Source organism: Pseudohaliea sp. (genome assembly GCF_040217025.1).
In the GTDB taxonomy this organism is placed as follows: domain Bacteria; phylum Pseudomonadota; class Gammaproteobacteria; order Pseudomonadales; family Halieaceae; genus Pseudohaliea.
This window is the reverse complement of sequence record NZ_JAVJOA010000011.1, coordinates 108210-163205: the sequence shown is the minus strand read 5'-3', so window position 1 is coordinate 163205 and position 54996 is coordinate 108210. Positions and strand designations below refer to the sequence as shown.

The following is a 54996-nucleotide window of genomic DNA, read 5'->3' as shown; positions in this document are numbered from 1 at the left end:
CCGGTGAGCACCAGGGCGAACACCGAGTCGACGGCGTTCAGCTCGGCCACCAGGTCGCGCAGCGCCGGCAGGCTCTCCGTATCCCAGGTGTTCGCGGCGGGGTTGTCGACGGTGACCAGCGCGGTGTGGCCGCGCAGCTCCACCTTGATCTTGTCGGACGTGCTGTGGATCATCGGATCACCTCCAGGGCACCTTCCATGAGTAAGCGGCGCGCGACGATCACGCGCATGATTTCGTTCGTGCCCTCGAGAATCTGGTGCACGCGGACGTCGCGCACGTAGCGCTCGAGGGGATATTCGCGGATATAGCCGTAACCGCCGAACAGCTGCAGCGCGTCGTTGCAGACCGAAAAGCCCGCATCGGTGGCGAAGCGCTTGGCCATGGCGCAGTAGGTCGTCGCCTGCGGGTCGCCGGCGTCGAGCTTGCTGGCGGCGAGGCGGATCATCTGCCGCGCGGCGACCAGCTCCGTGAGCATGTCGGCGAGCTTGAACTGCGTGGCCTGGAACTCGGCGATCGCGTTGCCGAACTGCTGCCGCTCCTGCACGTAGGCCGCGGCCTCGTTCAGCGCCTGCTGGGCGGTGCCGACGCTGCAGGTGGCGATATTGATGCGGCCGCCGTCGAGGCCCTCCATGGCGATGGAGAAGCCCTGCCCCTCCTCGCCCAGGCGGTGCTCGACCGGTACGCGCACGTTGTCGAAGCTGACCATGCGCGTGGGCTGCGCGTTCCAGCCCATCTTCTCTTCCTTCTTGCCGTAGCTGATGCCGGGCGCATCCGCCGGCACCAGCAGGGCCGTGATGCCCTTCGGCCCGGCGTCGCCGGTGCGCAGCATGACCACGAGCACGTCCGTGTCGCCGGCGCCGGAGATGAACACCTTGGCGCCGTTGATGACGTAGTCGTCGCCGTCGCGCTCGGCGCGGGTGCGCAGCGAGGCAGCATCGGAGCCGGCGCCGGGCTCGGTCAGGCAGTAGGAGGCGAGCTTCGTGCCGGCCACCAGCTCCGGGCACCAGGCCTCGATGACCGCTTCCCGGCAGTACTTGCCGATCATGCTGGTGGCCATGTTGTGGATGGTCAGGAAGGCCGTGGTGGTGGTGCAGCCGCGGGCCAGCTCCTCGACGATGAGGCTGGCATCGAGCCGCCCCATGCCCAGGCCACCGGCGGCCTCGGGGGTGTACATGCCCATGAAGCCCAGCTCGCCGGCGGCGGCCAGGGCATCCTTGGGGAAGATCGCCTCCGCGTCCCAGCGCGCGGCGTTCGGGGCGAGGACATCCTCGGCGAAGGCGCGCGCGCTGTCCATGAAGGCCTGCTGCTCTGCAGACAGGGTAAAGTCCATGGCCTTGCTCCTTCCGCTAGCGGAGGTTGATGCTCATGTTCGGCTGGCTGCCGGCCGTTTCCGGCTCGGCGTGGCGCCAGCGGGCGGTCACCGTCTTGGTCTCCGTGTAGAAGCGCACGGCCTGCTTGCCGTAGGGGTGCAGGTCGCCGCGGAAGGAGCCGCGCCAGCCGCTGAAGTTGAAGAACGGCAGGGGTACCGGGATCGGAATATTGATACCCACGTTGCCCACGGCCACCTCGTGCTGGAACTTGCGCGCCGCGCCGCCGGAGGCCGTGAAGATCGAGGTGCCGTTACCCACCTCGAGGGAGTTGATCTGCGCGATCGCCGCCTCGAGCGTGTCGGCCTGCATGCAGCACAGGACGGGGCCGAAGATCTCTTCCTTGTAGATGGTCATGTCCGGCGTGACGTCGCTGAAGATCGTCGGGCCCACCCAGTTGCCATCCGGGAAGCCGTCGACGACGCAGTCGGAGCCATCGAGCATACAGGTGGCGCCCTCCTCCTTGCCCTTGGCGATTAGGCTGAGCACGCGATCCCGGGCCGCGGTGGAAATCAGCGGTCCGTAGGCAGCGCCGGCATCGTCCCAGGCGCCCGGGCGGGCCTTGCCCACGCGCTCGGCGAGTTCCGGGATCCACTCGGCGGCCTCGCCGACGAACAGGGCGACGGAGATGGCCATGCAGCGCTGGCCCGCGGCGCCGACGGACGCACCGACGAGCGCGTTGAGGACGCCGTCCTTGTCGGCGTCGGGCATGATCACCATGTGGTTCTTGGCGCCCATCATGCACTGTACGCGCTTGCCCGCTGCGGTCGCGTTGCGGTAGATGATTTCGCCGACCCGGGAGGAACCGACGAAGGACACGGCCTGGATATCCGGGTGCGCGAGGAGCTGGTCGACCTGCGGCACGCTGCCGTGGACGATATTCAGCACACCCTTCGGCGCACCGGCCTCGGTGAACAGTTCGGCGAGGCGCATGGGAGTCAGCGGCACCTGCTCCGAGGGTTTGAGGACAAAGGTGTTGCCGCAGGCAATGGCCAGCGGGAACATCCACAGCGGCAGCATGGCCGGGAAGTTGAACGGGGTAATGCCGAGGCAGACGCCCAGCGGCTGGGTCACGCTGTAGCTGTCGATACCGCCGGCGACGTTCTCGACGGTTTCGCCCATGAGCAGGGAGGGGATGTTGGCGGCGTGCTCCACGACCTCGATACCGCGCCAGACATCGCCCTTGGCGTCCTCGAAGGTCTTGCCGGTGTCGCGGGCGAGCAACTCGCCGAGCTCGTCGTGGTGTTCCTTGAGCAGGGCCTGGTAGCGCAGCATCAGGCGGGCGCGCTCCGGGACCGGCACCTCGCGCCAGCTCTGGAACGCCTCCTTCGCCGCGGCGACGGCGATATCGATCTCGTCGGCGGTGGCCAGCGGCACTTCCGCGAGGACGGACTGGGTGGCCGGGTCGAGCACCGGCAGCTTTTCCTGGCTGCTGCTCTGGGTGAACTCGCCGTTGATGAACAGCGGAACCTGGGCGGGCATGGGATACCTCGTTGTCTGTTATGGCTCAAGGGGATTGGGACGTTACCACCCGCAGCCGCCGGCTGCCATTGACGAAATTGTGAATGACATGGACGATATTGCGGCAATGGGAATCCTGCCAAACAGACCGTGAGCCAGCCTTCTGACTGGCCTCTTCCGCAGGACGGCGTCAGGCTGTTGACGCCGGCTTTCGTACTGGCGTCCCTCGAGCAGGACCCGCTGACCCGCGATTGTTACCCCACGGCCATGGGTTTCTATCCCCGCGCCCGAGACCACCGCATGCGCCGCCAGGCGCCGGACGACAACCTGCTGCTCTACTGCACCGCCGGCGGCGGCTGGCTCGAGACCGGCGGCCGGCAGTCCGTCCGCGCCGGCGACCTCGTCCTGCTGCCCGCCGGCGCGTCCCACGGCTACGGCGCCGACCGGCGCGACCCCTGGACCCTGTACTGGGTGCACTTTCGCGGCGCCGGGAGCGGGAGCTTCATCGAGCGCCTCGGCTTCCAGCGCGGCCGCGTGGTGCAGCACGCCGGCGCCAGCCCGGCCCTCGAGGCGAGCTTCGACAGCCTGCTGGCGGTGCGCAGCACCGGCTACGACCTGCTGGCCTACGTCGACGCCGCCAACCACCTGCGCCACCTGATGACCCGCTTCGCCCTCGCCGTGCGCCAGCGGCGCACCGGTCGCCCGGGCGAGCTGGATCTCGCCGCCATCCAGGGCTTCATGCGCAGCCGTCTCGAGGGCCAGCTCACCCTCGACGAACTCGCCGGCGTGGCCAACCTCTCCCGCTACCATTTCGTCAGCCGCTACCGCGCCCTGACCGGCGTGCCGCCGATCCGCCACTACCTGCAGATGAAAATGGAGGCGGCCTGCCGCCTGCTCGACGAGCCGGAGCGCAGCGTGAAGGCGGTGAGTGCCGCCCTCGGCTACACGGATGCGCTCTACTTCTCCCGCGCCTTCAAGAGCGTGGTCGGCCTGTCGCCGCGGGCCTACCGGGCGTCGGTGCGGCGCTAGAAGTGTCCTGCATGCGCTATGCTGCGCGGGTGACCAGAGCACGCTACCCACACCCTTCACGACGACGGCGGCACCGCCTTGCCTGCGGCGCGGTCGCGGCCCTGGCGCTGGCTGTCGGCGCGGGGAGCGCCGCCCCGGCGCCGCCGGCCGACGCGCGCACCGTCAGCGTGCCCCTGCGCCTCGAAACACCGCTCCTGCAGCGGCTGCTGGAAACGCAGCTGTTCACCGGCCCGTCCGCTACGCACGAGCTGCTCGACCCCGGAGAGAGCTGCAGCCGGCTCACCGTGAGCGAGCCTTTACTCACCCCCAAGGCTTCAGAGATCGGGCTCAACGCCGCTCTGGAGGCGCGGCTGGGCGTGGGTGCGGGCGGCGCCTGCACGACCCTGCTGCGCTGGCAGGGCCGGCTCGAGCTCACGGGCACCCCGGTGATCCGCGAGGCGGGCACGGCAATCGGTTTCGAACCGGCGCACACCCGGCTCCTGGACAGCAACGGCGAGCCGCTGCCCGCAGACCACCGCCTGCAGCAGCTGGCAGAGGCCGGCGCCGGGGCCTTCTTCGCCGACTATCGCGTCGACCTCCGGCCGCAGCTCTATGCCATGAGCGCGCTGCTGCCGGACGTCCTGCCGCGCCAGTCCCGGGCGCAGATCGACGCCCTGCTAGACAGCCTGCGATTGACGGCACTCGCGGTCGATGGCGACGGCGTGGTCGCCGACGTGCGCTTTACCGTGGAACCCGCCGGGACACCGGCGCCGCCGGCGACGGCTCTGTCCGACGAGGAAATGGAACGCTGGCAGGCGCGCTGGCAGCAGATGGATGCACTGCTGGTGCTCGCGGTAAAGCACTACGCGGCGGCGACGCATCTGCAGGCGCTGCGCGAGGCCCTGCTCGAGGTCCTCATCGAGAGCCGGTACCGGCTGGAGGACATGCTCGAGGCGACCGCCGCGGGTGCCGCCGACCCGGTGCGCGCCTGGTTCCTCGACAGCTGGCGGGCGCTGGCACCGGTCCTCAGGCGCATCGCCCTGGAGCAGCCGGGCGAAGAGCCGCTGCTGCTGTTCAGCGCGCTCGCCGCCACCGATGCGCTGAGCGCGCTCGACCAGCTCGGCCCGGGCATCGGCCTCGACATCTCGTCGGACGGCCTGCGCCGCCTGGCCCGCCTCCTCGGCGGCGAGGAGGGCGACGAACTCCTGCGCTACACCGGCGAGCTGGACCCGGCCCTGGAGCGCCTGTTCCGCGAGAGTCTCTCCGGGGAACGCGGGCGGGCCCCGCCCGCCACCGGCTGGCGGCTGGACCTGTCGCCCTTCCCGCGCGCTACCGCGGCGCCGGCAGATCGGCTCAACCGCTGGGCCCCGCAGCGGGACGACCTCGCCGAGTACCTGCCGCAGGTCGCGGCGCTGCTGGAAACGGCGATCCGCGACGCGCTGGACGGCCGCGATCTCCCGCCCGCCCACCGTGAACTCTTCCGCCACCTCGTGCTGGCGACGGCCTGGCAGGAGAGCTGCTGGCGCCACTACGTGGTCAGCGATGACCGCAAGCTCGTACCGCTGCGCTCGGGCACCGGCGATGTCGGCCTGATGCAGGTGAACGAGCGGGTCTGGCGCGGCTTCTACGATCAGCAGCGCCTGCGCTGGGACATCGGCTACAACGGGACTGCGGGCACGGAGGTGCTGCTCGACTACCTGCTGCGCTACGCGATCCGCAAGGGGGAGGACCGGCACCCGGGCGGCATCGACAACCTCGCCCGGGCGAGCTACTCGGCCTACAACGGCGGCCCCAGCCGGCTCGGCCGCTACCGCGACGCCGGCGCATCCGCCTACGGCAGGAAGGTCGACCAGGCCTTCTGGGACAAGTACCGGCAGGTGGCGGCGGGCAACGAGCTCGCGGTCTCGCGCTGCCTCGGCGGCGACCTGAGCGGCCGCGCGGACGGCGCCGCCGCGGCGGCCGCCGGCGGCGCACCCGCTGCCTTCACGCTGCAGCTCGGCGCGTTCAGCACCCGTAGCGCCGCGCAGCGTTTCATCAGCGAACACCGGCTGGCAGAGCAGGCCCGGCTGCAGCGACGGGCCAGCGGCGGCGAGGAGCGCTACCTGGTGGTCTACGGCCGCTATGCGACGCGGGCGGCCGGCGAAGCCGCCCGCGCCGGGCTCGGGCTGGATGCCTGGCTGCGCCCCCTGGAGGCGGACCCGGGAGACGGCGGCGGCTGACCCCGGCGGTGCGATATACCGGCAAAGTCTCGGCTTTTCGCGGCAGATAGCGAGTTTATCTGCCACTTATCCTGCCGAAGCCGACCCCCAACTCTGCTACACTGGGTGCCAGCACACCGCCAGCGAGGCTCCCCCGATGCGCGCCCTGATGACCCTGCTGCTCTCCGCCCTGCCGCTCACCGCGCTGCTGCTCGCCGGCTGCAGCGCCGGCGTGCAGACCGAACCGGCCGATACCGAGCGCTTCGCTGCGGGCGGCTACCAGACCTACGCCTGGCGCCGGCCCGCCCTCCCGGTGGAGGGCTCCGGCGCGGACAGCATCTACCAGCTCGACCCGGTGCTGCGCGCGGCCGTGGAGGAAACCCTGGCCGGCAAGGGCTACCGGCGCGTCGAGGACAACCCGGATTTCCTGGTCGACTACGTGGCGGCAACGGGGTTTCTCGACGGCGCGGTGAGCCGGAGCGCCGACAACGTGAACTACCGGGCCGCCGCGGTGCCCAACCGCAACGTCGACCAGGCCTCCATCGACAACGCCTACGCGCTGGGCACGGTGCGCGAGACGGCCAACATCGCCGTGATTCTCTTCGACGCGGCGAAAGGGGACGCGGTGTGGAACGTGCGCATCAGCAAGATCATCGAGGATCGCAACCGGGTCAATACGGAGCTGGCCCGCCGGGCCATCCGCCAGGGGCTGCGCACCCTGCCGGACGCACCCCGGTAACACGGGGCAAGGGCCGCTAGCCGTAGACTTCCGGGTTGGCGCAGTGCGGCATGCGCTCGCCGCGGAGGGCGGCAAGGGCGTTGGCCGCGGCGAGGTCCGCCATGCGCTGCCGGGTGAGTGCGGTGGCGCTACCGATATGCGGCGTCAGCACCGTGTTCGGCGCGCTGAGCAACGGGCTGTCGGCGGGCAGGGGTTCCCGCTCGTAGACATCGAGGCCGGCGCCGCCCAGCCGGCCGCTCGCGAGCGCCTCTGCGAGGGCCACCTCATCGACGATGCCGCCCCGCGCCGTATTGATGAGTATGGCGCCGCGCCGCAATTGCGCCAGGCGCTCCGCATCGAGGAGGCCGCGGGTCTCCGCCGTCAGCGCCACGTGCACGCTGACGAAGTTGCTCGCTGAGAGGACCGCCTCCAGCGACAGCGGCTCCACCCCGGGAACGTCCCGCGGGCTGCGGTTCCAGCCCACGACCCGCATGCCGAAGGCCGCAGCGCGGCGGGCAACGGCCTGGCCGATGGCACCGAGGCCGACCAGGCCCAGGGTCGCGCCGGCGAGGTCCCGGCCCAGGAAGAAGTCCGGGGACCAGGCGTTCTCCGGCCGCCAGTGGCCCCCGCGCACGTAGGCGTCGGCCTCGGCGACGCGCCGCGCCGTGGCCAGGAGCAGCGCAAAGGCCGTGTCGGCGGTGGCATCCACCAGCACACCGGGCGTGTGCCCGACAGGGATGCCCCGCGCCGTGGCCGCCGCCAGGTCCACGTGATCGAGGCCGACGGAGACACTGCTGACGAAGCGCAGGCGCGGAGCCGCGTCGATCAGCGTCGCGTCGATGCGATCCGTGAGCAGGCAGACGAGCCCCTCCGCGGCCGCGACTTCGGAGCGCAGCGTCGCGCGAGGCAGCAGGCCCGGGCCCGGCCAGCACGCCATGTCGCAGTGCTGGCCAAGTTCGGCGATGCGCTCGCCCGGCAGCTTGTGCGTAACATAAATGTGAGACAAGGGGGCGTGAGACAAGGCTTTCTCCCGTCGCAGACCGGCCGGAACCCGTGTCGCACCCGGCGGTCCAAGCAAGGTTGACGACACGCAACAGTGATGAAGAGCAAAACGATCAGAACGGTGAACATACCATGAGCCAGGAACTCAAGGTGCTGAACGGCGACTTCCGTCAGCGCCTGACCATCGACACCCAGGCCCTGCCCTGGACCGCGAGCCCCGGGGGCCACGTGCAGCGCAAGCGCCTGCATCTCGTCGGCCGCGCCGAGGCCGGCCAGGTCACGTCGCTCGTGCGCTACGAGCCCGGCGCCCGCTTTCCGCGCCACGACCACCCGGAGGGCGAGGAGATTCTCGTCCTCGAGGGCGTTTTTTCCGACGACCGCGGCCACTGGCACGCGGGCACCTACCTGCTCAACCCGGAGGGCTATTCCCACGCGCCCTACTCCGAGGAGGGCTGCACGCTGTTCGTGAAGCTGCGCCAGTACCCCGGGAACGACCGGGAGAAGGTCGCGCTGCAGACGGCCGACCAGGCCTGGCGGGGCAGTGTGCGCAAGGGGGTGGCCTGGAAGAAGCTCTACGCGCAGGAGCCCTACGCCGACTCGGCGCGCCTCGAGCGCTGGGAGGACCCGGCGTCCCTCGGCACCCTGACTTTCCCCGCCGGGGCCGAGCTGCTGGTGCTCGCGGGGGCTTTCACGGACGAGCACGGCACCTATCCCCGCTGGAGCTGGCTGCGCATTCCCCCCGGCGGCGTGCTCATGCCCACCGGCGGTGAATACTGCGAGCTCTACATCAAGGAGGGGGGCTTCGCCTACCTGCGCGAGGCCGCATGACCTGAGGCAGGCCGTCAGCTCATGGCCGCGACCATGGACTCAAGCTCCTCCGCCCCCTCTTCGAGAAGCTCGGCCAGCTGCTCGCCCGACAGGCGCATGCGCGCCAGGGCGTCGAGTTCCCCGAGCTGCTCGGCGGCCTTGTTGCCCGCCCGGGCGACGAGGTTGGCGACGAAGAGCAGATCGCTGAGATCCGCCGGGGCCAGCCGGTCCCGCTCGCGGATTTCCTGCTCGTCGACGGCAAGGGCGATGGCCTCGGGAAAGCCCCAGGACTCGACGATCGCGCGCGCCACGCCCGTGTGCCACTGCGCGACCAGCCGCTCCAGGGCCTCCCGGTCGACGAAGAGTTCGGGGTGGTCCGCCGCCTTCATGACGATATAGAGCTTGCCGACATTGCTGAGCAGGCCCGCGAGCATTGCCTCGTCCGCCTTCTTGATGGCGCGCACGCGTCTCGCCAGCAGGTAGGCCAGGGACCCGACCATGACGCTGCGGCGACGCAGCTGGTTGAGGTCGTCGATACACGGGCTGCCCGCGGGCGCCTTGAAGGCCTCCCGGCCGGCGAAGGACACGGCCGCGTTCTGCACCATGGCCATACCGACCCGGGAAATGGCCGTCGGGATATCCGTGACCTCGATCGGTCCCCGGCGCATCATCGCCGAGTTCGCCATGCGCATCAGGCGGGCCGCCAGCGCCGGCTCGGTGGCAACGATCGCCGCGAGGGCGTGGATATCCGAGTTCGGGTCGCGAATGCACTCCTGCACCCGCAGCGGCGTGTCCGGGAAGGGCGGCAGGTCGAACTCCCCGTGCGCGAGGTCCCGGCCCAGCTGGCGCACGAACTGCAGGGCCGCGGCATCGACCGCGGCCCGCTTCGCGGCGGCCTCATCGGGCGGCTCTTCCTTGAACGGGTTGACGCTGGTGGAGGTCACGTCTTTCATGCTGGCTTGTCCTGATCGGCAGAGACTGCTGTCGGCGCCCGGTATGACAGCGCCCGAGGATTATAAGCCAGACTTCTGCGCCAGCACCCCCCGCTGTTTCAGATGGTGATGCCGCCGTCCACCAGGATGGTCTCGCCATTGATGTAGCTGCCCGCCTCGGAGACGAGGAGCAGTACCGTACCGGCCATCTCCTGCGGCTCGGCATGGCGGCCGAGGGGAATCTGCTCCATGGCGCGCTGGTAGATTTCCTCGTGCTCGAACAGGGCGCCGGCGAACTTCGTCTTGGTGAGCCCGGGCAGGAGGGCATTACAGCGGATCCCGAGGGGACCGCACTCCTTGGCGAAGACCCGGGTCATGTTCACCACCGCGGCCTTGGTGATGGAGTAGATGCCCTGCAGGGGCCCCGGCTGGATGGCATTGATGGAGGCGGTGTTGACGATGGCGCCGCCACCGTTTTCCTTCATCAGCTTCCCGGCCTCGACGGACATGAAGAAGTAGCCGCGGATGTTCACGTCGACGGTCTTCTGGAACGCGCCGAGGTCCGTATCGAGCACGTGGCCGAAGTAGGGGTTGGTCGCGGCGTTGTTGACCAGGATGTCGAGGCGGCCGTGCGCCTCGCGGACCCGGGCCATGTTGGCGTGGATGTCGTCCATGCTGCCGACGTGGCAGGCCATGGCCTCGGCGCTGCCGCCGGCCTCGCGGATGCTGGCGGCCACCGCCTCGCAATCGGGCTCCTTGCGGCTGGAGACGATAACGTGGGCGCCCTGCTCCGCGAGCAGGCGGGCGATGGCCTCGCCGATACCGCGGCTGGCGCCGCTGACGAAGGCGATCTTGCCGTCCAGGTCGAACAGGTGGGTAGCCATGGGTGCGTTCTCCTCTTGGCGAATCAGGCGGGGTGGGGATGGTCGTCCTCGCGCGGCTGCACGAGGGTCCAGCAGAAATAGACGGCCACCACGGCCGCGAAGCAGAGCCAGGCGGTGCGGTAACCGAAGTGCGTGAGCAGGACGCCGGCCAGCAGCGGCCCGAGCACACGGCCCCAGGCCGAGGCCGAGGCCGCCGCGCCCATCATGCGGCCGCGCAGCGCCGCCGGCGTGCGCCGGCTGGTGAGCGACTGCAGCACGGGCATGCACAGCGTCGCGCCGGTGAGGCCCACGAACACCGAGGCGAGCATAGCGGTCATGCCGCCGGCCGCCACGGCGATGGCGAGGCCGAGCAGGAACAGGCCGGCGCAGCTGCGCAGCAGGGGGATCTCCCCGGCAAGACGCACGAGCGGACCCATGAGCAGCCCCTGGCTGGTAGCCATGATCGCGCCCTGGATACCGAAGACGATGCCCACCTCGTGCGGGCCCCAGGCCAGCAGGTCGCCGACCCAGAGCGGGAACAGGTAGGTGAAGGCACTGACGCTCGCCGTGTGCAGCACGAACTGCGTCAGCAGCAGGCGGCTGCGCGTGCGCCGCAGCAGGGCCCAGGTGCTCTCCGCAGGCGCGGCGTCCCGCTCGGCGCGCTGCTCGGCGCGGTGCGCCGGCGGCAGGCTCTCGCGCAGGAAGAACGCCGCGGCGGCCACGGCGAGCAGGGACATGCCGCCGGCGAACAGGCAGGGCACCAGGAAACTGCCATCGGCCGAGAGCAGGCCGCCGATCACCGGCCCCAGCACCAGCCCCAGGCCGAAGGCCGCGCCGATCAGCCCCATGCCCCGGGCCCGCTCGCCGCTGCCGGTGAGGTCCGCCATCATCGCCGAGGCAACGCCCAGGTTCCCGGCCATGAGCCCGGCGCCGGCACGCGCCGCATAGATCATCCACAGTTCGCTGGCCATGGCGAGGAGGCCGTAGCAGGCCGCGGCGCCGGTCATGCAGATCATGATCACCGGCTTGCGGCCGATGCGGTCCGACAGCCGCCCCCAGAAGGGACCGCAGAGCCCCGCGCAGACCGCGTAGCTGGCGATGATCATGGCGATATCGAGCTTGTCGGCGCCGAGCGTGGGCGACAGGAACGGCAGGATCGGGATGACGATCCCGAAGCCGATCATGTCGAGAAGGACGACCCCGAAGAGCAGCGGCACTCAGCGCGCTCCCGGCTCAGTCACCGGTCCAGCGCCGGACCTCGTCGCTGTGCAGGCCGAAGAGGTCGAGGGCACGGCCGGCGCTCTGCGTCACGATTTCGTCCACGCTGGCCGGGCGGGTGTAGAAGGCGGGGACCGGCGGGGCGACCACCGCCCCCATCTCGGCGAGGCGGGTCATGGTCTTGAGGTGGCCGAGGTGCAGGGGTGTCTCGCGTACCATGAGCACCAGCCGGCGCCGCTCCTTTAGCACCACGTCGGCGGCGCGCGTCAGCAGCGTCGAGGTGACACCGCTGGCGACCTCCGACATGGTGCGGATCGAGCAGGGGGCGATGAGCATACCCGCCGTGAGGAAGGAGCCGCTGGCGATGGCGGCGCCCACGTGTTTCACCGGGTAGGTGACATCGGCGAGGGCCTGTACTTCCTTCGCGCTCAGGTCCATCTCCGCCTGCAGCGTGAGCTCTGCCGACTTGCTCATGACCAGGTGCGTTTCCACACCGGCGGCGCGCAGGAGCTCCAGCGCGCGCACGCCCAGGGCAATGCCGGAGGCGCCGCTGATGCCGACGATGAGGCGCTGCGGGCCTTCAGCCACCGATCTGCTCCAGCATGGCGCGCATGCGCTCGTGGAGCAGGTTCACCGCCTTGAGCGGGCGCACCATGACCTTGAACTCGCTGATCAGGCCCACTGCATTGACGGTGATGATATCGACGCCGTTGATGTCGATGTCGTCGAGGCGGCAGCTGAATTCGAGCACGGCGTGCGGCGCATCGACGACCTCCTTCAGGTAGCGGAAGCTGTCGTTGAAGACGTGCATGGCGCCGGTGAGGTAGAGCGCCGTGCGTTCCCGGCCCGCCTGCGGTGTATGCACCACCGGTGAATAAAACACGCAGTCCTCGGCGAGGATCTCCCCGAGCCGGGACGGGTCCCGCGCCTCGAGGATGTCATGCCATGTAGAGAGTACCTGCATCGCCGTGCGCTCGCGGGAAAGAGCGCGCAAGCATGGCACAGGGCCCGCGCCAGCTCAAATGAGGCGGGCGAGAAAGGCGTCGATGGCGCGAAGCGCCTCCGGCTCCGTGAGCATCGGCGCATGGCCCACCCGCGGCACCTCGACGGCCTCGAGGTCCGGGTCGCGCTCGCGCATGCGCGTCACGCAGTCCGCTGCGAGGATATCCGAGAGCTCGCCGCGGATCACCAGCATGGGCACGGCCGCCGCCGCCTCGAACACGGGCCAGAGATCCGGCGGCACCGCGCCCGTCTCCTCCGGATCCGCCATGCCCTCGGCAATGGCCGGGTCATAGGCGAGGACGGGCACGCCGTCCCGCTCCACGTAGAGGTTGCGGGTAAAGGCGAGCCACTCTTGATCGCTGTAGTCCGGGAAGGCCACCTCGTTGATCTCCCGGGTCTTTGCCACCGCCTCGTCCCAGCTCGTCACCGGCGGGTTCCTGCCCACGTAGCGCTGGATGCGCGCGAGGCCCACCGGGTCGATCTCCGGACCGATGTCGTTGATCACCATGCCCGCGAAGCGCTGCGGCGCCTGCGCCGCCATGAGGAAACTCATGAGCCCGCCCATGGAAGTGCCGATGAGCGCGACGCGCTCCAGGCCGAGCTCGTCCAGCAGCAGGAACATGTCCTGCACGTAGGTGAGCGGCGTGTAGTTGGCGGGGGTCGGGTCCCAGGCCGAGCGGCCGCGGCCGCGCTGTTCGGCGACGACCACCCGCCGCGAGGGCGCCAGGTGATCCGCGAGACCGGCGAAGTCCGCCGAGTTGCGGGAAAGGCCGTGCATGCACAGCACGGGCAGGTTGTCACCGCCGGGGCCAGGGTAATCCCGTGCGTAGAGGCGCAGGCCGTCGGCACTTTCATACCAGTGATCGCGGTACTCCTCAGGCATAGCGTCGGTCTCCGTAGCGCTCGCGCAGCTCGCGCTTGAGCATCTTGCCATTCGGGTTGCGCGGCAGCTCGTCCACCAGCAGGAGGTCGGCGAGGCGCTGCTGTTTGCCGAGCTGGCCGTTCGCCCAGGCCAGGAGCTCGCCCGCGTCGATAGCCGGGTCCGCCGGCACCACGAGTGCCAGCGGCGTCTCGCCCCAGCGCTCGCTGGGCGCGGCGATGACCCCGGCGTCCTCGATGGCCGGGTGGGTCACCAGCACCGCCTCGATGTCCTGCGGATAGATGTTCTGCCCGCCGGACAGGATCATATCCTTCTTGCGATCGACGATGTAAAGGAAGCCCTCGCCGTCGATGTAACCGACATCGCCGGAGCGCAGCCAGGCATCGCCGCGCTCGTCCACGTAGCGCGCGTCGGCATTCGCCTCCGGGCGGTTCCAGTAGCCGGGCATGGTGATGCGACCGCGGGAGACGATCTCGCCGGCCTCGCCGGTGGCGCAGGGGCGGTCGTCGTCGCCGATGATGGCGATGTCCGTGCCGACGAGCGGGCGGCCGACGGAATCCCAGCGCCCCTCCGCATCCTCGGGCTCGAGGGTGGTGATGATGCCCTCGGTAAGGCCGTAGAGTTCGATGATCCCGCAGGGGAAGGCCGCGAAGATGTCGCGCTTCAGCCCCTCGCGCAGCGGCGAACCACAGCTCATCATGGCGTGCATACCCGAGAGATCCCGCGGGCGCTCGCGCTGCTCGGCGATCACGCGCTGGAACTGGATCGGCACCATGGCCGTGTGGGTGATCCGCTCCCGCTCGACGGCGTCGAGGAAGGCGGCGGCATCGAAGCGCTCGTGCACGACCAGCGTGCCGCCGGCCAGCAGGGTGGTGAGCATGGCCACCCAGGAGATGTTCGAGTAGAGGCCGATGGTCAGCAGCGTGCGCGCGGCGCCGTGGTAGCGCAGGGCGATGGCGAGGTCATAGGCCCAGTCCCGGCGCCCCCGGTGCGAGTGCAGGATGCCCTTGGGCAGCCCGGTCGTGCCGGAGCTGTAGATGATATTGAGCGGTGCCTCGGGATCCAGCGCCAGGGCCTGGGCGGGCAGCGTCGCCGGCTGGCCGGCGCAGAGGTCGTCGAGACTCTCCCAGCCGTCAACGGGCGGACCGCTGGTGAGCCACAGGGTCACGCCCGGCGGCAGCCGGTCGCGCAGCGCCGCCAGTCGCGGCTGCTGGTCCCCGGAGACCACCAGGGCGCGGATGCCCGCGTCCGTGAGCATAGCGACGACCGCGTCGTCGTTCACCGACAGGTTCAGGGGGACGGAAACGGCACCGGCGGCGAGGGTCCCGAACAGCGCCTGCACCATGGGCAGGCCGTTGCCCATGACCACGCCCACCCGGTCGCCGGGCGCGATGCCCAGGCCCAGGAGGCCGTGGGCGAAGCGGTGGTTGGCGGCACAGAAGGCGGCCCAGTCCAGCGTCTCTTCCGCGCAGCAGACCGCCGGGTTCGGCGCCCGCCACTTGCCGTGCAGGGCGAGAATTTCCGGCAACAGCGGTGCCGGGGACGGAAAACGGTCCACGATGAGTCTCCAGCGTTGCAAGGGCCGCGACCGGGAAGCCCGGCCGCGGAAAGACCAGCCTAGAAGCGGTACTCGACAGTGGCCGTCCAGGTCCGCGGCGGGCCGAAGAACACCGTGGTGTTGTCCTCGATACCCAGGGCCGAGGGGCAGCCGGCGGAGAAGCCGAAGCAGTAGCCGGCGGTGCGGTACTCCTCGTCACCCAGGTTCTTGCCGTGCAGGCCCACCAGCCAGGCGTCGTCCGAGGACAGCCAGGTGATGCTGGCGTTGTAGAGGCTGTAGGCCTCCTGGTCGATGAACTCGTTGGCCACCTCGAACTGCGTGATGTCGCCCTTGTAGGACCAGTTCGCGGAAACGCGCAGGTCGCCGCCGGCAAGAGGCACGTCGTAGTTGAGGGCGATGAAGGCCATCTCCTCCGGCGTGTTCTGGATCTCGCGCTGGTCGGCAACGTTGACGCCGCCGACGATCCACTCCTTGATCTCCGCGTCGAGCAGGCTGAAGGCATATTGAGCGCTGAAGCTCTCGGTGAAGAGGAAGCTGCCCTCGACCTCGATGCCGCTGATTTCCGAATCACCGGCGTTGGTCACCGTGCCGACGAAGCTGTCGTTGACGCCATCGCCGTCGCTGTCCACGCCCACGGAGCCGGGGATCTGCATGTCCGTGTATTCGCTGTAGAACACGGCGACGTTGGTCAGCGCGCGACCCTCCCACCAGGTGGCCTTGAGGCCGACCTCGTAGGAGTCGAGCTCTTCCGCGTCGAAGCCCTCTTCCACGGCCGGCGTGGCAAAGTTGGCACCGCGGGGATCGAAGCTGCCCGCCTTCCAGCCCTTGCTGTAGCCGGCGTAGACGGTGGCGTCCTCGCTCAGCTTGTAGCTGACGTTGAAGCGCGGGGAGGTATCGTCGTAGGTCTGGTCCGCCTCGTAGTCGGAGGTCACGGCGAGCAGCAGGGCGGCGTCGTTGCCGAAGAACGGCGAGCCGGTGCCCAGGTAGTTGGCGCGGAAGATGTCCGCGCGGCGCTCGTCCTCCGTGTAGCGCACGCCGACGGCCACGGACAGGCGGTCGGTGAAGTTGTAGGTCAGGTCACCGAACACCGACCAGGCCTCGGTCTCGACCACGCCGCCGGTGTAGGCGGTGACCGGGCCGATCTGCCCGAGCACGACGTCGAAGTCATTCGCCGCCTCGGCATCGAGGTAGTAATAGCCGAGCACGGCATTGACCTTGTCCGTGTTCCAGAGCAGCTGGAACTCCTGGCTGAACTGCTCGTTGTCGTAGATCACCGGCGCGTCGAAGTCGGGCACCGCGAGGCTGTCGAAGTCGATCACGGATTCCGTGTAGTCCTCGCGGTCGGCGGTGATCGAGCGCAGGGTGATCCTGTCCGTGACGTTCCAGTCCACGGAGACCATCCAGCCCTCGTTCTCGACGCTGTTGTTGCCGTTGATGCCGGCGGTGGTCGGCAGGTCGGCGGCGCCGGCGGTACTGTCGAAGACATCGCCGAGCACCGGCGCGCCGCTCACCGCGCCGGGGAAGGGGCGCCAGCCGGCCACGGGGTTCGAGTCGTCCTCGGTCTTGTCGTAGGCCAGGCGCACCAGCAGGCGGTCGCTGGGCTCGAACTCGGCGGAAAGACGGTAGCCGACGATGTCCTTGTTGTACTGGTCCTCCCCGGTGGTCAGGTTGTCGCCGAAGCCGTCGCGCTGGAAGGAGGCGACGGTACCGCCGATGCGGAAGCTGTCGCTCACGGGCACGGACACGGTGCCGACGAAGTCCATCTGGTCGTAGGCGCCGTAGGAGGCGCGCACCCGGCCCTCGAACTCGTCGGAGAGGCGGCGGGTAACGTACTTGATGGCGCCGCCGACCGCGTTGCGGCCGTAGAGCGTGCCCTGCGGGCCGCGCAGCACCTCGATGCGCTCGACGTCGTAGATGTCGAGCATGGTGCCCTGGGGCCGCGCCAGGTAGACGTCATCCAGGTACAGGGCCACACCCTGCTCGAAGCCGGCCAGCGGGTCCTGCTGGCCGACGCCGCGGATAAAGGCGGTAAGCGTGGTGTTCGTGGCCCGGGAAGGCTCCAGGGTCACGCTGGGGATGGACTGCGCGAGCTCGGAGATATCCGCGGTGCCGCGCAGGGCCAGCTCCTGGCCGGTGAGCGCAGTCACGGCGATGGGCACGTCCTGCAGGCTCTCTTCCCGCCGCCGGGCGGTCACGACGACCTCCTCCAGCGCGAGGGAAGTCTCCTGGGCGACGGCCGAGAGGCCCGGGAAGGCCAGCGCCGAGCTCGCGGCGATGGCGGCAACAAGGGGATGGCGAACGTGGATACGCTTCATGGCGGGCACCTTTTCCTTCGTTTCGTTATGAGTTATCGGGCGTTACCGCGAGGCAACGCTTTTCAACACTTGTTGAATAAGGCTGAGGCTATTCAACAGATGTTGAATTGTCAAGGTGCCTGCGACGAGCGGGTGGCTAGAAGCCCCGCCAGACCGAAAGCCAGCGCCGCGAAAATGGCCCAGGTGGCCGACACGGCCGGGTTCTCCACGCCGAAGCCGAGGTTGAGCAGCAGGTGGCCGCCGAGGCCGATGCCGGCCGCGCCGACGACAACCCAGAGGGGAATGTGCCGGCGCACCAGCACCCCGAAGAGCACGGGCACCAGGGAGGCCGCGGCGAGGCCGTAGACACCCTTCTGGGCGAACAGGCCAATGAGCGGCGGCGGTTCCCAGGCCAGCGCCAGGCCGAGGGCACCCACGGCGACGAGCACCCAGCGCGACAGCGCGAGCCCGCTCCTGTCGGAGCCCGAGAGCGGGCGCACGATGTCCGTGACCACCATGGCGGAGAGGGACACGAGGATGCCGTCGAGCGTACTCATGCCCGCGGCGAGCAGCGTGATGAAGATGAACACGAGCACGTACTCGCCCCAGGCCGAGCTGCCGAACTCGTGCAGCAGGTACTCGCGCACCACCGTGTCCTGGGCATCGATCTCCAGCCCCGCGAGGCGGGCGTAGAAGCCGATCATGAGCATGAGCGTGAACAGCGCCCCGACCACCACGGTGGTGCCGATGAACAGGCCGATGTCGCGCTCGCTGCGCAGGTAGAGCACCTTGGTGAGGATATGCGGCTGCAGCATGAGGGCGAAGGTAATGACGAAGCCGCTCACGAACACCGAGAAGAAGTCGAAGTAGAGGCTGCTGGACGGGTTGTAGGCCGCCGCGTAATCCGCGCCGATACGCGCCAGCGCGCCGCCGATATCACCGCCGAAGTACTTGTAGCCCTGCACGAACAGCATCGCGGTGACACCCAGCATCATCACTCCCTGCAGCGTGTTCGTGTAGGCGTGGGCGTAGGTGCCCCCCATAAGCACGTAGGAAAAGACGAACAGCAGCACCGCCACCAGCGCCGTTTTCTGATCCACCGGGAAGAGCCCGGTCACCAGCAGGCTGCAGCCGACCAGGATCAGTACCACGAAGGTGATCGACAGCAGGTTGATGAAGGCGAAGAACAGGCTGAAGCCACGGTGGTTGTAGCGGTAGAAGATCCACTGCGGGATGGTCAGGGCCGCGTGGCTCTCGCCGAGGCGCAGGAAGCCTCGGGTGAGCACCAGGAAAGCGGTGAGGATACCGAGGGAGCCGGCGACACCGAAGTGCAGGTAGGCCGACAGGCCGTGCTGGTAGACGAAGCCCGGGTTGATGACGAAGGTCGCCGTGGACGCGATGGAGGCTGCCAGGGTGATGCCCACCACCACCGGGTGCATGTCCTTGTTGCCGATGGAGAAGCCCGCGACGCTGGCGGTACGGCGCATGCCGACGACCGAGAGGCCGTACACGAGCAGCGCGTAGGCGGCCACCACGAGGTACTTGAACAGTTCCGGGGTCATGCGCCGCCGATCCTTGTCGTTATGGTCGCGGCAGCGTATTCAACAGCTGTTGAATTTGCAAGCCGGGACGACGCTGGGCGCCCCGCGAGGTGCTATCTTCGGGCTGTCACCACGACATGAGGAATGACCATGCGCACCGCCAACCACCTCCTCGCCATCACCCTGCTCGCCGGCGCGGCCGCTGCCGCGGCCCAGGACGACCCCGCGGCCCTCGCTGAAGGGGCCCGCTGCGGCATGTGCCACCACCCCGAGCAGGCCATGCTCGGCCCCTCCTGGCAAGCCATCGCCGAGCGCTACGCCGGGGACGAGGGCGCCGCTGAACTCCTTGCGCAGCGCGTGCGCGAAGGCAGCCAGGGCGTCTGGGGCGAGGCGATGATGATGCCGACAACGGAGGAACAGCTCGGCGACGCGGAACTCGCCCGCGTCATCGCCTGGATCCTCGACCGCTAACGGGCGCCGGCGCGCACCTCGCCGAGCTCGATGGCAATGCTGGCCCGGGCCAGCAGCGTGAACACCAGGGCGCCGAAGGCCCAGATGCCGAGGGCGAGGGTCAGCTCCACGGCCGTCGGGCTGTACTCGAAGACCTCGCCGAGCGGCGTCGGGATGAAGCCCGGCACCACGAAGCCCATGCCCTTGTCGATCCAGATACCCACGAAGGCCAGCACGCAGGCCACGTTGAGCAGCCGCCGCTGCCGCCGCAGCGGGTTGATGGTGAGGATCACCACTGCCACCAGCAGCAGGGCCAGTGCCGACCAGACCCAGGGCACCAGGCTGTCCGCCCCCTCCAGGCCGAAGTAGAGGTAGCGGATCGAGGCGGCGTGGCTGCCCTCGTTGTAGAAGTCCGTGAACAGCTCGACGCCGACGAAGAACAGCGAGACCTGCAGCGCCACGGTCATGATCAGCGCCAGCGTATCGATCACCGTGTCCGCCACCGGGTAGCGGCTGAAGCGCCGCACGGCCTGCAGCACCAGGATGATCAGTGCCGGGCCCGACACGAAGGCCGTGGCAATGAAGCGCGGCCCGAGCAGTGACACGCTCCAGAACGGCCGGGCACTGCTGGCCGCAAACAGGAACGCCGTCACCGTGTGGATGGAGATGGCCCAGAACATGGCCAGCACCACCCAGGGGAAGTAGGCGCGGAAGTGCGGCTCGCGGCCCCGGTAGTGGCAGTAGTGCACGTAGAAGGGAATGGCCAGGTTCAGCAGCAGGTAGCCGGTGAGCACGACCACGTCCCAGGCCAGCAGCGACTCGGGCCAGTGCATGCGGCCGATGACCGGCAGCAGGTGCAGGGCGCGGTCCGGCCGGCCCAGGTCGACGACCACGAACAGCATGGCCGAGAGCACCGCGGCCACCGCCAGCCCCTCGCCGATGAGCACCACCGCCTTGATGTCCTTGCGGTGGAACACGTAGGCCGGGATCACCAGCAGCACCGCCGCCGCGGCGATGCCGACGAGGAAGGCGAAGTTGGCGATGTAGAAGCCCCAGGACACCTGGTCGCTCATGCCCGTGACGATGAGTCCCTCGCGGAGCTGCACCGCGTAAGCGCCGGCGCCGGCGAGCACCAGCACGGCGAGGCAGGCGACCCAGAGGCGGTAGCCGCGGCCGCCCCCGGCCATGGCGCCGAGCGCATCGCGGATGAATGCGAGCATGCCCACCCCCTCAGTCCGTGAAGTACCAGAACTTCGGCTCCGTGCCGAGCTCCTCCTTCAGCCGGAACACCGGCTTGTTGGCGAGCACGTAGCGGATCTCGCTGTTCGGGTCCAGCAGGTTGCCGAAGATGCGCGCCCCCGTGGGGCAGGCTTCCTGGCAGGCCGGCTGGCGCCCCTCGCGGGTGCGCTGCGTGCAGAAGTGGCATTTCTCCACCACACCCTTCGGCCGCGGCCGGTTGCCCAGGTAGTTCGTGTTCGGGTTGATCTCCTCCGGAGGGATCTCGGGTTCGCGCCAGTTGAAGTGCCGCGCCCAGTAGGGGCAGGCGGTCATGCAGTAGCGGCAGCCGATGCACCAGTCGTAATCGACCACCACGATGCCGTCCGGCTCCATCCAGGTCGCCTCCACCGGGCAGGCCTTGACGCAGGGCGGGTCGTCGCACTGCATGCACTGCACCGGCAGGTAGTAGTGGCCATCCACGGGCACGGTGGCCGGGTCGTAGTAGTGCTCGGCGGCCTCCAGGTCCCGGGTGCCCTCGGGCAGCTCGAGGACGCGGATGTACTCTATCTGCGACCCGCGGTCCTGGTTGTTCTCGCGCACGCAGGCGGACACGCAGTCACGGTAGCCCTGGCACTTGCTGATGTTGAGCGCGTAGCCGAAGACGACGCCCTCCTGCGGCGGCGTGTCCTTGCAGGTGATGTCGACGCCGTAGCGCCGCTTCGCGCGGCGCTCGATGCGGTCCAGGGCGTCGGCGATCTCCTCGTCGTCCATGCGCTGGTAGTGGTCCTGGAAGAAGCTGCCCATCGCATCCAGGAAGGTGCTGCCCCCCCAGGCCGGGCCCGCGCTGCCCGCGCCGGCCACCGCGGCACCGGCGGCGCCGAGAAAGCGCCGGCGGCCTGCGTCGATGGCGTCACTGTCCTTCTGCTGGCTCATGCTCCTCCTCCTTGACGACCGCCCAGGGCGGCCCATGCGGCTGCGCTTCGAGCGCCGGGCGCTTGAGCCCTGCACGCACCGGCGGTGGCGGCTCCGGCGCCCGCGGTCGCACCGCCGGCGCGTGCGGGTCGTGGCAGTGGGCGCAGCTGTAAACGCGCCGGTCGCCCTGCCAGTCGGCCACGCGCTTGCCGTGGGCGCCGAAGGCCCAGTCGCGGTGCGGGGTGTAGTGGCACTGGGCGCAGACCCGGTCTGCGCGGTCGAAGCTCACGCGCTGGCCGGCCAGGGTGTGCAGCTCGTTGCGGCCCGCGGCGGCGTGGCAGTCGAGGCACCAGAAGCGGCCGTGGCCGTGGTCCAGGGCCGCCGGATGCGGCGAGAACAGCTTGCGCCGCTCGGGATTCGGCGCCATCTGGTCGTGGCAGGCGGCGCAGGGGTAGAATTTCAACTCACCCTGGCGCGGTACGACTTCGAACGCGGGCGCGTTCACATAGCCGTCGAACGGTGCCGGCGGCGCCGGATCCGGCGCGGCGGATACCGGGTTGCCGCGCAGCGGCCGGTGGCCGTTTTCCGGCGCGGGCAGCTCCGCCAGGGCCAGCGAGGCAAAGGCGAAAGCGGCGATCAGCAGCGCGCGGGCACCGGTGACGGCAGCGCCCGGGCGACCGCGGGAGTCCCGGGGATACCCCATCGCAAACCCTCCTTGCCGGGCGGTTCGAGACTGTACCCTGCATGCTCCCGCGACGGCGCGCGGGCTACCATGATCCGGGTCAAGGGAGCTGCCACTTGCGCCGGGCCGCGCGCTATTCAACAATCGTTGAATAGCCGCTGAGACCGAGAAGCCCATGGACGACCAGACCCGCCCGCGCCCCGAGCGCATCCTCGACGCGGCCGAGGAGCTGTTCGCGCTGCACGGCTATGACGGCGTGACCCTGCGCCAGATCGCCCGCCGCGCGGGCGTGGACGTGGCGCTCGCGAGCTACCACTTCGGCAAGAAGATGGACCTTTTCCAGGCCGTTTTCGAGCGCCGGGCCGCCTTTCTCAACCAGGCTCGGCGGGACGCCCTGCACCGCTGCCAGCGCGAAGCCGGCGAACCCGGACCGACCCTGGAGCAGATCATCGAGGCTTTCCTGCGGCCGCTCGAACTCGCCCAGGAGACCGGCGACGCCGGCTGGCGCCACTACCTGGCACTCATCGCCTACATCAACAACTCCCCCTACTGGGGGCCGAAGATGATGTCCCACCTCTTCGACGAGCTGGTGCAGGAATTCATCGCGGCGCTGGCGAAAGCCCTTCCCGGTGCGCGCCGGGAGGACCTGTACTGGTGCTACCACAACCTGTCCGGGGCGCTGACGCTGACCCTGGCGCAGACGAAGCGCATCGACAATCTCTCCGGCGGCCTGTGCCGCTCGCAAGACCTGCAGGCCGCCTATGACCACATGATCCCGTTCGTCGCCGCAGGCTTCCGCGAGGTTTGCGCTAACCGCCGATGAACGCTGCGAGGTCCGCCTTGAAGCGGGCCATGGATTCGGGGTGCACGTACATCATGTGACCGGCCTCGTAGTGCTTGAGCACCAGGTTCCTGCGCACCGTCTCCGACAGGTCCATGTGAGCGATAACGTACTCCGTCGCGCCGTAGGGCGTGGCGAGGTCGAAGTAGCCCTGCTGCACCAGTACCCGCATGTTCGGGTTCTGGGCCATGGCGTAGGCGAGATCCACCGCGGTGTTTGATACCGGCTGCGTGCCCCAGGCGCCGGGCTGCTCGTGGCGCCAGTCCCAGTCGAGGTACAGGCCCGCGGACGTCACGTAGCTGCGGTCCGTCTTCACGCCCAGCGCTTCGCGGTAGTAGTCGTTGAAGGACGCGACGAAGGCCGGGCCGATCGCCGGGAAGAAGGGATCGTAGCGGAAGGTCTCGGCGATGTGGTTGATCGCCTCGCCGGCAAAGCGCGAGTCGATGCGGCCCACGGTCTTGCGCCGGTCGCGAAGCACTTCCTTGGCGAAGCGCGATTCATCCATGCGCAGGTTGGCCCGGTCCCAGTAGTCGGCGCTGATCCCCGTGAAGCGCTCCAGGCCCGCCAGCACCTCGGCACGCTCTTCCCCCGTGGCACGGCTGCCCTTGAGAAGGGCCGGCGCGTAAACCTCGTGCGCGAAGGTTTCGGCCTCGGCCAGGAAGGCTTCGAGGTCCGCCGGCCGGTCGTCGACGGCCTCGTGGTACCAGGCCGTGGCGGCGAAGGTCGTGAAGGTATTCACGTTGGCGAGGTCGTTCTCCGCACCGTTGTTGCCGGCGATGAAGTCCATGTAGGGGGAGACCAGGATCACGCCATCCAGGGAGATGGTGTGCTTGGTGAGCAGCTCGTAGGCCACGCCGCCGGAGCGGATGCCGCCGTAGCTTTCGCCGAGCAGGTACTTCGGGCTGGCCCAGCGGCCGTGCTCGGAGAGATAGCGGGCGATGAAGTTGGCGACGGACTCGATGTCGTTGTCCACGCCCCAGAAATCCTCGCCCTTGGCCTCGCCGACGGCTCGGGAGAAGCCCGTGCCCACCGGGTCGATCATGACCAGGTCGGCCCTGTCGAGAATGCTGAACTCGTTGTTCACGCGCTCGAAGGGTCCGCTGGTGTTGAAGCTCACGTCCTCCACCACGGTGCGCTGCGGCCCGAGGATACCCATGTGCAGCCACATGGAGGCGGAGCCGGGCCCGCCGTTGTAGGCGAACAGGATGGGCCGCTTCGACGCGTCGCCGCCCTTCTTCTCGTAGGCCGTGTAGCCGAAGTGGGCGATCTGGTCGCCGTCGTCGTTCTTCATGACCAGCGTGCCGGCGGTGGCCGTGTAGTCGATGGTCTTGCCGTCGATGCGGACCGAGCCGTCACTTTCGAAGTGCAGCGGTTCGGGAATCGCCGTCTCGGCTTCGGCCGCGTCAGTGCCCTCGTGGCTGTCGGCGAGCGCACCGGCGCCCAGGAAGCCGAGCAGGAACAGGGGGAGGAGCGTGCGTTGCAGGAGCATCGGTTACCTCTTTGTCGTCATGGATACGTCGGAGTGGAAAGACACGCTGGCGTTGCGCCAGGCAGGGGCGCTATTTAACCACAGGCGCCGCAGGGGAACACGTCAGAGCCCGGTCTCCTCCTCGAACTCCCGGGCGGCCCGCTGCTGGCGCTCGTAGCGCGCGGTGCCCCGCTGCGCCTCGCTGGCGCGCAGGCGGTCGCGGTAGCGCTGCCGGCGATAGTGCGCCACGAGGGCGGGAAAACGCTCGGGCTCTTCCTCGCCGGCGATCAGCGCCTCGATGAAGGCAATGTCGATGCCGACCCGGTAGGCGATGCGCGCGGGGCGGATCCGATGCGCGTGGAACTCGGCGACGATCTCCACCTGCTTGTCGCGGTCGTAGGGACAGGTGCGCGAGTAACCGAAGGGCGGCGACGGCGTGCGCGGGTCGGGGCTGGCGGGCTCCTTGGGCATGGCCGGTGTTCTAGCAACTCCGCGGGGAGCGCGCAAGCGGCGCGCTTAGCATTTAGGCCTGTGCCCTCTATACTGGGGGGCCCACGAACACATAGATACAGCCACCGCCCCCGGGCGAGGAGCATCCCATGAACGCACCGCAGACCGTCAGCCAGGCCGGCGACATCGAGACCCGCATGCAGGAAACGCTCGACGCGCAGCGCGAGGATTTCCTCCGTGAGGGTGCGGTGAGCGCCGAGACCCGCATCGACCGTATCGATCGCGCCATGGACGCCCTCCTCAAGCACCAGGACCGCGTCTGCGAAGCCCTGGACAGCGACTTCAGCTGCCGCGCCCGGCAGGTCACCCTGCTCACGGACGTGGCCGCCTCGGTGCAGCCCCTGAAGCACGCGAAGAAGCACCTTCGCCGCTGGATGCGTGGCGAAAAACGGCCGACCAACTTTCCCCTGAACCTCCTCGGCGGTCGCTCGCGCATCGAGTACCAGCCGCTGGGCGTGGTCGGCGTGATCTCTCCCTGGAACTTCCCGGTGAACCTCACCTTCGGCCCCCTGGCGGGGATTCTCGCCGCCGGCAACCGGGCGATGATCAAACCCTCGGAGTTCACGCCGGCGACTTCCGAGGTCATGGCCGAGATGGTGGCCGAGGCCTTCGACCCGAAGGAAGTCGCCCTGTTCACCGGCGGCCCGGAAGTGGGCCAGGCCTTCTCCGCCCTGCCCTTCGACCACCTGCTGTTCACCGGTGCGACCTCCGTGGCCCGGCACATCATGACCGCCGCGGCGCGCAACCTCGTTCCCGTGACCCTGGAGCTCGGCGGCAAGTCCCCGGTGATCATCTCCCGGAGCGCGGACCTCGAGGTGGCCCTCGAGCGCGTCATGCTCGGCAAGACCCTGAACGCCGGCCAGATCTGCCTCGCCCCGGACTACCTGCTGGTGCCCGAGGAAAAACTCGAGGACGTGATCACCGCCGCCGCCGACGCGGTGAAGCGCATGTACCCGAAGCTCCTCGGCAACGCGGAATACACTGCGATCGTCAACGACCGGCACTACCAGCGCCTCTCCGGCTACCTGGACGAGCTCGCCGAGCGCGGCGCCCGGGTCGTTCCCCTGAACCCGGCTGACGAGGACTTCTCGGCACAGGCCGGCAGCCGCAAGCTCCCGCCGACGCTGATCCCGCAGCCGCCGGAGGACAGCAAGGTGATGGAAGAGGAGATCTTCGGCCCGCTGCTGCCGATCCGCACCTACAAGGACTTCGAGGAAACCATCGCCTACGTGAACAGCCAGCCGCGCCCGCTGGCGGCCTACTACTTCGGCTCCGACCCCGCCGAGGAGGAAGCGGTGCTCACCCGCACGACCTCCGGCGGCGCCTGCATCAACGACGTGATCATGCACGTCATGCAGGAAGAGCTGCCCTTCGGCGGCGTCGGCCCCGCCGGCATGGGCGCCTATCACGGTGAAGCGGGCTTCCGCACCTTCAGCCACGCCAAGTCGATCTACCGCCAGTCGAAGCTCAACGTGGCGAAGATCGGCGGCATGCTGCCGCCCTACGGCCCGGCGACGGAGAAGACCATCAAGATGCAGGTGAAGAAGTAGGCAGCCGGTGACGCGGTGGCAGCTGCGCTTTCGTCCCGCCGCGGTCCCGCCCCTCCTTCCGGCGCTCGCCCTGGCCCTGGCGGGCGCGGTCGCCGTGGCTGAGCCCCTGGTCATCGCCCACCGGGGTGCCAGCGGCTACCTGCCGGAGCACACGCTCGCGGCGAAGGCGCTGGCGCACGGCATGGGCGCGGACTACATCGAGCAGGACGTGGTGCTCACCGCCGACGACGTGCCCATCGTCCTCCACGATATCCACCTCGAGGGCACCACGGACGTGGCCCGGCGTTTCCCGGGCCGGGCGCGTGACGACGGCCACTGGTATGCCATCGACTTCACCCTGGCGGAGGTGCGCACCCTCGCCGCCGGGGAGCGCCGGGGCGCCGACGGCAAGCCGGCCTTTCCGCAGCGCTTCCCCGCCGACCGCACCCTCTTCACCGTGCCCACCCTCGCCGAGGAGATCGCCCTCATCGACGGCCTGAACCGCAGCCGTGGCCGGCGCGCCGGTCTCTACATCGAGCTGAAGGGGGACCACTTCCACCGGGCCGAGGGCAAGGATCTCCCCGCGGCGGTGCTCCGGGTGCTCGAGGCGGCGGGCTGGCACCGGGCCGACAGCCCCGTGTTCCTGCAGAGCTTCGAGCCGGCGACGCTGCGGCGCCTGGCCGACGAGTTCCGCTCACCGCTGCCGCGCATCCAGCTGATCGCCGAGAACGACTGGAGCGAAGTACCGGGCGTGGACTATGACGCGCTGGTCACCGACGCGGGCCTGGCCGCCGTGGCCGGCTACGCGGCCGGCATCGGCCCCTGGGTCGGCCGGCTCTATCGCGGCCGCGACGCCGCGGGAGAGGCGCAGCTCTCGGACCTGGTGGAGCGCGCCCATGCCGCGGGGCTGCTCGTCCATCCCTATACCTTCCGCAGCGATGCCCTGCCCGCGGGCATCGACAGCTTCGACGCGCTGCTCGCGCTTTTCGTGGACCGGCTCGGCGTGGACGGCCTATTCACGGACTTTCCGGACCGGGCCCGCGCCTACCTGCAGGGGGACCAGTGACCCAGCGCACCCACCGCCGTACCAAGATCGTCGCCACCATCGGCCCGGCCAGCGAGAGCGAGACCGTGCTCGGCGGCCTGGTCCGCGCGGGGGTGGATGTGTTCCGCCTGAACTTCAGCCACGGCAGCGCCGAACACCACGCGGAGGTGGCCCGCCGGGTCCGCCAGGAAGCGCAGCGCGCCGGGCGCTACGTGGGCATCCTCGCGGATCTGCAGGGGCCGAAGATCCGCATCGCCGGTTTCCGCGACGGCCCGGTCACCCTCGACAGCGGCGACAGCTTCCGCCTCGACGGCGGCCTCGGCGAGGAGGAGGGCACGGCACGGGCCGTGGGCTACGGCTTCCGGGAGCTGCCGCAGTATCTCGCCCCCGGCGACACGCTGCTGCTCGACGACGGCCGACTCCGCCTGCGCGTGGACGACGTGACCGGGTCCGCCATCGACTGTACCGTGGAACTCGGCGGCCGGCTGTCGGCCCGCAAGGGTATCAACCGGCTGGGCGGCGGCATCGCCGCGCCGGCACTCACCGAGAAGGACATCGCGGACATCCGCGGCCTCGACGCCGTGCAGCCCGATTTCGTTGCCGTTTCCTTTGTCTCCAGCACCGAGGACATCCGCCTGGCCCGCGAGCTGCTCGAGGAACGCGGCCTCGCACCGGCCCTGATAGCGAAAATCGAACGAGCGGAAGTGGTCGGCAACGACGGGGTACTGGACGCGATCCTGAAGGCATCTGACGGGATCATGGTGGCCCGCGGCGACCTGGGGGTGGAGGTGGGCGACGCCGAGCTGATCGGCATCCAGAAGGACCTCATCTCGCGCGCGCGCAGGAGCGACCGGGTGGTGATCACGGCCACGCAGATGATGGAGTCGATGATCGAGAGCCCCATGCCGACCCGCGCGGAGGTTTTCGATGTGGCCAATGCGGTCCTCGACGGCACCGATGCGGTGATGCTCTCCGCCGAGACCGCCGTCGGCCGCTACCCGGTCGAAGTGGTCGCGGCCATGGCCGACGCGGCCATGGGCGCGGAGCGGCACCCGGTGGCGCGGACGTCGCGCTACCGCCTCGAGCGGGAGTTCGGCAGCGCCCAGGAGACCGTCGCCATGGCCGCGATCTACGCCGCCAACCACTACCGGCGCGTGCGCGGTATCGCCTGCCTCACCGAATCGGGTACCACGCCGCTGCTCATGTCACGGCTCAGCTCCGGGCTGCCGATCTTCGCCCTGTCCAGCCGCGACCGCACGTTGCAGCGGCTGAGCCTGTGCCGGGGCGTCATCCCGCTCTACTTCGATGCCTCGGCCTTCACCGGGGCCGACCCCGACACCGTCGAGGAGCGGGCCATCGAGTTTCTCCTCTCCCGCGGCTACCTGGGCCGCGGCGACGAGCTCCTGCTCACCCGCGGCCAGGTCCTCGGACAGCAGGGCGGTACCAACCTGCTCAAGGTGCTGCCGGTCGACTGAACCGGGCGGAAACGCCGGCATAATCCGGAATGTGAATTTTCCCATTCGGCCTTTTCCCGTTGCGGCCGACTCTGCAATCACCTGCTACACTCAGCTTGTCGGGCTACCCGGCACGTTTATGCGCACGGTCGAAGATCCTTCAAGTTCCTCGGTTCGTTACCCATAAGTGTTCAATTGGATTTTCCGGTGGCATCACCACCGGGCTTTAGAAAGGTAATTCAGTATGTCTACAGTAACCGGCACCGTTAAGTGGTTTAACGAGACCAAGGGCTACGGCTTCATTGAGCAGGAAGGCGGCCCGGACGTATTCGTTCACTTCAGTGCAATCAAGGGTGATGGCTTCCGCACGCTGACCGACGGCCAGAAGGTCGAGTTCACCGTCGCCAACGGCCAGAAGGGTCCCCAGGCCGAGAACGTCGTCGCGCTCTGACGCCACGCCGCTCGGGCAAAAAAAAGGGAGCCGAGAGGCTCCCTTTTTTTGTCTCCGGGTTGCCTATCCCTCGGCGAGCTTCTTCTGCCGGTCGATTTCCGAGTTCATGTACTTCATCCACTGGCGGGCGTATTCCTTGGAGCGCTCGTCGCGCCCCGCCGCCCGGAAGGCATCGCGGGCCTTCTCGTACTGGTTGGTGTTGAAGTACGCCATGCCCAGCACCAGGCGCGCGTTGTCCGGGCGCTTGACGCCCCCGCGCTGCAGACCCTTGTTGATGGACTCGATCGCCTTGTCGAACTGCTCGCCGTCGAGGTAGATGCTGCCGAGGCGCGCATAGAGATCACCGGAGTCGGACTTGGACGCGGCCTTCTCCATGGCCGGGATGGCCCAGTCGATCTCCTGCGCCTGGCGCCAGGCACCGGCGAGCAGCTCCCAGTTCTTGGAGTTGTCCTCGACGATCTCCTCCTCGAAGCCTTCCTTGAGAACCTTGCCGGCCTTGTAGGGCACGTTCTGCGCAAGGAACAGGGAGGCGACGTTACGGTACTCGCCATCCTTCTCGAGCATGTCCAGGTCGTAGGCCGTCTCCATGGCCGCCAGCTGACGGGACTCATTCTGGCGCTCGGAGTAGATGTAGCTAAGCTGCACCCAGTACTGCTTCTTCGGGTAGAAGAACAGCAGTTCCTCGAGAGCCGCCTGCGCCTTGTCGAGCTGGTTCTTCTCCATGTACAGGAAGCGCGCCAGGTTGAACCACTGCTCCTTCGGAACCTTGTCCTTCTCGCGGTACATGCTGATCGCGGTCTCGATGTTCCTGAGCGCCTCGTCGTAGTCCTTGAGCTGGTAGTAGCCCTGGGAGAGCAGCACGTAGGCGTTCGCGTTCGGCGTGTCGCTCATCGCGAACCACTGCTTGAGGGCGGCGATACCCTCGCGCCAGCGCTCCTGCACGAAGTAGAGCTGGGCGATGGTGTAGCGGGTGTTGATCTCCATGGCGAGCGGGATTTCCGGCTGCCGGACCACGTTCTCGTAGGCCTGCAGGGCCTTGTCGTAGTCCTCGTTGGAGTAGTGGATGAACGCGTACAGGTTGTAGACGTTGGCAAGCTCATAGCTGTTCAGCTCGTTCTTGCCGCTAGAACGCTTCAGCATGCCGTCGAGGACCTTCGCCGCCTCGCCGAGCTGCTTCTCCTCGGCGAAGGCCTGGGCCTCGGCGAGCTCTTCGTACACCTTGTTCCGCAGCGCGGGGGTACGGCGCGTTTCCTGCTCTTTCTCTTCCTGCGCGGCAGCGCTGCCGAAGGCCTGGAGGCCGGCGCTCTGCTGAAGCTGCGTCAGGCCGACCTGGAGGGCCAGCACCGGAGCGGCCAGCAGCGCGGCGCGGAAGATGACGTTTGCCTTGCTCATCGGCCTAGTTCTCCAGCTCGTAGGTGAACTTGTTCTGAACCCCCGCCACCTCGATGGGCTCGCCGTCAACGACGCGCGGCTTGTACTTGAACTTCTCCGCGGCCTTGACGGAGGCACGTTCGAAGACACCGGAGGGATCGCAATCGACGGGCCGCGGGTCGCGGATGGAACCGGACTTGGTCACCGTGTACTCGACGATGCAGTAGCCGGTGATGCCACGGGTCTGCGCCCGGCGCGGGTAGATCGGTGCGACCTTCACGATGGGCAGGTACTCGCCGTCGCCGGCCGCCATGCCCGAGGAGCTGATGGAAACGTCGACACTGGCGCCGGGAGCAACGTTGGCCACGTTGAGGTCGGTATCGAAATCGACCTCCATGGGCTCCATTTCCGGCGGCGGCTCTTCCGGATCGTCGACCTTCTCTGGCTTCGTTTCCTTGACGTTGATGTCGATTTCCCGCTCGGGCACCACGATATCGGCGATCTTGCGGTTCTTGACGTCTTCCTGCTGGTATTCCCGGTCAATGAGGGCCTGCATGAGGAAAAACAGGCCCAGGGCGACGGGCACGGCCACCAAAGCACCGACCAGGGACCTGACTAGACTGTTGCCCATCTCGCTTATACCTCGTCATCCGTTGAAATACAGGGCGGCGACGTCAGCAGGGGACGCACCTCGTCGTAAACCTGCTCGACAACGAAGGCGGGCGTCTCGCGGTCGACCTGGATGACCAGGTTCGCCTGCGGCGCCTCCTTCTTGGCCACCTCGGTGAGGCGGGCCACCCGCTCCAGCGGTACCTTGTTCTTGTTGTAGTGGATATCCCCGCGGCCATCAACTGCGAAGATGATGGTACCCCGGGGGCACTCTTCCTGGGTCGTCGCCTGCGGCTTGAACAGCTCGACGCCGGGTTCCTTGACAAAGGAAGAGGTGACGATGAAGAAGATCAGCATGATGAACACGACGTCCAGCATGGGCGTCAGGTCGATCTGGCCGGCTTCCTCTTCGGCGGCCTTCTTGGCCGCGGCTTCTCTCATGCTCATGTCAGCGATTCCCCGCGCTCGCCCAGTTCACTGCGCCGGCCCCTGCCTCGCGAGCGGCATCCGCCACGTCGACGACGCTGTTGGCCGTGGCACCCTTCTCGACCTTGATCGTCACGGCCTGCTCCGGATCCGAGGCGAGGAGGCGCTGGATGTTGGCGCGCACGGCGCGGGCGTCGACGCGACGGTTTTCCATCCAGATCTGGTCATCGGAGCGGATGTTCACGAGGATACTGGTCGCGTCCGAAGGGTCCGACTGGTTCTTGTCCGGCCGGTTGACTTCAATCCCCGCCTCCTTGATGAAGGAGGCGACGACGATGAAGAAGATGAGCATGATGAAGACCACGTCCAGCATGGGCGTGAGGTCGATATCCGCCTGCTCGTCCGCTTCCTGGTTCTTGCCGAGTCTGCGCATTAACTGTTTACCCTGTGCTTGGGATCAGAGTGCCCTGGATCAGTGGTCAGAGGTCAGCTGATCCTGCAGGTACTCCTGCTCCCGGTTGGCGATCCGCGTGAGGTAGGTGTTGGCGAACAGCCCGGAAAGGGCCGCCACCATGCCCGCCATGGTCGGGATGGTGGCACGCTCGACGCCACCGGCCATGGACTTTGCATCACCGCCACCGGTGACCGCCATAACGTTGAACACCTCGATCATCCCCGTCACCGTGCCCAGCAGCCCCAGCAGGGGGCAGAGCGCCACCAGGGTGGTGATGAGGGGGAGGTTCGTGTTGATGTGCTCCTTTGCCTCGGACAGCAGGCGCATGCGGATCTGCTTCGCGTTCCACGACTTGCGCTCGGCGCGGCCTTCCCAGGCACTGATGACCTGGTAGACCTCCTTGCGCCAGGCGAGCTTGAAGAACCAGACCCGCTCGAAGATCAGCGTCCACATCACGAAGACCAGGATCGCGATCAGCCAGAGCACGTTCCCGCCCTTGTCCATGAAGGCGAGAATGGTTTCGAGGAAACCTCCCGACATGGTGATCCTCCTAGGCCCTGCTGCTGCCTTCCGAGTGCTCGGCGACAATGCCCGTCGCCTGCTCGTTCAGCACATGGATGATGCGCTGCGCGCGACCGTTCACGACCGTGTGCAGGAGCACCGTGGGGATAGCCACCAGCAGGCCGAGTACCGTGGTCACCAGAGCGCTGGAGATACCGCCGGCCATGGCCTTCGGATCGCCGGCACCGAAGATGGTGATGGCCTGGAAGGTGATGATCATACCGGTCACCGTACCGAGCAGACCCATGAGCGGGGCGACGGCGGCGATGATCTTGAGCAGCGTGAGGCCGGACTCGAGCTTCGGCGTCTCGCGCATCACGCCCTCGGCCATCTTCAGCTCCAGGGTTTCCGGGTCCATGCTCGGATTGTCCTCGTGGATCTTAAGAACGCGGCCCAGCGGGTTGTTGGTGTTGGCGCTGGAGTTCTTGAGCTGGCTCGACACCTTGGCGCTGGTGGCGGACAGGACGATCAGGCGGAACACGGCCAGCAGCAGGGCGAAGACACCGATCGCGGTGATCGCGTAGCCGACGTAGCCGCCCTGGTGCCAGCGCTCCTCGATGGTCGGGCTGTCGATGATCGCCGCGAGGAAGGAGCCGCCGGTCGGGCCGGTCGGGTCGATACCGAACTTGTGGAAGCCGCTGCTGGCGTTGGCCAGCTCCTCGGCCCAGCTGTTAAAGCCGCCACCGGGCTGCCGCGGCAGCACGCTCAGGTGATCGTTGTTGTAGGACAGGTAGTTGCCGTCCATGTCGACGACGTTGAAGGCGCCGATGCGGACGACCTCGCGTTCGGCCCGCTCGCCGGTGGCCGTAGCCACTTCCGTGCTGAAGCGGACGACGTTGCCGGTCTCGCTGATCTCGCGGAGCATCTCGTACCAGACGCGCTCGATCTCGGAGATCTTGGGCAGCGTGTCGGAGGTGCTCATCTTGTCGATCAGGTCGGTCAGGAAGTCGCCGCGGTCCGGGTACTGGGCGGAGACCAGGGACACTTCCAGGTTGGACTTCAGGTCGCCGGCGGCGGCGGTCAGGTGACCGAACAGCTCGGTCAGGGCGCCGAGGCGCTCCTTGAGCTGGGCCTGCTTGTCGGCGATGAGCAGCTCGTTCTCTTCGAACTGGTCCTCGAGCTGCGCGGAGATGCGCTCCTGGCGGGCGCGCTCGGCTTCCGCTTCCTTGAGGAGCTGCGCCTGGTTGGCCTTCTCCCGGGCGAAGCGCTGCTCGCGCTCGCGGTTTTCCTGCTGCTCGGCAACCTGGCCGCGCTTCACGAACTCCAGCAGCTCTTCCAGGCTCTTGGCGGCTTCCGCGCGCTTGTCCACTGCCGGCTCTGCCGGGGCTTCACCGGCCGCCGCGTCATCCTGCGCGTTGGCGACACCCGCCACCGTGATGAAACCGCCGAGAACAACGGCGGTAATCAGCTTGTTGAACAGATCCATTATTCAGCCTCCGGTGCAGCAACGGGCATGTTGAGGAGTTCGATGGCAGCCTGCTTCTTGGCGATACGAACGCCCTTGCGGATGGCATTGCCGTAGTCACCGGCCGGGAGCGGGTCCCAGGCGCGGGTTTCGTTGTTCCAGACGCCGGCCTCGGAGCCGTCGGTGGTCTGGTAGACGAGCGCGATGCGACCGATGCGCAGGAAATCGACGTCGCGGGTGACGCCGTTCAGCTCGATGGTATCGCTGTAGGTCTCGAAGCCGCGGCCGTACTGCAGCTCGATGTTGTAGGCCTCGAGAACCTGGCGGAATTTCTCGGCGACGGTCAGGTCGGAGCGGTCGACGTTGTCGCGGAGGAACTCGATGCGGCGCTGGCGCTCGTCCAGGTTGAACGGCACGTCCATTTCCACGAACTGCTCGAGGCCGTCGATCATGCGGACCACCAGGGCGGGCATCTGCCGCTGGGTGATCTGCACCTCGTCGATGGAGGACTCGATATCGGCGATGCGCTTCTCCTGGTTGGAGATCTGGCGGCGCAGCCGGTCGTTATAGACCTTGAGGCCGTCGATCTGCTTGTTGACCGCCTTGTAGTCTTCGAGCAGGTCCCGGGTCTCTTCCGCAAGGCGGTCGATCTTCGCCTGCGACTGGCGGGCTGCTTCGTTCTTTTCCTCGCTCACGTCGAGGACCTGTTCAAGCGTCGCCGACTGCGCGATGACGGCTCCACCCAGCAGGGCGGAAGCGGTCAGCAGCGGCAGCAGCACATTCTTCAGTCGATAGGTATTCATGGGAATAGTGCTTCCTATAGCCAACAAAAGTTTTCAGATCTGGTGGGGGGGAGACCCGGTTGCGCCTTCGGTAGTAACAGACAGCGTCTTCTGTAATAGAGCACCGAATCTAAGCAGATACGCCCGGGGATTTCAAACCTCTTCAAAAACGAGCGGCCCGCGGACTGCAGCGTGAACACGAGTGTTACATTTCTACACATTTGCACTCTCCCGCGTAACGCCCTCCCGGTCGTAGACCAGGAAGCTGTAGTCCCAGGGGTTGTCCCCGCCGGCCGCGTGCTCTTCCCGGGCAACCTCCCGGAACTGCGCCCAGTCCACCGGCGGCAGGACAGCGTCCCCTGAGACGTCGCCATGGACGCGGGTGAGATAGATCCGCTCGACCCGCGGCAGCCCCAGCGCGTAGAGCTGGGCGCCACCGATGAGCATGATCTCTTCCGCGCCGTCGGTCTCGGCGACGGCCGAGGCCACGGCAAGGGCCTCGTCGAGCCCGTGAACCACGCGTACGCCCTCGGCGGCGAAGGCCGGGTTGGCAGTGACCACGATGTTGCAGCGGCCCGGCAGCGCCCGGCCGATGCTCTCGAAGGTGCGCCGGCCCATGACGATGGGCTTGCCCATGGTGACCCGGCGGAAGTAGCGCAGGTCTTCCGGCAGCCGCCAGGGCAGGGCGTTGTCACGGCCGATGACGTCGTTATCCGCCGCGGCGACGATCATCGCGAGTCGCGCCATCAGACGGCCACCGGCGCCGGGATATGCGGGTGCGGATCGTAGCCACGCACCTCGAAGTCCTCGAAGCGGTAGTCGTAGATCGTCGCCGGGCGCCGCGTGAGATGCAGCGTCGGCAGGGGCCGCGGCTCGCGGGCGAGCTGCATGCGCACCTGCTCCAGGTGGTTCAGGTAAATGTGCGAGTCGCCGGTGGTGACGATGATCTCCCCGGGCTCGAGGTCGCACTGCTGGGCCAGCATGTGCGTGAGCAGCGCGAGGCTCGCCGTGTTGTAGGGCAGGCCGAGGAAGCTGTCCGACGAGCGGATGTACAGCTGCGAGGACAGCCGCCCGCCGGCGACGTAGAACTGGTATAGCAGGTGACAGGGCGGCAGGGCCATCCGCCCCGCGCGCACGTTGTCCTGGGGGCTCATGGCCTCGTCCGGCAGGTAGCCCACGTTCCAGCCGTGAAAGAGGATGCGGCGGCTGTCCGGGTTGCGGCGCAGCGTCTCGACCACGTAGTCGATCTGGTTCACCGGGCCGTGCTCGGTCGGCCAGGCCGTCCACTGGGCCCCGTAGATAGGCCCGAGCTCGCCGTCCTCCGTCGCCCACTCGTCCCAGATGCTGACGCCGTTTTCCTTCAGCCAGCGCGTGTTGGTGTCGCCGCGAAGGAACCAGAGGAGCTCATTGGCGATGCTGCGGAAGTGCAGCTTCTTGGTGGTCAGCAGCGGAAAGCCGTCGGCGAGGTCGTGCCGGTACTGGCGCCCGAAGACCGACAGGGTCCCGGTGCCGGTGCGGTCGCTTTTCTCGACACCGTTGTCGAGGATGTCGCGGAGCAGGTCGAGGTAGGGTTTCATCGGGTCGCGCCCTCCGCCGCGCGGCCGCGGCCGTAGGCCAGCCACAGCAGGAAAAGGCCCACGGCGATCAGGGGCAGGCTGAGCAGCTGGCCGCGGGTGACCCAGCCGAAGGCCTGGAAGCCGAGGTGCGCGTCCGGCTCGCGGAAGAACTCGGCGAAGCTGCGCAACAGGCCGTAGCCCAGCGCGAACACGCCCGAGGCCGCCCAGGTCGGGCGCGGACGGCGCGTGAACCAGAGCAGCACCGCAAACAGCAGCATGCCCTCGAGGGCGAACTGGTACAGCTGCGAAGGGTGCCGGGGGAGCTGCAGGGGGTCGTTCGGGAACACCATGGCCCAGGGCACGTCGCTGGGCCGGCCCCAGAGCTCCTGGCCGATGAAGTTGCCGAGACGCCCGAGAGCGAGCCCCAGCGGTGCCAGCGGCGCCACGAAGTCGAGCATGCGGCCGAAGGCAATGCCCTCCCGGCGGGCGAGGAGCCAGCTCGCGAGGACCACGCCCAGGAAGCCGCCGTGGAAGGCCATACCGCCCTCCCAGACGCGCAGGAGCCAGCTCGGGTCCTCGGCAAGGCGCTCGCCGCCATAGAACAGCGCGTAACCGATGCGCCCGCCAAGCACGACGCCCAGGGCGCCGAAGAAAATGAGGTCGTCCACCTGGCGCCGGTTGAGCGGCGCGCCGGGCGCGCGGCTGCGGCGCAGCGCCAGCCACCAGGCAAAGCCGAGGCCGGCGAGGTAGGCGAGGCCGTACCAGTGGACCTTCACCGGGCCGATGGCGATCGCTACCGGGTCGATCTCGGGATAGCTGAGCACGAAACTACTCCAGCGGCGGGGGAACGAACTGGCCGAGGCCGCGGTCGTTGAGCAGGCTCTCCAGGCGATGCCGGATCTGCACGCTGTTGTCGAGGCCGCGCACCTCGCTCACCAGCGCCTCGGCCTCGGCCCGGGTCACGCTGCGCAGGGCCTTCTTGACCCGGGGCAGGCTGGTGGCGTTCATGGACAGCACGTCGAAGCCCATGCCCAGGAGCAGCAGCGCGGCCAGCGGATCGCCGGCGAGCTCGCCGCAGATGCTGACCTGCTTGCCCTCGCTGTGACCGCCCCGCACCACGGCCTCGAGCGCGGCCAGCACCGCCGGGTGCAGGGCGTGATAGAGGTCGGAGACCCGGGGATTGTTGCGATCCACGGCGAGCAGGTACTGGGTCAGGTCGTTACTGCCGACGGAGAGGAAGTCGACGCGCCGGGCAAACGCCGCGGCCTGGTAGACCGCCGCCGGCACCTCCACCATCACCCCCACCGGCGGCATGGGCGACTCGAGGCCCTCCTGCTCGACCTCCTGCTGACTGCGCCGGATCAGTCCCAGCGCCTCGTCGAGCTCGGCCACGTTGGTCACCATGGGCAGCATGATGCGCAGGTTGCCGAGGCCCGCGTTGGCCTTGAGCATTGCGCGAACCTGGGCGAGCAGGATCTCCGGGTGGTCCAGGGTCACGCGGATGCCGCGCCAGCCGAGGAAGGGGTTCTCCTCCTCTATCGGGAAGTAGGGCAGGGCCTTGTCGCCACCCACGTCCAGGGTGCGCATGGTGACCGGCTTCGGCGCGAAGGCTTCGAGCTGGTCGCGGTAGATGCGCCGCTGCTCCTCCTCGCTGGGGAAGCGCTCACCGAGCAGGAAGGGCACCTCCGTGCGGTACAGGCCCACACCCTCGGCGCCCCGCTCGAGGGAGCGGGAGACGTCGGCCATGAGCCCCGTGTTCACCCAGAGCGCCAGGCGGTGGCCGTCGAGGGTCTCGCAGGGCTCGTCGCGCAGCGCCTCGAGATCCCGGTTGAGGGCCACGTCCTGCTCGGCGAGGTCCCGGTAGCGCTCGACCAGTTCCTCGGACGGATTCAGGTGCACCACGCCGCTGTAGCCGTCGACGATGGCGCGCATGTCGCGAAGACGCGTGTAGGGGAGGTCCACCGCCCCCATGACCGTGGGCACACCCATGGCGCGGGCGAGGATGGCGACGTGGGAATTGCCGGAGCCGCGCACGGAAACGAGCCCCGCGAGGCGCTTGCGCGGGATCTCTCCAAGCATGGAGGCGGTGAGCTCCTCGCACACCAGCACCGTCTGCTCGGGGTACTCGGCTTCTTCCCGGCCCTCTGCCTGCAGGTAAGCAAGCACTCGCGTACCCAGGTCCTTCACGTCCACGGCGCGCTCCCGGAGATAGCTGTGCTCCATGCGCTCGAAGTGGCGGATGTGCTCGATCATGACCTGGCTGAGGGCGCCCTGGGCCCACTCGCCGGCCTTGATGCGCGCCGCCACCTCGCCGCCGATGGTGGAATCGTCGAGGATGCCGAGGTAGACGTCGAAGAGGGCGTGATCCTCCGCCGAGAGTTCGTCGCGGAGATTGTCAGCCACGGCCCGCACGTCCTGGCGCACCTGGTCCAGGGCGCGCTTGAAGGCGCGCAGCTCGGTGCGCCGGTTCTCGGCGGCCCGCCGCGGCACCGTGTACAGGTCCGCGACCGGCGACACCACGCAGACGGCGCCGATGGCGATCCCCGGGGCGCCGGGCACGCCGGTGATCTTGGTGGAAAGGCCGGGCGCGGCGGCGTGGGGCACGTCGCCGGTGACCTGCGCGTGGGCGATCGCGCCGGCGAGCTGCGCAGACATCGTCACCAGGAAGGCTTCTTCGCTCTCGTCAAAGCGGCGCCGCGCCTTCTGCTGCACCACCAGCACGCCCAGCACCGTGCGCTGGTGGATGATGGGGACGCCGAGGAAGGAGTGGAAGGGTTCCTCACCGATATCCGGCAGGAAGCGGAAATTCGGGTGCGTCTCGGCGCTGTCGAGGTTGACCGGCTCCTCGCGTTCCGCGACCAGCCCCACGAGCCCCTCGCCGAGGCCCAGGCTCACCCGGCCGACCAGGGCGGGGTTCAGACCCTCCGTGGCGCGGAAGACATAGCGCTCACCGCCGCGGTCCCGCATGTAGACGCTGCAGACCTCGGTGCCCAGGGCGGCGCGCACGCGGCTGACGATGATGGCGAGCGCGTCGTCGAGGCTCTCGGCGGCATTGACCTCCTGGACGATGCCGCGAAGGACTTCAAGCATCGGCATGCAGCTCCCCGGGAAGCGGCAGCCGCTCGCCCAGCGTGGGCGCGAGTTCGCGCAGGGCGCGGCGGTAGACGTCGCGCTTGAAGTACACCACCTGGCCCAGCGGGTACCAGTAGCTCACCCACTGCCAGTGATCGAATTCCGGCTTGGCATTCTGGTCAAGGCGGATGGCGCTCTCGTCGGCCGCCAGGCGCAGCAGGTACCACTTCTGCTTCTGGCCGATGCAGACCGGGTCCTGCCCCCGGCGGATGAAACGCTTCGGCAACCGGTAGCGCAGCCAGCCGCGGGTGCAGGCCATGATCTCCACGGCCTCCGGGGCGAGCCCGACCTCCTCCTCGAGCTCCCGGTACAGGGCCTGCTCCGGTTTCTCGCCGCGGTTGATGCCGCCCTGGGGGAACTGCCAGGCGTCGCGGCCGCCGACACGCCGGGCCCACAGCAGCTGGCCGTGATCGTTGGCGATCACGATGCCGACGTTCGGCCGGAATCCCTGTGCGTCGATCATTCCCTGCTGCCTCGCTAGCGGACCGGGCATTGTTCCACACTTTATGCAGGCTGAGAAATTGTCCCCCGGTCCGGCTGCCGCTAAGCTGGCGCCCCTTCCCGAGCAGTCCCCAACGCAGGCGGCACTCCCCATGGCACTGGCGATCTTCGACCTCGACAACACCCTCATCGCCGGCGACAGCGACCACCTCTGGGGCGAGTGGCTGTGCGCCCAGGGCATCGTCGACGCCGATGCCTTCGCCGCCCGCAACACGCAGTTCTACGCCGACTACCGCGCCGGCACGCTGGACATCCACGCCTACCTCGCCTTCGCGCTGGCGCCCCTGCGCGGCCGCTCCGTCGCCGAGGTGGCCGACTGGCAGCGCCGCTTCCTCGCCGACTGCATCGAACCGATCATGCTGCCCGCGGCCCGGGCCCTGATCCGGGGCCACCGCGCCAACGGCGATACGCTGCTGGTGATCACCGCCACCAACGAGGTGGTGACGCGGCCGATCGTCGACGCCCTCGGCGTGGAGCACCTGATCGGCTGCGGCGTGGAAGTGGTGGACGGTGTGTATACGGGCGAACCCCTGGGCGTACCGAGCTACCGGGAGGGCAAGGTCGACCGGCTGCACGCCTGGCTGGAGGACCGGCCGGGCGAGTCCCTGGCCGGGGCCACCTTCTACAGCGACTCGCACAACGACCTGCCGCTGCTGAAGCGTGTGGATTACCCGGTGGCGGTGGACCCGGACCCGGAACTCGCCGCCCGGGCTGCCGCCTCGGGCTGGCAGGTCATCAGCCTGCGCGGCTAGCTGCCCGCCGCGTCAATCGTCTTCCCTGCAGTGCTGCTGATACGCCTCGGCGTCCAGCAGCTGCGCCAGTTCACCGCTGTCCGTGGGTTTCAGCCTGAAGAACCAGCCGTCGTTGTAGGGGTCGCTGTTGACGGTCTCCGGCGTTTCCTCGAGCTCGCCGTTGACCGCGATCACGGTGCCGCCGACGGGGGCGTAGATATCCGAGGCGGCCTTCACCGACTCGACCACGCCGGCCTCGTCGCCGGCGGCCAGCTCGGCGCCTTCCTCCGGGAGCTCGACAAAGACGACATCGCCGAGGGCATCCTGGGCGTGGTCACTGATGCCGACGGTCACCGTGCCGTCCTCTTCGAGGCGCGCCCATTCGTGGCTCTTCGCGTACTTGAGTTCCCCGGGTGCCTGGCTCATCAGAGCTCCTCAACAAGAATCACCCGGCGATTGTAGCGGCGCCCCGGAAAGGGGCACAAGCGCTCAGCGCGCCACGCCCATGGCCTGGCGTATCAGCTCGCGCTTCAGCGGCACCGCACCGTCGACCAGGCGCAGGCCGCTGTTGCGCAGCCAGCGCACGGGCAGGGCCCGGGCGCCGAACAGGCGCTTGAAGCCCTCCATGGCCGCCATCATCAGCAGGTTGTCGCCCTTGCGCTCGCGCTGGTAGCGCCGGAGGACATCGAGGCGGCCCGGGTCGAGGCCGCGTTCCGCGGCGCGCAGCACCTCCGCGGCGAGCACCTCCACGTCGGCGAGGCCCAGGTTGATGCCCTGGCCGGCGAGGGGGTGAATGGTGTGCGCCGCGTCGGCGACGAGGGCGACCCCGGGGGCGATGTAATCCACCGCGTGGCGCTGCCGCAGGGGAAAGGCCAGGCGCCGCGTGCTGGCCAGCACGGCCCCGAGCCGGTGCTCGGAGGCCGCGCCCAGCGCCGCGCAGAAACCGGCGTCATCGAGGGCGAGCAATTCCTCCGCCTGCGCCTCCTCGATGGACCAGACGATGGAACAGCGATGGCTGCCGTCCTCGCCGTCGAGGAGCGGCAGCAGCGCCAGCGGCCCCGTGGGCAGGAAGCGCTGCCACGCCGTGGCGCGGTGCGGATGCTCCAGCTGCACCGTGGCGACGATGGCGCGGTGGCCGTAATCCCACTCCCGGGTGCGGAAACCCAGCGCCTCGCGCAGGGGCGAGAGGGCTCCGTCCGCCGCCACCACGAGCTTCGAGCGCAGCGTGTCACCCCCGGCCAGGGCGAGGACGACCTGGCTGCCCTCCCGGACCACCCGCTCCACGCTCTCCGGGGCGCGCACGGCGACGTCGGCGGCTCCGCGGAAGCGCTCAACCAGCGCCTCCACCAGCACCCGGTTCTCGACGATGGTGCCGAGGGCCGGCGCGCCGATCTCGTCGACGTCGAACTCGATAGCGCCGGTGCCCTCCGCGTCCCAGACCGTCATGTGCCGGTAGGGACAGGCGCGCACCGCGGTCACGCCCGCCCAGGCGTCGAGGCGCTCGAGAAAGGCCTGGGACCGCGGGGTCAGCGCGCTGACCCGGGCGTCGAAGCCGTCGAGACCCGGGGCCGGCTCGCTGCGGCCCGCGGGCAGCGGCCGCGCCTCCACCAGCGCGATGGACAGGCCGTGGCCGGTGAGCGCCGCGGCGAGCGCGGAGCCGGCGATGCCGCCACCGACGATGGTCACGTCGAAGCTTTGCTCAGCCACGGGGGGCCTCCAGGGCGGCCATGCCCGCGGCATGGCGCACGAAGCTGTCCTTGAGGGTGCGCGCGACATCCAGCCCGGCGAGGGCGAAATCCCGGGCGATGCCGATGAGCGGATCCGCGTGCATGAACAGGCCGGGCAGGAGATCGCTCGCGGCGATGGTGCGCTGCTGGTCGCCGGCCTGCCGGTCCCGGTAGGCCTGGAGCACCGCGAGGTCGCCGGGGCTGGCCCCCGCCGCCACGCCGCGGGCGATCTCGTCCGCGAGCGCGTGAACGTCGCGCAGCGCGAGGTTGAAGCCCTGGCCCGCGACCGGGTGCAGGGCGTGGGCGGCGTTGCCCACGACCACCAGGTGCCGGCGCACGGTCTCCCGGGCCTCGACGAGCGCGAGCGGGTAGCTGTGCCGCTCGCCCACGGCCAGGGGGCGGCCGAGACGGTAGCCGAAGGCCTCGCGCAGGGCGGCAAGAAACGCCTCGGGCGGGGCCGCCAGCAACTCGGCGGCCCGCGCCGGGGGCAGGGTCCAGACCAGGGCGGCCCGGTGGGCGCCGTCCGCCGGCAGCAGGGGCAGCAGGGCGAGGGGACCGCTGGCCGTGAAGCGCTCGAAGGCACGGCCGGCCGGGTCCTCGGCGAAGGCGACGTTGGCGACCAGGGCGTCCTGGCCGTAGCGCTTCTCCGTCGCGCCCAGGCCGAGCGCATCGCGCAGCCCCGAGCGGGCGCCGTCGGCAATCACCAGCAGGTCGGCGTCGAGGACCGTCTCGCTCTCCGTTTCGCCCGCCGCCGCGCCGGCCAGGCTGACCCGCAGCCCGCCGGCCTCCGGCCGCGCGCCGAGGCAGCGGGCCGGCGACAGCACGCGCACCCGGGGCGTGGCGCGCAGCCGGTCGGCGAGCACCCGCCCCAGCCAGGCGTTCTCCACCACCCAGCCCAACGCCGGCCAGCCCTGCTCCGCCGCGTGCAGGCAGGACGAGCCGAAGTGGCCGCGGCTGGAGACGTGGATGTGCTCGATAGGGCAGGCGCCGGGGGCCAGCGGGGCCCAGGCACCCAGGGCCTCGAACACCTGCCGCGTGCTGTAGCTGAGCGCCGTGGAGCGCGCGTCGAAGGACGGGTGGTAGCTGCCGGCACCCTCCTCGGGCAGCGGGAAACCCTCCACGAGGACCAGCTCGACCGCCGCTGGCAGCTGCCGGGCCAGGGCCAGCGCCAGGCTGATGCCCACCATGCCGCCGCCGGCAATGACGATACGCTGCGCCATACCCGTCCCGTCAGGCCGCCATCAGGGCTTCGATGTCGTCGGGCGCCATCGGCACGCCCGCGGAGAGCACCTCCGGCCCGTCGGCGCCGATGGCGACATCGTCCTCGATGCGGATGCCGATCCCGCGCCACTTCTTCGCCACCCGCGTGTTCTCCGGTGCCACGTAGATGCCCGGCTCCATGGTCATCACCATGCCCGGCTCGAGCAGCCGCCACTCGCCGCCGACCCGGTAGTCGCCGACATCGTGCACGTCGAGGCCGAGCCAGTGGCCGGCGCGGTGCATGTAGAAGTCCCGGTAGGCGCCGTCCTTGATCAGCTTCGTTACCCGGCCGCGGAGCAGCCCCAGGTCCACCAGCCCCTCGGTGATGACGCGGACCGTGGCGTCGTGGGGCTGGTTCCAGTGGTTGCCTGCCTGCGAGGCGGCGATCCCCGCGGCATGGGCCGCCTGCACCACCTCGTAGAGGGCGCGCTGGGCGGGGCTGAAACGGCCGTTCACCGGGAAGGTGCGGGTGACGTCTGACGCGTAGCCGTGGTACTCGCAGCCGGCGTCGATGAGCACCAGGTCGCCGTCGCGAAGCCGCTCGCTGTTCTCGACGTAGTGCAGGATGCAGCCGTTGGCGCCGCCGCCGACGATGGCGGGGTAGGCCGGGCAGCGGGCCCCGCCGCGGGCGTAGGCATAGGCGAGCTCCGCCTCGAGCTGGTACTCGTACAGGCCCGGGCGGCAGGCGCGCATGGCCGCGCAGTGTGCCTCGGCGGTGACCTGGGCCGCGCGGCGCATGACCCGGAGCTCGCCGGCGCTCTTCACCAGCCGCAGTTCGTGCAGCATGTGGTCGAGGTCCGTGAACTCGCCCGGCGGCACCGCGCCGCTGGATTCCCGCTCGCGGATGCTGTTGACCCAGCCCATCAGCCGGGTGTCGAAGCCGCGGCTGCGGCCCATGGAGTAGTAGACCCGCTCCCGGCCCTCGATGAGGCCGGGCAGGATGTCGTCGATGTCGCTGACGGGGAACGCATCGTCGGCGCCGTAGCGCTCGACCGCGCCCTCGGGGCCGGCGCGGTAGCCGTCCCAGAGCTCCCGCGCCGGGTCCCGGTCGCGGCAGAAGAGGACGCACTGGCCGTGGCGGCGCCCCGGCACGAGGACGAGCACGGCATCGGGTTCCTGGAAACCGGTCAGGTAGAGAAAGTCGCTGTCCTGGCGGAAGGGGTACTCGGTGTCGCGATTGCGGTACTGCTGCCGCGCCGACGGGATGACGGCGATGCTGTTCGGCTCCATGAGCGCCATCAGGTTGCGCCGCCTGCCCGCGAACTCGCGCTTGCCGATACCCCGCAGCTGCGCCACTAGTGCACCGTGCTGCCGGCGGGCGGCGAGGCCGGCCGCGCCTCCTCGGCCTGGCCGAGACTGTCGAGGATGATGTTCATGGCCGCGAAGCGCAGGTACTCGACAAGGTCTGCATAGGCCTGCTCCGCCTCGTCGTCGCTGGCGTCGCCGACGCCGGCCTGGGCGATGGCGGCGAAGTCCTTGAGGGCCTCGGCGCTGTCCGTGGCGACGGCGGCGTCCGTGCTGCGGCTGCTAACCCGGGCCTGGGCGAAACCGGAAAGAAAGCCCCGGCACCAGTCCGCGAGCGCCACGGTGCGCTCACCGAGGTCGCTGTCGTCATCGGGCAGCAGCGGGTGGAAGCGCAGGGCCTCGTCGGTCAGCAGCTGGGCCGTAGTGACGTAAAAACGCTGCAGCCCGTCCGCGAGTTCACCGTGGGGGTCGAAGCCGAGGGCGGAGCCGACGCCCGCCAGCCCCGCTTCCGGGGAGGGGTCGGCGCCCCCGGCCAGCAGGCCCGCCAGGCAGCCGTGCAGCTCCGACGGCGACTGCGAGACCCCCTGCTCGACCAGCTGGTCGGCCACCTCGTCGAACAGCGGCAGGTCGCCGACCTCACCCGGCGCCGGATCGAACAGCCCGCTCACGGAGTCCGCCTGCGAGGTTCCCTGCAAAAAACGCGGCAGATGGTTGAATTGACTGGCATTTACGCCGTTGACCTCTTCGGGATGCGGGGTCTATAGTGCGGGAGACCTCGCGGAATGCCAAGTATAGCGACGATGGCGGACGATGCGCTCAAGCTGCTGGAAAACAAGATCGACCAGCTCATCGGGCTGTGTGCGGAGCTCAATCGCGAGAACCGCCAGCTGAAGGCGGAGAACCTGGGCTGGCGCCAGGAGCGCCGGGAACTCATCGAGAAGAACGACCTCGCGCGGGAGCGGGTGGAAGCCACGCTCGCCCGCCTTCGCGACCTGGAGTAACCCATGGCGCCGCACACCGTCTCGGTCACGATCCTCGACAAGGACTACCAGGTCGCCTGTCCCGAGGACCAGGCCGCCGACCTCACCGCCGCCGCCAACTACCTCGACCAGCAGATGCGCGCAATCCGCGATACCGGCAAGGTCATCGGCCTCGAGCGCATCGCCGTCATGGCGGCTCTCAATATCAGCTACGACCTGCTGTGCGCGGGCCGGAGCGAGGAGCCCGTGGGCCGCCTGCCCGACGACGGCAGCGCCGACAGTACCTTTCGCGGCCTCAACCGCAAGCTGGACGAAGCCCTGCACCAGCTCCGGCAGATCGAGATCAGCTGATTTCCGCCACCCCGGTCGGCCCCGGGGTGCCCCCTGCGCTATAATAGAGGCTGGTTACCTGGCGTATGCGCCAGACTATCAGTCCTCGAGCCGATAACTGTGTTACCGGGGGCAGCCAAAGTCGCTGTTGTGCAAGTCCGGCCCGTACCGGGAAGCCTGATGCGATGCGGAGGCCTCCACCTTGAGCCATCGGGTTCAAGGGCCGACCTGTCAGCGGTACGCCGGGAACCTACTTCTTTTCGCCTGCAAGGCATCATGACCACCGACCCCGAGCACGACGCCCGCACCGCCAAGGCAGCGATTCGCCGGCAGCTGCGTGCGGCCCGCCGCGCCCTGCCCCGGGCGTCGCGCGAGGCGGCCGCGCAGCAGCTGGCCGCCCACGCGCCCGCGCTACCCGGCTGGCGCGCCGGGGCGCGCATCGCCGCCTACGTCGCGGCCGATGGCGAACTCGACCCGGCCCCGCTGCTCGCGGCAGCGTCCGCCGACGGACTCCTCGTCTACCTGCCGCGCGTCGGTGACGACAGCGCTCTCACCTTTCACCCCTGGGTGCCCGGCGACCCGCTGCTGCCGAACCGCTACGGCATCGGCGAGCCGGCCGCGAGCGGGGCACTGCCAGTGGACGCACTGGACGTGCTCTGCCTGCCCCTCGTGGGCTTCTCCGTGGCGGGTACGCGGCTGGGGATGGGCGCGGGCTACTACGACCGGACCCTGGCGGCGTCGCGGCCGCGGCTGCTGGCGGGCCTGGCCTACGACTGCCAGGCCGTGGATACACTACCGCAGGAGCCCTGGGACGTGCCCCTGGACGGCGTGCTGACGGAAACGGGGTGGCGCCCGCGGCGGGCGCCGGCTTGAAGGTCGCCTAGCGGTCGAGGAGGAGCCCCGCCTGCAGCGGGGACTCGGGCGCCGCGACGGTGCGGCTCGAAGAGGCAGGCAACAACAGGGTCACGACGACCCCGAGGACGAAGGCAGCGAGGAGCACGATCATGGTGTCAGGCCGATTCTTCATCAGTCACTCTCATCTTCAGGCAACGCAAAGCAAAGCTGTGTGAATTTTTCACAGAGCTTACCGGGAATAATGCAGAATGCAACACGTCAACCGCAATGAGTTAAATCTTTTCATCCAACCTGATCAGCCTGCAGCTCGCGCACGCCCTCGTCGCCGGCGAGGAACAGCCGGTCTGCCGGCCGCCGGGCGAACAGCCCGTTACACACCACGCCGGTGATATTGTTCAGCGTCTCCTCCATCGCCAGGGGCTGGGCGATGGAAAAGTGGTAGACGTCGAGAATGATGTTGCCGTTGTCGGTCACCACGCCCTCCCGGTAGACCGGGTCACCGCCCAGGCGCACCAGTTCCCGGGCGACGTGCCCGCGGGCCATGGGAATCACCTCCACCGGCAGCGGAAAATCGCCGAGGATGCGCACCAGCTTGCTGTCGTCGGCGATACACAGGAACTCCTCCGCCACCGCGGCGACGATCTTTTCCCGGGTCAGCGCACCACCGCCGCCCTTGATCAGCTGCAGCTGCGCGTTGGCCTCGTCCGCGCCGTCGACGTAGAACGCCACCCGGTCCACGCTGTTGAGATCGTAGACGGGGATCCCGTGACCGCGGAGCCGCTCCGCGGAGGCCTCGGAGCTGGCGACGGTGCCGCCGATGCTGCCCTTTATCGCGGCCAGGCCGTCGATGAAGCGGTTGGCCGTCGAACCGGTGCCGATGCCGACGATGGTGTCGTTTTCCAGCTTCGGCCGCAGATAGGCCAGCGCCGCGTCCGCGACCGCCTGCTTTTTACTGTCCTGGTCCATAAAGACTCCCGGGGCATGCAAGGACACCAGTGTACCGCGGAAGCCCCGGGCTGCATTGGCGCGGCCGCTGCTTTACCATGCCTGCACTCTTCTGAGCACCTTCCTGAGCGGTGGTTGCATGCCCCAGAGCTACATCAAGCGCATTCTTGACGCCAAGGTCTACGACGTGGCGCGGGAAACCCCGGTGGATGAGGCGCGGCTTCTCTCTGCGCGCCTCGACAACCAGGTCTGGCTGAAGCGCGAGGATCTGCAGCCGGTGTTCTCCTTCAAGCTGCGCGGCGCCCACAACAAGATGTACCGCCTGAGCGACGAGCAGCGCGCCCGCGGCGTGGTCGCCGCCTCCGCCGGCAACCACGCCCAGGGCCTGGCCATGGCCGCGCAGCGCATGGGCGTGCGCGCCGTCATCGTGATGCCGCGCACCACGCCGCAGATCAAGGTGGACGCGGTGCGCAACCGCGGCGCGAAGGTGGTCCTCCACGGCGACGCCTTCGACGAAGCCTACGCCCACGCCCAGAAGCTGGTGGCAGAGCAGGGCATGACCTTCGTCCACCCCTTCGACGATCCGGACGTGATCGCCGGTCAGGGCACGGTGGGCATGGAGATCGTGCGCCAGCACCAGGAACCGCTGGACGCCCTGTTCGTCCCGGTCGGCGGCGGCGGCCTCCTCGCCGGTGTCGCCGCCTACGTCCGCTATGTCTGGCCGAAAACGCGCATCATCGGCGTGGAGCCGGAGGACGCCGCCTGCCTGAAGCTGGCCCTGGAGAAGGGCCGCCGCGCCCGCCTCAAGGAGGTCGGCCTGTTCGCCGACGGCTGCGCCGTGGCCCAGGTGGGCAAGGAGACGTTCCGGGTGATCCGAAGCACGGTGGACGAGGTGATCACGGCCTCCGCGGACGAGATGTGCGCGGCGATCAAGGACATCTTCGAGGATACCCGCGGCATCGCCGAGCCCGCGGGCGCCCTGGCCCTCGCCGGCCTGAAGAAGTACGTGGAGGAGCGGGGCGTGAAGGGCCAGCAACTCCTCGCCATCCTCTCCGGCGCGAACACGAATTTCGATCGCCTGCGCTATATCTCGGAGCGCACGGAGATCGGCGAGCACCGGGAAGCCATCATCTCGGTCACCATCCCCGAGCGCCCCGGCAGTTTCCGCGCTTTCTGCGGCGCCCTCGGCAAGCGCAACATCACGGAGTTCAACTACCGCTACGCCAGCGCCCGCTCTGCCCGGGTGTTCGTCGGCCTGTCCGTGACACCCGGCGGCGATGATCTCGCCCAGGTGCTGGCGAAGCTGGCGGCGGAGGGCTACGAGGCCCAGGATCTCACGGACAACGAGATGGCCAAGCTGCACATCCGCTACATGGTCGGCGGCCGCGCACCGGCGGACATGGGCCGGGAAACGATCTACCGCGTCGAGTTCCCGGAGCGCCCCGGCGCCCTGCTCAAGTTCCTCTCCGGCCTGGGCCAGCGCTGGAATATCTCCACTTTCCACTACCGCAACCACGGCGCCGCCTACGGCCGCATCCTCGTCGGCATCCAGGCACCGAAGGGCGAGGAACGCGAGGTCCACAAGACCCTCGACGCGATCGGCTACCCGTTCTGGGACGAGTCGGAGAACCCGGCTTACCAGCTGTACCTCGGGCAGGTGGACTAAAGGTCGAAAATCTTCCCGGGGTTCATGATGCCGTCCGGGTCGAAGACGCGCTTGATACCGCGCATGATCTCGATTTCCGTCTCGGAGCGGCTGTAGGTGAGGTAGTCCTTCTTGAGAAGGCCGACGCCGTGCTCGGCGGAGACACTGCCGCCGTGGCGCTGCACGATCTCGAAGACCCAGCGGCTGACCTCGCCGCAGCGGGCCTGGAACTCGTCCATGGGGAGGTCGTCGGGCTTGAGGACATTGAGGTGGACGTTGCCGTCGCCGATGTGGCCGAACCAGATGATCTGGAAATCGGGGTAGTGGTCGGTGACCACCTTGTCGACCTCGGCGAGGAAGCCGGGAACGTCGGAGACGCGGGTGGAGATGTCGTTCTTGTAGGGCGTCCAGCGCGAGATCGTTTCGGAGATGTCCTCGCGCAGGCGCCAGAGCGAGCGGGCCTGGGCGACGCTCTGGCTGACGGCGCCGTCGAGGACCCAGCCCTGCTCCACCGTCTCCTCGAAAACCGCCATGGCGGCCTCGAGGGCGGCCTCGTCGGGCTGGGCGAACTCGAGGAGGGCGTAAAAGGGGGCCTCGCTGTCGAAGGGGCGCTGCAGGTCCTGGTGTTCGATCACCCGGGCGAGGGCGTCCTCGGAGAAGAACTCGAAGGCGTGCAGCTGCAGGCGGCGGCGGGCGCAGTGGAGCACGTGCATGATCGCCGCCATGTCAGGCACGCCGAGGACCATGACGGCGAGGTCGCCGGGCGGATCGGCCAGGGAGACGGTGACCTCGACGATGACGCCGAGGGTGCCCTCGGAGCCGATGACGAGGTGGCGCAGGTCGTAGCCCGCGTTGTTCTTGATCAGGCCGCGGTTCAGGTCGAGCAGCTCGCCGGTGCCGGTGACCAGCTTGAGGCCGGCGACCCAGTCGCGGGTCATGCCGTGGCGGATGACCTTGATCCCGCCGGCGTTGGTGGCGACGTTGCCGCCGACCTGGCTCGAGCCCGCGGAGGCGAAGTCCACCGGGTAGAACAGGCCGTGATCCTCGGCGAAGGCCTGCAGCTCGGCGGTGATGACGCCGGCGCCGCAGCGCACGGTGCGGTCGACGGGGGAGAAGTCCTCGATGGCGTTCAGCCGGTCGAGGACGAGTACCAGTTCGCCGCGCGAGGCGACGGCGCCGGCGGACAGGCCGGTGCGACCGCCGCTGGGGACGATGGCCAGGCCCGCGCGGCGGGCGTAGCGGACCACCGCCTGCACCTCGCCGATGCTCCCGGGGAGCACGACGGCGCAGGGCGCCGGGGCGTGGGCGCGGGTCCAGTCGCGGCCGTACTGGTCGGCCGCCTCGGGGCCGGCCAGCACCCGGTCGGGGCCGACGATTTCCGCCAGCGCGGTGAGCTGATCCTGTGCCAACGCGGTCCCTTTCGCCATCCCGGTTGCTGCCCGTGTCGCTGCCTATATAGAGGGGGCGCGTATGCTATCATGCCGCGCCCCGCCAGCCAGGGGCGCCGTAACTCCCCACACTCAGACATCACACAGCAGAGCACCACACACCATGGGCAGGACCTCGCTGCAGAAGCGCAAGATCAAGTTCCTCCTGCTGGAGGGCATCCACGACTCCGCCGTCGAGGCGCTCAACGCCGCCGGCTACGACAATATCGAGTGGCACCCCAAGGCCCTGCCGCCGGAAGAGCTGAAGGCCGCCATCGCCGACGCGCATTTCGTGGGTATCCGCTCGCGCACGCAGCTGACCGACGACATCTTCGAGCACGCGCGCAAGCTGGTGGCCGTGGGCTGCTTCTGCATCGGCACCAACCAGGTCGACCTGGGCGCCGCCACGAAGCGCGGAATCCCCGTCTTCAACGCGCCGTTCTCGAACACGCGCAGCGTGGCCGAGCTGGTGATCGCCGAGGCGATCCTGCTGCTGCGCGGCATCCCCGCCAAGAACGCCGCCGCCCACCGCGGCGAGTGGCTGAAGAGCGCCGCGAACAGTTACGAGATCCGCGGCAAGCGCCTGGGCATCGTCGGCTACGGCAACATCGGCATGCAGCTGGGCGTCATCGCCGAGGGCCTGGGCATGAAGGTGCAGTTCTTCGACGTGGTCAACAAGCTGCCCCTCGGCAACGCCCGCCAGCTCGGCAGCCTCGATTCCCTCCTCGCCCAGTCGGACGTGGTGTCCCTGCACGTGCCGGAGACCGCGTCCACGGCCGACATGATCGGCGCCGCCCAGCTCGACCGCATGCCGCGCGGCAGCATCCTCATCAACGCCTCCCGCGGCACCGTGGTGGCCATCGACGCCCTCGCCGAGCGGCTCGAGAGCGGCCACCTTGCCGGGGCGGCCATCGACGTGTTCCCGGTGGAGCCGCGCTCCAACGACGACGAGTTCGTCTCACCGCTGCGCGCCTTCGACCAGGCGATCCTCACGCCCCACATCGGCGGCAGCACCATGGAGGCGCAGGAGAACATCGGCATGGAGGTGGCGGAGAAGCTGGCGCGCTACAGCGACAACGGCACCACCACCTCCTCCGTGAACTTCCCGGAGGTAGCCCTGCCGGAGCACGCCGGCTGCCACCGGCTGCTGCACATCCACCGCAACGTGCCCGGCGTCATGAGCGCGATCAACCAGGTGTTCTCGGACACGGGGGTGAACGTTTCCGCGCAGTTCCTGCAGACCAATGACGCCATCGGCTACGTGGTCATCGACGTGGATGCGGAGTACTCCGACGTGGCGCTGCGGGCGCTCGCCGACATCGACGCCACCATCCGCAGCCGGGTGCTGTTCTGATGCGCTACCTCGTCCCCGTCCTGGCCCTTGCGCTTACCTGCCTCGCGACCACCCGGGCAGAAGACTTCCCGGGCGTCCGCGGATTGATGAGCCCCGACGAGTACGAAGCGTCGGGGCTCGACAAGCTCAGCGAGGCGGAGCGCAAGGCCCTCGACGCCTGGCTCCTGCGCTATACGGCCAGAGACGCGGAGACGCTGCGCAGCACCAGCAAGGACGTCCGCGAAGCGGAGCAGGAAGCCCGCATCGAAGCACGGGTGAGGGCACCTTTCGACGGCTGGAGCGGAGACACCCTGTTCTACCTTGACAACGGCCAGGTCTGGCAACAGCGTCTCGAGGGACGCTTTGCCTACGAGGGCGGCGAGCGGGACGTCATCCTGGACAAGAACTTCTTCGGTTTCTGGCGCCTGACCCACGCGGCCACAGGTCGCAAGGTGGGTGTCAAGCGCATTCGTTGAGGAGGCGCCAGCGCCCGCACGCCCTACCCGCGGCAACCCCCTTATCAACCCCAGTGTTGCCTGTGCATACATCTCAATACCTCTACCTAAGCACTTGAAGCGCCTGAATTTAACGAGTTCCCCCGGAATTCCGTAACTTTGCCACAAAACCATTCAACCTGTGCGGATTCAACGGTTTTCAGCGTGTAGAGTTCGACCTACAGCGGCCCATGGCCGCAAAACATGAAGCATTTAGTCCAAAATACAGGGGTATGACATGTTCAAGAAACAACGTCTGACGACAGCAGTCTCGGCTGCCCTCGGTGTCAGCGCAGCGCTCGGCTTGCCCGGCATGGCGCTCGCCCAGGAGGAGCAAATCATGGAAGAGGTTATCGTCACCGGCTCGCGGATCACGCGGGGCCCGGAAACGATCTCCAACATGTCCATGACCACCGGCGAAGACATCGAGCGGCTCGGCACCTACAGCACCCTCGACGCACTGCAGCGCATGCCCGCCGTGACCAATAGCGGCGGTGCCACCAACCGCAACGACTCCAACGGTGGCCGAGGGGCGAACTTTGTCGAGATCCACAATCTGGGTTCGGAGAGAACCCTGGTCCTCATGGATGGCCGGCGCGCCGTGAGCACGATCCGCGATTCCAGTGGCCTCGGCGTAGACCTGCAATCCTTCCCGGTGAACATGATTGAGCGGGTCGAAGTGCTGGCTGACGGCGCCTCAACGATCTACGGCTCGGATGCTGTGGCCGGCGTGGTCAACGTGATCCTGAAAGACGATTTCGAAGGCTTCGAGTTCACGGCAGGCACCGGCAGCCCCGAAGATGCAGGCGGTGAGTCGCGGAACGTCGGCTTCCTGCTGGGAAGCGGCAGCGGCCGCAGCCATTTCGTGCTGTCCGGCACCTATACCGAGACGGAGAATGTCGACTTCCAGGACCGGGAGTGGTCGCAGATTCCGCTGCTCGGTCAAAGCGATGACGGGTCGGGCAATATCCTGAACCTGATCGGTAGCGGCATTCCCCCTGAAGGCCGCGTGCCGGCCGCAGGGATTATCTTCAAGGAGGATCCCGTCACCGGCGCCAGCTTCCAGCCTTACGATACGTTCGGCTTCAGCGGCCTGAACGGATCGGCCGGAGACGGCAGCATCCAGTCGATCCTCGACACGGGCCATCGCTTCAACTATAACGCGCCCGGCGGTGACGGCGTCAGCCTGATCAACCCCGCTAGGATCTTCAACCTGGCCGCCATAGGTGAGGTGGAACTCAACAACAGCTGGACGGCCTACTCGAACATCCTCGCCCAGCACCGGGAAGGGACGCTGAACTTCACGCCGCTGCCCGTCGCCGGAGCCGCAGGTCGCTTTACGGACCTCATCCAGGTACCTATCGATCACCCGAACCTGCCGGATGACGCACGGGCGGAAATACAGAGCGCGCTGGGTCCCGACGCCGAGAGCTTCCAGCTCTGGTATCGAGGCCTGGATCTCGGCAACCGCAAGTTCAAGTACGACGCGGATACCATGCAGGGCACCTTCGGCTTCCGGGGTGAGCTCGACTTCGCAGGCAGCACCTGGGACGTGGACACCTGGGGCACCTGGGGCCAGTCGCGCCTGACCGAGGTCACCTTCGGGCAGCTCAACGTGGGCGCACTGCAGATCGCCTCGGATCCCGCGCGCTGCGCGGTGATCGATAACTGCCCGAAGAAGGCTAACGGAGACCCGCTCTTCGACCCCTTCGGCCGCAGCCCGAAAACGCAGGCGGAAAAGGACTTCATCCTCTTCGAGGACCACGAGAAGACCGAATACGAGATGTGGCACTTTGCCGCGACCATCAGCAATCCGTC

General features: G+C 68.6%; 56 protein-coding genes and 1 other RNA gene (2 of these 57 running past the window's edge). 19 read left to right on the top strand and 38 right to left on the bottom strand.

Going from position 1 to position 54996, the window contains the following annotated elements; all coding sequences use genetic code 11:
- The 3 genes in view from RKE50_RS16365 to RKE50_RS16355 are tightly spaced (at most 16 nt apart) and all read right to left on the bottom strand, a layout consistent with a single transcriptional unit that may run on beyond the window.
- On the bottom strand, positions 1-173 hold the beginning of the coding sequence (locus tag RKE50_RS16365) for an enoyl-CoA hydratase (RefSeq protein ID WP_350038232.1). It extends 616 nt beyond the left edge of the window; 173 of the gene's 789 nt are visible here — the first part of the coding sequence; its start codon is at positions 171-173; its stop codon lies beyond the left edge, outside the window.
- The gene (locus tag RKE50_RS16360) at positions 170-1330 is read right to left on the bottom strand and encodes an acyl-CoA dehydrogenase family protein (RefSeq protein WP_350038231.1); all 1161 of its coding nucleotides are present in this window, start codon (positions 1328-1330) and stop codon (positions 170-172) included. Before RKE50_RS16360 ends, RKE50_RS16365 begins: the two co-directional genes overlap by 4 nt.
- A 16-nt stretch (positions 1331-1346) precedes the next feature.
- The gene (locus RKE50_RS16355; RefSeq protein WP_350038229.1) at positions 1347-2849 is read right to left on the bottom strand and encodes a CoA-acylating methylmalonate-semialdehyde dehydrogenase; all 1503 of its coding nucleotides are present in this window, start codon (positions 2847-2849) and stop codon (positions 1347-1349) included.
- Between the two features lie 177 nt (positions 2850-3026).
- Here RKE50_RS16355 and RKE50_RS16350 point away from each other — a divergent pair, with 177 nt between their 5' ends.
- From RKE50_RS16350 to RKE50_RS16340, 3 genes are all read left to right on the top strand, one after another.
- Positions 3027-3857, top strand: a complete 831-nt coding sequence (locus tag RKE50_RS16350; RefSeq protein ID WP_350038227.1) for an AraC family transcriptional regulator — start codon at positions 3027-3029, stop codon at positions 3855-3857.
- 11 nt (positions 3858-3868) lie between these two features.
- On the top strand, positions 3869-6055 hold the full coding sequence (locus RKE50_RS16345) for an SPOR domain-containing protein (RefSeq protein ID WP_350038225.1): 2187 nt from the start codon (positions 3869-3871) through the stop codon (positions 6053-6055).
- A gap of 136 nt (positions 6056-6191) precedes the next feature.
- A complete protein-coding gene (locus tag RKE50_RS16340; protein WP_350038223.1) occupies positions 6192-6773 on the top strand; it encodes a DUF4136 domain-containing protein in 582 nt (193 codons plus the stop codon).
- Between the two features lie 16 nt (positions 6774-6789).
- On the opposite strand, the gene RKE50_RS16335 is transcribed toward RKE50_RS16340, so the two are convergent.
- Positions 6790-7773 (bottom strand): 2-hydroxyacid dehydrogenase, encoded by a 984-nt coding sequence (locus tag RKE50_RS16335; RefSeq protein ID WP_350038221.1) that lies wholly within the window; start codon positions 7771-7773, stop codon positions 6790-6792.
- Positions 7774-7886: 113 nt separating this feature from the next.
- Between RKE50_RS16335 and RKE50_RS16330 the strand changes: the two genes are divergently transcribed.
- Positions 7887-8582, top strand: a complete 696-nt coding sequence (locus RKE50_RS16330; RefSeq protein ID WP_350038219.1) for a cupin domain-containing protein — start codon at positions 7887-7889, stop codon at positions 8580-8582.
- Between the two features lie 14 nt (positions 8583-8596).
- Here RKE50_RS16330 and RKE50_RS16325 read toward each other — a convergent pair whose 3' ends face one another.
- The 9 genes from RKE50_RS16325 to RKE50_RS16285 form a co-directional block, all read right to left on the bottom strand.
- Positions 8597-9514 (bottom strand): HDOD domain-containing protein, encoded by a 918-nt coding sequence (locus tag RKE50_RS16325; RefSeq protein ID WP_350038218.1) that lies wholly within the window; start codon positions 9512-9514, stop codon positions 8597-8599.
- A gap of 98 nt (positions 9515-9612) precedes the next feature.
- Positions 9613-10377: an SDR family oxidoreductase gene (locus RKE50_RS16320; RefSeq protein ID WP_350038216.1), complete on the bottom strand. Its 765-nt coding sequence runs from the start codon at positions 10375-10377 to the stop codon at positions 9613-9615.
- Between the two features lie 23 nt (positions 10378-10400).
- Positions 10401-11573, bottom strand: a complete 1173-nt coding sequence (locus RKE50_RS16315) for an MFS transporter (protein WP_350038214.1) — start codon at positions 11571-11573, stop codon at positions 10401-10403.
- A gap of 16 nt (positions 11574-11589) precedes the next feature.
- Entirely contained in the window at positions 11590-12162 is a 573-nt protein-coding gene (locus RKE50_RS16310; protein WP_350038213.1) for a UbiX family flavin prenyltransferase, read from the bottom strand.
- A complete protein-coding gene (locus RKE50_RS16305; RefSeq protein ID WP_350038211.1) occupies positions 12155-12568 on the bottom strand; it encodes a nuclear transport factor 2 family protein in 414 nt (137 codons plus the stop codon). Before RKE50_RS16305 ends, RKE50_RS16310 begins: the two co-directional genes overlap by 8 nt.
- A 24-nt stretch (positions 12569-12592) precedes the next feature.
- Complete coding sequence (locus tag RKE50_RS16300; protein WP_350038209.1) at positions 12593-13459, bottom strand: alpha/beta fold hydrolase; 867 nt, start codon at positions 13457-13459, stop codon at positions 12593-12595.
- A complete protein-coding gene (locus tag RKE50_RS16295) occupies positions 13452-15014 on the bottom strand; it encodes a class I adenylate-forming enzyme family protein (RefSeq protein ID WP_350038207.1) in 1563 nt (520 codons plus the stop codon). The genes RKE50_RS16300 and RKE50_RS16295 overlap by 8 nt, the downstream gene beginning before the upstream one ends.
- Before the next feature lie 59 nt (positions 15015-15073).
- Complete coding sequence (locus RKE50_RS16290; protein WP_350038205.1) at positions 15074-17329, bottom strand: TonB-dependent receptor; 2256 nt, start codon at positions 17327-17329, stop codon at positions 15074-15076.
- Between the two features lie 110 nt (positions 17330-17439).
- Entirely contained in the window at positions 17440-18870 is a 1431-nt protein-coding gene (locus RKE50_RS16285) for a sodium:solute symporter family transporter (protein ID WP_350038203.1), read from the bottom strand.
- A 123-nt stretch (positions 18871-18993) separates the two neighbouring features.
- Between RKE50_RS16285 and RKE50_RS16280 the strand changes: the two genes are divergently transcribed.
- On the top strand, positions 18994-19320 hold the full coding sequence (locus RKE50_RS16280) for a c-type cytochrome (protein ID WP_350038201.1): 327 nt from the start codon (positions 18994-18996) through the stop codon (positions 19318-19320).
- On the opposite strand, the gene dsrP is transcribed toward RKE50_RS16280, so the two are convergent.
- Genes dsrP through RKE50_RS16265 form a run of 3 tightly spaced genes read right to left on the bottom strand, consistent with a single transcriptional unit; the run spans position 19317 to position 22132 of the window.
- Entirely contained in the window at positions 19317-20519 is a 1203-nt protein-coding gene (dsrP, locus tag RKE50_RS16275) for a sulfate reduction electron transfer complex DsrMKJOP subunit DsrP (protein ID WP_350038199.1), read from the bottom strand. The two genes, RKE50_RS16280 and dsrP, sit on opposite strands and share 4 nt — an antisense overlap.
- Before the next feature lie 10 nt (positions 20520-20529).
- Positions 20530-21450 (bottom strand): 4Fe-4S dicluster domain-containing protein, encoded by a 921-nt coding sequence (locus RKE50_RS16270; RefSeq protein WP_350038197.1) that lies wholly within the window; start codon positions 21448-21450, stop codon positions 20530-20532.
- Positions 21428-22132: a hypothetical protein gene (locus tag RKE50_RS16265; RefSeq protein ID WP_350038196.1), complete on the bottom strand. Its 705-nt coding sequence runs from the start codon at positions 22130-22132 to the stop codon at positions 21428-21430. Before RKE50_RS16265 ends, RKE50_RS16270 begins: the two co-directional genes overlap by 23 nt.
- A gap of 154 nt (positions 22133-22286) precedes the next feature.
- On the opposite strand from RKE50_RS16265, the gene RKE50_RS16260 reads away from it, so the two are divergent.
- Positions 22287-22934 carry a TetR/AcrR family transcriptional regulator gene (locus tag RKE50_RS16260; protein ID WP_350038194.1) on the top strand — a complete coding sequence of 216 codons (648 nt, stop codon included), beginning with the start codon at positions 22287-22289 and terminating at the stop codon, positions 22932-22934.
- Here the strand turns inward: RKE50_RS16260 and RKE50_RS16255 are convergent.
- Entirely contained in the window at positions 22921-24441 is a 1521-nt protein-coding gene (locus RKE50_RS16255; RefSeq protein ID WP_350038193.1) for a S10 family peptidase, read from the bottom strand. The genes RKE50_RS16260 and RKE50_RS16255 overlap by 14 nt on opposite strands.
- 102 nt (positions 24442-24543) lie before the next feature.
- Complete coding sequence (locus tag RKE50_RS16250; RefSeq protein ID WP_350038191.1) at positions 24544-24891, bottom strand: hypothetical protein; 348 nt, start codon at positions 24889-24891, stop codon at positions 24544-24546.
- Between the two features lie 128 nt (positions 24892-25019).
- Between RKE50_RS16250 and RKE50_RS16245 the strand changes: the two genes are divergently transcribed.
- The 4 genes from RKE50_RS16245 (at position 25020) to RKE50_RS16230 (ending at position 29409) form a co-directional block, all read left to right on the top strand.
- Positions 25020-26480, top strand: a complete 1461-nt coding sequence (locus RKE50_RS16245; RefSeq protein ID WP_350038189.1) for a coniferyl aldehyde dehydrogenase — start codon at positions 25020-25022, stop codon at positions 26478-26480.
- Between the two features lie 7 nt (positions 26481-26487).
- Positions 26488-27525: a glycerophosphodiester phosphodiesterase gene (gene glpQ / locus RKE50_RS16240; RefSeq protein WP_350038188.1), complete on the top strand. Its 1038-nt coding sequence runs from the start codon at positions 26488-26490 to the stop codon at positions 27523-27525.
- A complete protein-coding gene (gene pyk / locus RKE50_RS16235) occupies positions 27522-28979 on the top strand; it encodes a pyruvate kinase (RefSeq protein WP_350038186.1) in 1458 nt (485 codons plus the stop codon). The genes glpQ and pyk overlap by 4 nt, the downstream gene beginning before the upstream one ends.
- Positions 28980-29202: 223 nt before the next feature.
- Complete coding sequence (locus RKE50_RS16230) at positions 29203-29409, top strand: cold-shock protein (protein WP_350038184.1); 207 nt, start codon at positions 29203-29205, stop codon at positions 29407-29409.
- A 63-nt stretch (positions 29410-29472) separates the two neighbouring features.
- Here RKE50_RS16230 and RKE50_RS16225 read toward each other — a convergent pair whose 3' ends face one another.
- The 12 genes from RKE50_RS16225 to RKE50_RS16170 form a co-directional block, all read right to left on the bottom strand.
- Complete coding sequence (locus tag RKE50_RS16225; protein WP_350038182.1) at positions 29473-30801, bottom strand: tetratricopeptide repeat protein; 1329 nt, start codon at positions 30799-30801, stop codon at positions 29473-29475.
- 4 nt (positions 30802-30805) lie between these two features.
- Positions 30806-31411 carry an energy transducer TonB gene (locus RKE50_RS16220; RefSeq protein WP_350038180.1) on the bottom strand — a complete coding sequence of 202 codons (606 nt, stop codon included), beginning with the start codon at positions 31409-31411 and terminating at the stop codon, positions 30806-30808.
- Between the two features lie 5 nt (positions 31412-31416).
- Entirely contained in the window at positions 31417-31836 is a 420-nt protein-coding gene (locus RKE50_RS16215; protein ID WP_350038178.1) for an ExbD/TolR family protein, read from the bottom strand.
- A 1-nt stretch (position 31837) separates the two neighbouring features.
- Positions 31838-32248 (bottom strand): ExbD/TolR family protein, encoded by a 411-nt coding sequence (locus tag RKE50_RS16210; protein WP_350038176.1) that lies wholly within the window; start codon positions 32246-32248, stop codon positions 31838-31840.
- A 39-nt stretch (positions 32249-32287) separates the two neighbouring features.
- Positions 32288-32809, bottom strand: coding sequence for a MotA/TolQ/ExbB proton channel family protein (locus RKE50_RS16205; RefSeq protein ID WP_350038174.1), 522 nt, complete (start codon positions 32807-32809; stop codon positions 32288-32290).
- Positions 32810-32819: 10 nt separating this feature from the next.
- Complete coding sequence (locus RKE50_RS16200; protein ID WP_350038172.1) at positions 32820-34256, bottom strand: MotA/TolQ/ExbB proton channel family protein; 1437 nt, start codon at positions 34254-34256, stop codon at positions 32820-32822.
- Positions 34256-35038 (bottom strand): DUF3450 domain-containing protein, encoded by a 783-nt coding sequence (locus tag RKE50_RS16195; protein WP_350038170.1) that lies wholly within the window; start codon positions 35036-35038, stop codon positions 34256-34258. Before RKE50_RS16195 ends, RKE50_RS16200 begins: the two co-directional genes overlap by 1 nt.
- A gap of 192 nt (positions 35039-35230) precedes the next feature.
- Entirely contained in the window at positions 35231-35764 is a 534-nt protein-coding gene (locus RKE50_RS16190; protein ID WP_350038168.1) for a dihydrofolate reductase, read from the bottom strand.
- Entirely contained in the window at positions 35764-36594 is an 831-nt protein-coding gene (locus RKE50_RS16185) for a thymidylate synthase (RefSeq protein WP_350038166.1), read from the bottom strand. Before RKE50_RS16185 ends, RKE50_RS16190 begins: the two co-directional genes overlap by 1 nt.
- On the bottom strand, positions 36591-37397 hold the full coding sequence (gene lgt / locus RKE50_RS16180) for a prolipoprotein diacylglyceryl transferase (protein WP_350038165.1): 807 nt from the start codon (positions 37395-37397) through the stop codon (positions 36591-36593). Before lgt ends, RKE50_RS16185 begins: the two co-directional genes overlap by 4 nt.
- A gap of 4 nt (positions 37398-37401) precedes the next feature.
- Positions 37402-39663 carry a phosphoenolpyruvate--protein phosphotransferase gene (gene ptsP / locus RKE50_RS16175; RefSeq protein ID WP_350038469.1) on the bottom strand — a complete coding sequence of 754 codons (2262 nt, stop codon included), beginning with the start codon at positions 39661-39663 and terminating at the stop codon, positions 37402-37404.
- The gene (locus RKE50_RS16170) at positions 39656-40168 is read right to left on the bottom strand and encodes an RNA pyrophosphohydrolase (RefSeq protein ID WP_350038163.1); all 513 of its coding nucleotides are present in this window, start codon (positions 40166-40168) and stop codon (positions 39656-39658) included. The genes ptsP and RKE50_RS16170 overlap by 8 nt, the downstream gene beginning before the upstream one ends.
- Positions 40169-40298: 130 nt before the next feature.
- On the opposite strand from RKE50_RS16170, the gene RKE50_RS16165 reads away from it, so the two are divergent.
- On the top strand, positions 40299-40958 hold the full coding sequence (locus tag RKE50_RS16165) for a histidinol-phosphatase (protein WP_350038161.1): 660 nt from the start codon (positions 40299-40301) through the stop codon (positions 40956-40958).
- Between the two features lie 12 nt (positions 40959-40970).
- Here RKE50_RS16165 and gcvH read toward each other — a convergent pair whose 3' ends face one another.
- The 5 genes from gcvH to RKE50_RS16140 all read right to left on the bottom strand — a co-directional run bounded on the left by gcvH (position 40971) and on the right by RKE50_RS16140 (position 45837).
- Positions 40971-41363 (bottom strand): glycine cleavage system protein GcvH, encoded by a 393-nt coding sequence (gene gcvH, locus RKE50_RS16160; protein WP_350038159.1) that lies wholly within the window; start codon positions 41361-41363, stop codon positions 40971-40973.
- 63 nt (positions 41364-41426) lie between these two features.
- Positions 41427-42644 carry a UbiH/UbiF/VisC/COQ6 family ubiquinone biosynthesis hydroxylase gene (locus tag RKE50_RS16155; protein ID WP_350038157.1) on the bottom strand — a complete coding sequence of 406 codons (1218 nt, stop codon included), beginning with the start codon at positions 42642-42644 and terminating at the stop codon, positions 41427-41429.
- Positions 42637-43884, bottom strand: a complete 1248-nt coding sequence (gene ubiH, locus RKE50_RS16150; RefSeq protein ID WP_350038155.1) for a 2-octaprenyl-6-methoxyphenyl hydroxylase — start codon at positions 43882-43884, stop codon at positions 42637-42639. Before ubiH ends, RKE50_RS16155 begins: the two co-directional genes overlap by 8 nt.
- 10 nt (positions 43885-43894) lie before the next feature.
- Positions 43895-45220 (bottom strand): Xaa-Pro aminopeptidase, encoded by a 1326-nt coding sequence (gene pepP / locus RKE50_RS16145; RefSeq protein WP_350038153.1) that lies wholly within the window; start codon positions 45218-45220, stop codon positions 43895-43897.
- On the bottom strand, positions 45220-45837 hold the full coding sequence (locus tag RKE50_RS16140) for a UPF0149 family protein (protein WP_350038151.1): 618 nt from the start codon (positions 45835-45837) through the stop codon (positions 45220-45222). The genes pepP and RKE50_RS16140 overlap by 1 nt, the downstream gene beginning before the upstream one ends.
- Positions 45838-45951: 114 nt before the next feature.
- On the opposite strand from RKE50_RS16140, the gene RKE50_RS16135 reads away from it, so the two are divergent.
- The 4 genes from RKE50_RS16135 (at position 45952) to RKE50_RS16120 (ending at position 47352) form a co-directional block, all read left to right on the top strand.
- Positions 45952-46170 (top strand): TIGR02449 family protein, encoded by a 219-nt coding sequence (locus RKE50_RS16135; protein WP_502937900.1) that lies wholly within the window; start codon positions 45952-45954, stop codon positions 46168-46170.
- A gap of 3 nt (positions 46171-46173) precedes the next feature.
- The gene (locus RKE50_RS16130) at positions 46174-46500 is read left to right on the top strand and encodes a cell division protein ZapA (RefSeq protein ID WP_350038149.1); all 327 of its coding nucleotides are present in this window, start codon (positions 46174-46176) and stop codon (positions 46498-46500) included.
- 52 nt (positions 46501-46552) lie between these two features.
- Positions 46553-46732, top strand: a non-coding RNA gene (ssrS, locus tag RKE50_RS16125) — 6S RNA.
- Between the two features lie 23 nt (positions 46733-46755).
- Positions 46756-47352 carry a 5-formyltetrahydrofolate cyclo-ligase gene (locus RKE50_RS16120; RefSeq protein ID WP_350038147.1) on the top strand — a complete coding sequence of 199 codons (597 nt, stop codon included), beginning with the start codon at positions 46756-46758 and terminating at the stop codon, positions 47350-47352.
- 7 nt (positions 47353-47359) lie between these two features.
- On the opposite strand, the gene RKE50_RS16115 is transcribed toward RKE50_RS16120, so the two are convergent.
- Both RKE50_RS16115 and rpiA read right to left on the bottom strand, forming a co-directional pair.
- Complete coding sequence (locus tag RKE50_RS16115; protein WP_350038145.1) at positions 47360-47506, bottom strand: hypothetical protein; 147 nt, start codon at positions 47504-47506, stop codon at positions 47360-47362.
- A 110-nt stretch (positions 47507-47616) separates the two neighbouring features.
- Positions 47617-48300: a ribose-5-phosphate isomerase RpiA gene (gene rpiA / locus RKE50_RS16110; protein ID WP_350038143.1), complete on the bottom strand. Its 684-nt coding sequence runs from the start codon at positions 48298-48300 to the stop codon at positions 47617-47619.
- A gap of 118 nt (positions 48301-48418) precedes the next feature.
- Here rpiA and ilvA point away from each other — a divergent pair, with 118 nt between their 5' ends.
- The gene (ilvA, locus tag RKE50_RS16105) at positions 48419-49945 is read left to right on the top strand and encodes a threonine ammonia-lyase, biosynthetic (protein WP_350038141.1); all 1527 of its coding nucleotides are present in this window, start codon (positions 48419-48421) and stop codon (positions 49943-49945) included.
- Here the strand turns inward: ilvA and RKE50_RS16100 are convergent.
- The gene (locus RKE50_RS16100) at positions 49942-51351 is read right to left on the bottom strand and encodes a D-2-hydroxyglutarate dehydrogenase (protein WP_350038139.1); all 1410 of its coding nucleotides are present in this window, start codon (positions 51349-51351) and stop codon (positions 49942-49944) included. The two genes, ilvA and RKE50_RS16100, sit on opposite strands and share 4 nt — an antisense overlap.
- 124 nt (positions 51352-51475) lie before the next feature.
- Between RKE50_RS16100 and serA the strand changes: the two genes are divergently transcribed.
- The 3 genes from serA to RKE50_RS16085 all read left to right on the top strand — a co-directional run.
- Positions 51476-52705 (top strand): phosphoglycerate dehydrogenase, encoded by a 1230-nt coding sequence (gene serA / locus RKE50_RS16095; RefSeq protein WP_350038137.1) that lies wholly within the window; start codon positions 51476-51478, stop codon positions 52703-52705.
- Complete coding sequence (locus RKE50_RS16090; protein ID WP_350038135.1) at positions 52705-53160, top strand: hypothetical protein; 456 nt, start codon at positions 52705-52707, stop codon at positions 53158-53160. The genes serA and RKE50_RS16090 overlap by 1 nt, the downstream gene beginning before the upstream one ends.
- 256 nt (positions 53161-53416) lie before the next feature.
- Positions 53417-54996, top strand: the 5' portion of a protein-coding gene (locus RKE50_RS16085; protein WP_350038133.1) for a TonB-dependent receptor plug domain-containing protein. Its footprint extends 1264 nt past the window's final position; the window shows 1580 of its 2844 coding nt (coding positions 1-1580); the start codon lies at positions 53417-53419; its stop codon lies beyond the right edge, outside the window.

Excerpts from the sequence above, each read along its gene's own strand:
- RKE50_RS16100 (WP_350038139.1), bottom strand. The coding sequence starts at position 51,351 with ATGGCGAAAGGGACCGCGTTGGCACAGGATCAGCTCACCGCGCTGGCG.
- RKE50_RS16205 (WP_350038174.1), bottom strand. The coding sequence starts at position 32,809 with ATGTCGGGAGGTTTCCTCGAAACCATTCTCGCCTTCATGGACAAGGGC.
- RKE50_RS16285 (WP_350038203.1), bottom strand. The coding sequence starts at position 18,870 with ATGACCCCGGAACTGTTCAAGTACCTCGTGGTGGCCGCCTACGCGCTG.
- RKE50_RS16300 (WP_350038209.1), bottom strand. The coding sequence starts at position 13,459 with ATGCCTGAGGAGTACCGCGATCACTGGTATGAAAGTGCCGACGGCCTG.
- RKE50_RS16270 (WP_350038197.1), bottom strand. The coding sequence starts at position 21,450 with ATGAGCCAGCAGAAGGACAGTGACGCCATCGACGCAGGCCGCCGGCGC.
- RKE50_RS16355 (WP_350038229.1), bottom strand. The coding sequence starts at position 2,849 with ATGCCCGCCCAGGTTCCGCTGTTCATCAACGGCGAGTTCACCCAGAGC.
- RKE50_RS16230 (WP_350038184.1), top strand. The coding sequence starts at position 29,203 with ATGTCTACAGTAACCGGCACCGTTAAGTGGTTTAACGAGACCAAGGGC.
- RKE50_RS16200 (WP_350038172.1), bottom strand. The coding sequence starts at position 34,256 with ATGGATCTGTTCAACAAGCTGATTACCGCCGTTGTTCTCGGCGGTTTC.
- RKE50_RS16340 (WP_350038223.1), top strand. The coding sequence starts at position 6,192 with ATGCGCGCCCTGATGACCCTGCTGCTCTCCGCCCTGCCGCTCACCGCG.
- RKE50_RS16290 (WP_350038205.1), bottom strand. The coding sequence starts at position 17,329 with ATGAAGCGTATCCACGTTCGCCATCCCCTTGTTGCCGCCATCGCCGCG.
- RKE50_RS16245 (WP_350038189.1), top strand. The coding sequence starts at position 25,020 with ATGAACGCACCGCAGACCGTCAGCCAGGCCGGCGACATCGAGACCCGC.
- RKE50_RS16360 (WP_350038231.1), bottom strand. The coding sequence starts at position 1,330 with ATGGACTTTACCCTGTCTGCAGAGCAGCAGGCCTTCATGGACAGCGCG.
- RKE50_RS16225 (WP_350038182.1), bottom strand. The coding sequence starts at position 30,801 with ATGAGCAAGGCAAACGTCATCTTCCGCGCCGCGCTGCTGGCCGCTCCG.
- RKE50_RS16090 (WP_350038135.1), top strand. The coding sequence starts at position 52,705 with ATGCGCTACCTCGTCCCCGTCCTGGCCCTTGCGCTTACCTGCCTCGCG.
- RKE50_RS16165 (WP_350038161.1), top strand. The coding sequence starts at position 40,299 with ATGGCACTGGCGATCTTCGACCTCGACAACACCCTCATCGCCGGCGAC.
- RKE50_RS16135 (WP_502937900.1), top strand. The coding sequence starts at position 45,952 with ATGCCAAGTATAGCGACGATGGCGGACGATGCGCTCAAGCTGCTGGAA.
- gcvH (WP_350038159.1), bottom strand. The coding sequence starts at position 41,363 with ATGAGCCAGGCACCCGGGGAACTCAAGTACGCGAAGAGCCACGAATGG.
- RKE50_RS16185 (WP_350038166.1), bottom strand. The coding sequence starts at position 36,594 with ATGAAACCCTACCTCGACCTGCTCCGCGACATCCTCGACAACGGTGTC.
- ubiH (WP_350038155.1), bottom strand. The coding sequence starts at position 43,884 with ATGGCGCAGCGTATCGTCATTGCCGGCGGCGGCATGGTGGGCATCAGC.
- RKE50_RS16250 (WP_350038191.1), bottom strand. The coding sequence starts at position 24,891 with ATGCCCAAGGAGCCCGCCAGCCCCGACCCGCGCACGCCGTCGCCGCCC.
- RKE50_RS16190 (WP_350038168.1), bottom strand. The coding sequence starts at position 35,764 with ATGGCGCGACTCGCGATGATCGTCGCCGCGGCGGATAACGACGTCATC.
- RKE50_RS16280 (WP_350038201.1), top strand. The coding sequence starts at position 18,994 with ATGACCATGCGCACCGCCAACCACCTCCTCGCCATCACCCTGCTCGCC.
- RKE50_RS16265 (WP_350038196.1), bottom strand. The coding sequence starts at position 22,132 with ATGGGGTATCCCCGGGACTCCCGCGGTCGCCCGGGCGCTGCCGTCACC.
- RKE50_RS16120 (WP_350038147.1), top strand. The coding sequence starts at position 46,756 with ATGACCACCGACCCCGAGCACGACGCCCGCACCGCCAAGGCAGCGATT.
- RKE50_RS16330 (WP_350038219.1), top strand. The coding sequence starts at position 7,887 with ATGAGCCAGGAACTCAAGGTGCTGAACGGCGACTTCCGTCAGCGCCTG.
- RKE50_RS16345 (WP_350038225.1), top strand. The coding sequence starts at position 3,869 with ATGCGCTATGCTGCGCGGGTGACCAGAGCACGCTACCCACACCCTTCA.
- ptsP (WP_350038469.1), bottom strand. The coding sequence starts at position 39,663 with ATGCTTGAAGTCCTTCGCGGCATCGTCCAGGAGGTCAATGCCGCCGAG.
- RKE50_RS16170 (WP_350038163.1), bottom strand. The coding sequence starts at position 40,168 with ATGATCGACGCACAGGGATTCCGGCCGAACGTCGGCATCGTGATCGCC.
- RKE50_RS16320 (WP_350038216.1), bottom strand. The coding sequence starts at position 10,377 with ATGGCTACCCACCTGTTCGACCTGGACGGCAAGATCGCCTTCGTCAGC.
- RKE50_RS16210 (WP_350038176.1), bottom strand. The coding sequence starts at position 32,248 with ATGCGCAGACTCGGCAAGAACCAGGAAGCGGACGAGCAGGCGGATATC.
- RKE50_RS16215 (WP_350038178.1), bottom strand. The coding sequence starts at position 31,836 with ATGAGCATGAGAGAAGCCGCGGCCAAGAAGGCCGCCGAAGAGGAAGCC.
- RKE50_RS16115 (WP_350038145.1), bottom strand. The coding sequence starts at position 47,506 with ATGAAGAATCGGCCTGACACCATGATCGTGCTCCTCGCTGCCTTCGTC.
- RKE50_RS16260 (WP_350038194.1), top strand. The coding sequence starts at position 22,287 with ATGGACGACCAGACCCGCCCGCGCCCCGAGCGCATCCTCGACGCGGCC.
- ilvA (WP_350038141.1), top strand. The coding sequence starts at position 48,419 with ATGCCCCAGAGCTACATCAAGCGCATTCTTGACGCCAAGGTCTACGAC.
- RKE50_RS16220 (WP_350038180.1), bottom strand. The coding sequence starts at position 31,411 with ATGGGCAACAGTCTAGTCAGGTCCCTGGTCGGTGCTTTGGTGGCCGTG.
- dsrP (WP_350038199.1), bottom strand. The coding sequence starts at position 20,519 with ATGCTCGCATTCATCCGCGATGCGCTCGGCGCCATGGCCGGGGGCGGC.
- rpiA (WP_350038143.1), bottom strand. The coding sequence starts at position 48,300 with ATGGACCAGGACAGTAAAAAGCAGGCGGTCGCGGACGCGGCGCTGGCC.
- serA (WP_350038137.1), top strand. The coding sequence starts at position 51,476 with ATGGGCAGGACCTCGCTGCAGAAGCGCAAGATCAAGTTCCTCCTGCTG.
- RKE50_RS16130 (WP_350038149.1), top strand. The coding sequence starts at position 46,174 with ATGGCGCCGCACACCGTCTCGGTCACGATCCTCGACAAGGACTACCAG.
- RKE50_RS16325 (WP_350038218.1), bottom strand. The coding sequence starts at position 9,514 with ATGAAAGACGTGACCTCCACCAGCGTCAACCCGTTCAAGGAAGAGCCG.
- RKE50_RS16195 (WP_350038170.1), bottom strand. The coding sequence starts at position 35,038 with ATGAATACCTATCGACTGAAGAATGTGCTGCTGCCGCTGCTGACCGCT.
- RKE50_RS16255 (WP_350038193.1), bottom strand. The coding sequence starts at position 24,441 with ATGCTCCTGCAACGCACGCTCCTCCCCCTGTTCCTGCTCGGCTTCCTG.